Source organism: Flavobacterium sp. W22_SRS_FK3, from assembly GCF_052113665.1.
Lineage (GTDB): Bacteria > Bacteroidota > Bacteroidia > Flavobacteriales > Flavobacteriaceae > Flavobacterium.
Genome location: NZ_JBGQOF010000022.1, coordinates 1 through 53,822, shown reverse-complemented (window position 1 = coordinate 53,822; position 53,822 = coordinate 1). Strand labels below are relative to the sequence as shown.

Here is a 53,822-nt window from a genome sequence, read left to right as displayed (position 1 = left end):
CAAACCACAACGTCAGCGTAGCATTTTCGCCTACGTATATAAATATCGTGTTTTCTAATCTTTAATCAAACCACAACAACGGTATGATTTTGCATCAAGATATTACAAATATCGTGTTTTCTAATCTTTAATCAAACCACAACGTCAGCGTAGCATTTTCGCCTACGTATATAAATATCGTGTTTTCTAATCTTTAATCAAACCACAACTCTAAGTCATTGATTATACGTGATACATGGAATATCGTGTTTTCTAATCTTTAATCAAACCACAACAGCAGCTATAAGTGTTGTTACATACGCTTGAATATCGTGTTTTCTAATCTTTAATCAAACCACAACTTCCGAGCAAACCAGCTTGTAAATACTTGCAATATCGTGTTTTCTAATCTTTAATCAAACCACAACATAACAGGAGGTTATTCTTTGAGCCAGTTTAATATCGTGTTTTCTAATCTTTAATCAAACCACAACCATTTACCCCTTTCGGTAAATTTACTGAAAAATATCGTGTTTTCTAATCTTTAATCAAACCACAACAGCTACGGCTACAGTTTGCCAGGAATGCGGAATATCGTGTTTTCTAATCTTTAATCAAACCACAACCGACCAAGGATTGTTAAATCAGGTCGATGGAATATCGTGTTTTCTAATCTTTAATCAAACCACAACTATGCTTGCTGAATTGTACGCGCAGGCTGTAATATCGTGTTTTCTAATCTTTAATCAAACCACAACCCTACGTAGATGGTTCAAGTTTAAACAAAAAATATCGTGTTTTCTAATCTTTAATCAAACCACAACTTAGTTACAGTAAATGTAAGTGTTAGGATTAATATCGTGTTTTCTAATCTTTAATCAAACCACAACCTCTTTCATGCCATTCTGAACCATGCTGTTAATATCGTGTTTTCTAATCTTTAATCAAACCACAACTGGAGAATCTGACGAAGAAAGCTCTTAATAAATATCGTGTTTTCTAATCTTTAATCAAACCACAACAATAGGAGATTTTAACATAACACCTTTCGAAATATCGTGTTTTCTAATCTTTAATCAAACCACAACAATTTAATAAACCTGAGCCGTTATACAAAAAATATCGTGTTTTCTAATCTTTAATCAAACCACAACTAAGCTATTCACCAGAAGCGTTAAGCCTATAATATCGTGTTTTCTAATCTTTAATCAAACCACAACTGCCTTTTGATGGTTTGCTTGATGTTAAATAATATCGTGTTTTCTAATCTTTAATCAAACCACAACTATTAATTTACTTTTAAGCCCTAATACTTAAATATCGTGTTTTCTAATCTTTAATCAAACCACAACAGGATTAGGTGAGTACGTAAAGGTTGCGGGAATATCGTGTTTTCTAATCTTTAATCAAACCACAACTACAAGGAGGGAATGGAAAGAGTATTGCAAAATATCGTGTTTTCTAATCTTTAATCAAACCACAACCTATGCCGGAGAAGGTAAAATTATTATTTTAATATCGTGTTTTCTAATCTTTAATCAAACCACAACAACTGCCCAGAAAATATAAAAGCCGAAATAAATATCGTGTTTTCTAATCTTTAATCAAACCACAACAGTGTAGTTCCGTTATAATAATCATCCATCAATATCGTGTTTTCTAATCTTTAATCAAACCACAACATGCAACTTCTTGAAATCCATACATCCATTAATATCGTGTTTTCTAATCTTTAATCAAACCACAACACAACCGCAACTAAGGCGGCTATTGCGGCTAATATCGTGTTTTCTAATCTTTAATCAAACCACAACGCCAACTGAAAGAATCACTTATAATAGTGTAATATCGTGTTTTCTAATCTTTAATCAAACCACAACTTAAAGTTCCTGCATCCCTGCTGGGCGGATGCCACACCTTTCAGTTGTGGTTTGAGATGTTTAAGAGTTCGAAAAACTTATGTCAAAGAACTTACTTTACTCATTATGGAAAATCTTGTCTTCCAATTATTGTAATAATTTCTATTCTCTCATTTGCAGTGGTTACATTTTTGAAATTTTTCCAGTTGAAGAAATTTTAAAATCCAAACCTTCAACTAATACATTTAATGCTGATTTTGACAACCTTAACTTCTCATTAGCAATCTCAAAATTGATTTCCGATGATTTTTCTAATTGTCCATCAGCCTTTGAAGTTGAATGTAATCTGAATTGAATTCTACCATCAGCTTCAATAGCAACAGTTTTATACAATCTTTTTGCTAAATCTAAATTATCTAATTCCCATATTTCATCTTTAAAATTTTTATAGAACAAGACTAAAGTTCCTGTTTTTAATAGGAATTTTAACTTTAATATGTTTTTACTTTTATCTTCTATATTAAACTCTAATGGAAATTTGTATGTATTAGTTTTTGAATTATAATATTTTCCAGCTTCATAATTATTCACAACTTTATATTCCTTAATAAATTTACCTTTCCTATCTTTCCCTTCATATATCGCAAAACAATAATTCCCATCATTCTTTACAAAATAATGCTGTTTGTGTTCGTGTCTTGATACATCTCTATGTTTTTTTATCAATAATGGATTACTTACATCATTAGTAAAATAGCGTATTTTTTTTATTGGAACTGGAGAACCTTTCGAGTTCGGCAAAACATACAATTCATTTTTCATTCTATTTTCAAGAAGTTCAATCGCATCTTTAAATTGTTGTTCTTCGGATTCCTCTGCATTTTTCTTTTGCTTATTTAACTCCTCAATTTCTTTTTTGATAAGCTTTTCTTGTTCTCTACCTTTTATGACGATTTCTCTAACTCTTTCATCAACAATGTTTTTTAAATCGGCATCTTTAAATAAATCAATGGATTGGCGTTTTACGTATTTTACAACTTCTTCGGGTTTTCCTGTTTTTTTATCTAACTCTTCTCTTAAAATTGCACCATAAAAACTTTCTTTATGTAAAGCTCCTCGAACCGTATCCCCTTGTTTGTATTTGATTTCGCCTTTCTCGTTTCGTTGAATTACACCTCTTTTTCTAATTGCTTTTTTACTTTGTGTAGCCAAAACATCTGGCGTATGATGACTTATTAGAATATTGTTATCAAATTCTTTTACATCATCATTAAATCCTTTCCAAGGAATTCGATGTGAAAAAGATGGTTTAGGTTTTCCATAAAATTCAAACTGTTCTAAATCGTGATAATAATTTGCTAAAGCATCATTTATATCTCTTGTACAACAAGCGACAACAACTGCATCTTTAGCATGATGTGCGTGATTGGCCCTTGTTTTTTCATCCAATCCCCACATTTGTCTTAAATTAGCTGTGGTTTTCCCCTTTATTGGATATACTTTATTGAATGCGGTTTTTAGAAATAAATTTCCATATTTACTAATAATACCAATATCTACGGATTGGCTATTTTTAAATCCTTCTGGAATTTCTTCGATGGTGAATGACTTATATTTTTTATAATAGTAGGTGTGCTCAAACTTTAATTTTGTTCTTTTAATTATATTTTTATCTCTATTTTCTTTGGTTGACTCTACTTTTATTTTTTTAGAGATTTCTTTCATTTGATCTTCTAATCCCTTATATTTAGAGTACCAATGACCAATTCTTAACAAAACTTCATCATTATTACCGCATTCAAAAGGAATTTTATCTTTTTTTACTTCTCTATTATAAACTGAACAGCATAATGTTTTGTTGATTTGAGAATTATCTAGACTTCGACTTCTAGGAATTGTATGCTCAATATCAAATTTAGGATTGCTTCCTATAAAATCTGACAAACAAATAGTTTTACCCGTATAAAGACAAATTTTATTTTGTTCAATCCATAGTTGGTATTTTAAAATATCATTTTCAGTTGGTTCATATTCTAAATTTGTCACATCATTACAATTCTCAATTTTAATATTGCCTCTAAAAATTGATTTAATATCTTCAGCATATTTATTTCGTCTGTTCTTTAATTCTTCTTGCCATTGTCGTATTGAAACCCTTTCGTTTGCGGAGTTCAATTCTCTTGGCATTTCGATATGAATTGTTGTTTCTTCATCAATTAAATCATCTTTAATCAATTGATTGATTACTTTTTTCAATTGATGTAAAGAGCGCATTGCCATTGGATTTTTTATTGAAGAAATCAAAGGACTTCCTAAATACAACTTCCCATCCTCTTCACTTCTTTTGGCTTTTTTATAAACTTCAATTGCTGATGGATGGTACAACTTTTTCAAATCATCCGTGTTTACATTAAAATTATTATTCAAAAACTCTTTTAAAATTTCATGAATTGTTTTCTTCTTTGCAAATTCTCCTCTTCCTGATTTCAATTGCATCTGACTTAAAAAAATATCAAAACATTCTCCTAAAATTGATGTTTTATATTCTATTGGTATTTCATTCCATTTTTTGGTACCAAAAAAATCTTTAACCTGCTTTTCTAAATCCTTTTTATAAACCTCTGTAACAAAATTATTGTCTGAACTCCAAGTCCCATTCTCTTTTTTAATATTCTTAATTAATCCGTTAACAATCTCAATATTGTTACTATACACTTTATAATTTTCTAAAATAGAATGAATTTCATTATTAATTACTCTTTTATTTTCCTCATCATCCCAAATTTCAGAAGATAAAATATTTTTCATATTTGCCAGAAAAACGGAATGAGAATAAATTAAATTCTGCTTTAAATACGGCAAAATATTACGAATAGCTTTTAAACTCAAGGAGCCATAATCTTGTTTTAATTTTATTTTAGAAAACTTAATTGCTGTTTTTTCATCACAATTTAGATTATCAATAGCAAACAGTTTCAAAAGCTCTTCCTTATCAAAACGAAACAAAACGTGCCATATATCATCTATAATATCTTCTTCTGTTTTTCTAACTACTTTGTCATTTTCAGTTTTTGTATTTTTTAAGAAATTAGAAAACAGATATTGTTTCCAGTCTTTTCCAAAAACGTCTCTCAAATTGGCAATTGTAGGACATCCAGCTACATTACTTCCTAAATTATAATTGAAAAGAATATCATACTCTTTACTGTTTTTATCCTTGTAATAACCTGATTTTAAGTTTTTAGGAGTCAGTTTTTTTGCTATTTCGGCAAAATCAAAGTTGGCTTTAGCTTTTCTGTAAAATAAAAAATCAATCAGTTCTCTTTCATCAGCATTCAAAACCCGAAGTTTGTCATCATTTTGAGTTTTTATCTTAATATTATTCAAATAACTATACAACCTAAATTCTTCAAAATCAGGATGAGAAATAGGAACACACGTTTTTGTGTTCTCTAAAGGACATTTAGCAACCAATCCTTTTTGAGATTTTAAAGGTCTTTGAAAAAATATTGCTTTTTCGATTTTATCTTTTACTTCCGTAGAAACATTTTGCTTCTCACAAATAAAATTAAATTCTGTTAGATAATGATCAATTCTATGAGTGTATTCGCCTCTAATTTTTTCTCCTTTTTCATACAAAGTATAAAAATATTCTCCTAACGTTGTACATTTTGCATCTTTAATTTTTCCTGACAAATCGCTAATAGCTCTTTTTACTGGACCAAGAAATTCTGGTTTATTTAATCGCTCAATTAGTTTTTCTTTTAACTCATTATAAACTAATCGGGGATTATCTTTGACAATTGCATTAAATGCTCTTGAAAGCGTAAACAAAGGTTTATCAACAGCTTCATCCTTATCAAACGAGGAAATAAAATCATTAAATAATTCTAAAAATTCGACTATTGTATGAGATTCATTAATTAATGAAGTTATTTCAAATTTCTTTTCTTCAATTATTGAATTATCCGAACTATCTAATCTATTACTCAAAAAACCTCTCCTTTGAGCAATGTGGTAAAAAGCTCTTCCAATATTATATCTGTCTTGTTTGCTAGCTAGATTAAGTGAATTTTTAGTCGAAATAAATCTAAAATAATAAGGATTATCTTTTTGCTCTTTTCTTTCATCTTCATTGTCCTGCTTATCCGTACTTAACCACTTTCTAAATTCATCATTTTGAGGATAAATCTTTTTATAACGCCAATCAGATAATTCTTCATCAGATAATTTTGGACACAAATCATTATCTGACAAAACTTTAAGCAAATCAATTTTTCTGATTTTTCTTCTATATTTTAGTTTCCTTGCACTTCTATAATCAGTTCGTTGTGAAGCTTTAGAGCTCTCACTATTTGTTTTTGCTTCAACATTAACTCCTTCTGAAAATATTCGAACTCCTTTGTCTATAAGAGAAAAATCTGTTCCATCTTTATCCACTATCGCCCATCCAATAGAGTTAGTCCCTAAATCTAGTCCTAATATTTTTGCCATTTCAGTCTATATTTTGTAAGAATTTTTAAAGCTATGAAAAAAATATTTAAACTCTTTACGGTTTTCCTTATTCAAACCAAACTATTTTTTATTTACATTTGTTCTGATTAAAATTTCTAATCTTTAATCTTATCACAATAAGGCTATATGCCGTAGATTTAATCTAAAATCCCGCATACTCTGTGGGATTTACCTTTTTATATAATTATCATTAATAATGAAAATCTTTAGTCCTGCTTCGGTGGGACTTTTTTTTTTATCTTAACTTTGCAAACCTGCAAAAAGCAGTCAAAAAAAGTGGAAATAACAAAATTTGAAGATAAACCGATAAGCTGGACTATTTGTGAAGAATGTCAGGGACGCGGTAAAAAAAGCCGAAGAATAAGCAAAAAGGCAAGACTTCAGTACCAGCTTGCATTGCGTGAATTTGAAAAAACAAATGGCGAAGGTACTGCTCCGGTTCAGCCTAAAGGAAACCTCTACGCCTGCCCGAAATGTCTCGGATCTGGTTTGGTTCCTGCTTCTGCACCACCTATTCCTGATCAAGAAAACTACCCACATGTTGCTATTATTGGCGGCGGTATAGGCGGAATGGCTCTGGCTGTGGCTTGTTTGCACCGCGGCATTCCTTTTACGATTTACGAACGTGATAACGACTTCAATGCCCGGTCTCAGGGTTACGGACTCACTTTACAGCAAGCCAGCAAAGCAATTCAGGGATTAGGGATTTTTGCTTTAAAAGAAGGAGTTATTTCAACAAGACATCTGGTTCATACTCCTGAAGGAAAAGTAATTGGTGAGTGGGGAACCCGAAAGTGGATTCAGTCAGATATAAAAACATCTTCGAAACGTACCAATGTTCATATCGCGCGACAATCTTTGCGGTTAGCTTTATTGGAGCAGCTCGGAGGTAATAATGCAGTAAAGTGGGGACACCAGTTAATCGATTTTAAGGAAAATAAAGATGAAGGCATTGACCTCAACTTTCAGGTCGATGGGAAGATAAACAGTGCTAAGGCAGATCTTGTTGTTGGAGCCGATGGTATTCGTAGTTCTGTTCGAAAACTATTGATTGGCGATGACAGTACTCCTTTACGTTATCTGGGCTGTATTGTGATATTAGGAATTTGTCCTTTGAGTTCTCTCTCATATCTTAATAATCCTTTATTGGACTCAGCTACTGTTTTTCAAACTGCGAATGGCAACGAACGAATCTACATTATGCCCTATACATCAGATTCGGTTATGTGGCAACTTAGTTTTCCAATGCCCGAAGAAGAAGCAAAGACATTAAGCGCTAAAGGACCTCAGGCACTCAAGGATGAAGCTTGTCGCAGAATCCAATGGCACGCCCCTATTCCTCAGATTTTATCAGCAACTCAGGTAAGTCTGATTTCCGGCTATCCCGTGTATGATCGTGAATTACTCAAACCCGAATTATTGAATAAATCGAATCAAATTACCCTGATTGGAGATGCTGCACACCCAATGAGTCCGTTTAAAGGTCAAGGTGCAAATCAGGCATTGCTGGATGCACTTACACTGGCAAGAGGTATTTTAAAAGGATGTAAACCTTTATCTAACTGGAGAAAAAAAGGGATAGGGCAAAGTGTGTTAATCGAATTTGAATCAGAAATGCTGCAACGTAGTGCTATTAAAGTACAAGATTCTGCAGAAGCTGCAAAGTTTCTGCATTCCGAAATTGTACTTCACGAAAGCGATGCACCGAGAAGATGGTTTACGAAAAAAGAGGAGTATTAGAATTACTTATAGATTAAAATATTCTGTAAATTCAAAGTAATACTACATAAAGTTCCTAAAGAGATTAAATAGATTTTTTAGTATAAAATTACCATTTTTAGTTAATCCTGATTAATAAAATACAGTTGTTGCGAATCATTGGCAATGTCCAATAAAACATTGTAAATATATTTTACTACTAACGCACCTCCATCACTATTAATCAAATCAATATCATCTTCAGGCGTGTGATATTGGGGATGACCTCCAGTATGAAATCCTACCGCCGATATTGAAGATTTATAAAAAGAAACATGATCAGAACCACCAACATCACCAGCATGTACAACTGGATTCAAACCACTATTTTCCCCTAATTTCTGCATCAGTTCTACTCCATTTGAAAAAGTTCCTGCACCTCCCATGTAAATTTGCTTCTCCTGATTTAATCTTCCAACCATATCCATGTTCAGCATTACTTTTACAGCCTGTTTCTGAACTGGTAAATGATTAACAAAATATTTTGATCCTAATAAACCTTCCTCTTCTCCACTAAAAGAAACGAAAATGATACTTCTTTTGGGTTTAACGTCTAATTTGGAAACTTGTTCTAAAATACACAATAAAGCTGAGACTCCTGAAGCATTATCATCGGCTCCGTTATGAATGGCAACTGTATCTTTCTTTTTACTCCCGGATTCTGCTCCACCCCAGCCCCAATGATCATAATGAGCTCCTATTACTATAAATTCGTTCTTTAGTTTTTCATCTGATCCTTCGATAAAACCGAAGACATTTTTGGTTGTAACACTATCAGATCGCATTTTATTGATTCCTTCTTTGACAAATAAAGTAAAAGGTTGTTCGTAACTCCCATTGAACTTTTTCAGACCATATTTTTTAAAATATTTTTTAATATAAACTGCCGCATCATTATTACCTTTTGTCCCCGGAAATCTCCCTTCCATCTTGTCTGAAGAAAGATACTGATCGTGTTTATAAAATGTTTTGGCAATATTACTTTGCTGCGCATTTATCACATTATTAAAAATGAAAAAAGCGGCAATGAGAATAGTATATTTTGATTTTTGAAAAGATGCCATAACTTGTAAATAATATGAATTTTATTTTAATTCGAAAATTTTGTTCATCAAAATCCATTTTTCACCTGGTTTTGATCCGGGTATTGCTTTTTGAAATTTCCACATCAGTGTTTCCCATTCCTGAACTTTTGGATTTGAAGTATCCAATTTAGATTTTTTCTCAAAGGAGAAACCCGCATCGGTTTCCATAATCATAACTAAACGATCAGCAACATTGTAAATTTCAAGATTGATAATTCCTGAATCTAAAATGCTTTTCTGTATTTCCGGCCAGACATTTTTATGTAATTCGATATATTCGGCAATTAAATCAGGATCATTTTTTAAATCTAAGGCAAAGCAAAATTTTGACATCTTTTTTTTTATTTTAAATCAAAGGTTGTGTGTTTAATAAATTTACGATTATAAGTATATAAAATATGTACTTTTCTATCCGAGGTCTGGATAATAGCAGGATAACTAAATTCACCTTCCTTTTGGTTTTCTAGATCAAACAGTTTCTCCCAATGTATTCCATCTTTTGATTGTTCTACATCCAGGACATTTCGTCCGTTAAACCAATCTTTTCCCATTTTTAAAGGGTTGTTTACCAATAAAAAAGAGTTGTCTGTTAAAGTTACAGCATCAATTCCTGAATTTGAATTTACAACATTTGTACTATCTGTTTTTTGCCAGGTTTTTCCGTTATCTTCAGACCAGCTCGAAATTAATTTGTTATGTCGGCTTCGGCATAAAATCTGGATTTCTTTATCAGAATGAACTAAAAATGTGGGCTGAATTATATCAAATTCCTTTTTATCATTAATATTGATTTTTTCCCAAGTACCAGAAGCTTCAGTATATTTTTCCAAATGAACACGCCATTTATTATCTTCAACACTTTCAGTACTGCTTCCGCACAAAATAACTCCAGGAATCGTTTCGATTGGTTTGTTACGAATTGGTCCCAAAATTCCCTCCGGAAGGTATTTGGAAGTACTCCATGTTTTCCCGTCGTCTTTTGAAACAATCATGGCACCAAACCATTCTCTTGGATTTTTTCCCACTTTGTAAAATAAATACAAATGCTGACTTTTGCTTTTAAACAACACCGGGTTCCAGCATGGCAATGTATCTCCATCTCTGATTAATGGTTCTATCAATTTTTTCGGTGCCGACCATTTTTTTTCTTTATAAGATGAAACATAAATACTAACATCTTTTGCACCTTCATATTTCCCGCCAAACCAAGCCGCTAAAAGTGTATTGGAGTCTAATTCTACTAATGTCGAAGCATGACTGTTTTTTGTTATGAGCTGATTTGTTATAAAGCTATTCGTTATATTGCTTTCTTTTAATTTCTTTACTGATGTACAGGAAAGACATACTAAAATTAACAATAGCATTAAAGAATTAAATTTTAAAATCATTTTGTATTATAAATTTAAAGCTTTTAAATATTTTATTTTACAATCCTTCAGCAGCATTGTGTTATCATAAGCGATTGATTTCATGAAATTAAATGGATAACCCAATTCCATTTTATGATTCTCTTTCAAAACATCAAATCATACATGAATCTTGAAGTATGTAGATTGATATTTAACTGCTATTGACAATATTGCTTTTTTTTACTTTACTATTTTTAAACTTTCAACTTACTCAATTCCTCAACTGACCAACTAGAACTCCTGAAACATTCCAATGGTTTGTACTGGGACCTTCATTGGGACCTTGTTCTATAACAACCTCTATAGTATGATTTCCTTTTGATAATTTAGTCAACGGAATAATATAGGGAGGTGTTAATGTTCCGGGACACCAATTTGACCGACTTAAATCACTAGAAGATAAACCATCAGAGAAGTTCCCAGAAGCAGGATTAGACAATCGATACGTTGCACAATCCGTTCGCCAGGGAATAATTTTAAAAACCTCCTGACCATCAACAAATATTTTATTCATTCTTGGTACAAACTCATCCCCATTTTCCCAGCCGCCATGACCTGTTGTGGTGTACAAAAGCTGTAAATTTTGTATATCTTCCTTAATTTCAAAATTGACTTTTAAAGTATCATTCGCAAAAAGGCCTCCATAATTTTGCCCTGACATTTCCATCGTATTTACTGTTGAAAATAAAGGGGTTATGTACTTTTTCTTATTTGGTTTGCCTTCGTTATTCATTAATGGATAAGCATCCAGCTCGAGACTTATTGTATGGCCACCTGCATCATAATTGCCAATAAAAGCCCCAATCCAGATTTCATCTTCATCAACAGGAATAAGAGAAGTAACCTCTTCTTTATAAACGACTTCTTTTGCCCAGTTATAATTATTTATTTTTCGTTTATCATTAAAATAATTAACTCCAAATGGTGTAAAAAACCTGAGTATCTCGATTGCCGGCAAATACCCTTTTTCTTTTATAATTCCCTGATATTTATTTTTTTGATTATCTGAATAAATAGGTAATTTATCCAATCCATGTAAATAAGCATCTAATAATGTAGTTGTGTCTCCATTATTTTTTGCGGGAATAATAAATACCGAACCAGTCCTGTCATAGGCATCCCCATTAGACTTACAGGTTAATTTTGCAAAAATGGCACTACTGTTTTTTAATTCGGGAGTAATTTTTATCTTTTTCAAAACGACACTTCCTTTAGAAAAATGATAAACCTTGTCTGCAATAAGGTCTTTTTCGTTTGGAATTGTTGACTTAGGATCGAAATTTATATTTTCATTCTCAAAAATAAGCAATTTAGTATATCGGGAGTTAATTAGGATTTCTTCAAATTCCGATTTATCAACTACTGCTGTCTTGTCATCATAATTAATAAATGGCTCATAATTTTTAACTTTAGTTATCGAATTGGCTGTCAAAGTCTGATTTCCATTATAAACCATTTCCAGTACAAGTGCATTTTTATTTGGAAGATAATTACTGTTAGGAGTTCCCTTTACAGCAGCGTTTTCAGTAAACCAAATATCAATTCTATTTGAAAAATAAGAAAAAGAAACATGGTCACACTTATATCCAAGTATGATACGGGTATCATTTTCTTTTTTAGGAACAGGCAAGCTGTCAAATGGAGTTATTTTTTTGAAAACAGTATTGCCATTCTTAATGGTGCTAACGTTATAATTGTTTTTTAAATCAATGTATTGTTGTATTTTATCCGTTGGTTTTGATAAAAAAACCATTTGATTGTATACATAGATCGTGGTATTTCCGTCTGTTTTTTTTCCATTTTCGAATTTATCATACGTAATTTTATATACCTCTGATTTTGTTTGAGCAACGATTACTAAAGAAAAAAGCAATAATATAGTATTAAAAAAATTTATCATGTATTTGTAAATCATTTAGAATAATTTTGATAAAAATGAAACAAGAAAAAGATCTTTAAAAAGCCGAGGTAAGAATGACATCTTACCTCGGTTTAAATTAATATGTATAGGTGCATTAATTGCACTTGTTATTATTGGAATTCTATTACTTTATATCCCAGAATATTTTGGTACTTAAATTATCATTTGCTTTAACAGCATTGTAATTATCCGGATTATAAATACTCTCTGAAGTTGGGTATGTCCAGCGTGTTGGAGGTGTTTTTCTAATACTGCTTGTTTCATCATCACGGAATGGTAAAGCAGGAAGTTTTAATCTTCTTTGTTCAGCCCAGGATTCATCAACTTGCATAACATTGTAGTGAATATACTTTTGGAAAGCTATTAACTCCAATTGATCTACAGGCGTTGTAGCTCCGGCAAAATTAATAGTAGCAATGTAGGCATCAATTTCAGCAGCTGTTGGTTCTGTAGTTGGCTTCCAGCTAATGTCATCAGCTTTATCGCCTAATCTTACATAATATTCAACGGATTGTCTGATCGCTTTCTCAAAATAAGTTTTTGCTGAACTGGCATTACCGTTTCTTGAATAATACTCCGCAAGAATCAAATTTACTTCGGCTGCATTTATTAATGTTCCAGGCAACCAATCATTTCTACTGATAACCGAACGATTGTAGACCGCAATCTTACCATCAGTTATTAATTGAGACTGAGCCCCAGATGCCAACATAGGATCAAGTCCTTCATAAGTAGGTGCTACGATCACTACATTGTTTACTACACGTGACCCTTTTTCAAACAGCCAGGGTTTGCGAGGATCATTATTCGCATTCATGTGGTCAATCATTGGTTTTGGTGCAAGATTATTTAAATCATCTTCTAAAGCATTAACAAAACCTGAAGTATCTAAATCAGTATCCTGAGTATAAACTCTGAAAGCAATATTTTCAGAATTTTCATCAACAATTTGCCCATTAGCAATGATTTCAGCCATTTCAGTAGTTGCTCTTGCTGCAAAAGCAGGAACAGCAGAAACTCTGTTCAACATTTTTAAGCGCAAAGAATTGCAATAGTTTTTCCAGCTTACCAAGTCTCCTTTATTGATCAAATCCTGATTTTTGAATTCTAATGCCACATTGTCAGACAAGGTAATCGAATTCAATTCAGCAGAAAAAGCTTTCAATTGATCCAACATCATGGTATATAGTTCTGTTTGATTATCATATTTAGCCAATGCTGCAGCATAATTAGTACCCACTATACTAATATAACCAGCTTTAGAAAATGGAATGTCTCCAAAGTTATCAATCATTTTTTGTGTATGATCATATAAATAAATAGTGGAAGTAATCGTATAGATTCTGTTTTCAGTCTGCTTAGCAGCAGGCAAAGAAGCCATTGCTTTTTCTAGCTCTCTATATTGGGTAATAAATTTATAAAAACGATCCCATCTATTAACAGGTGCGGCACCCGAAACATAGCGACCGGATGTGTTTACAAATCCATGTCCCTGCGTGTACGAAAGAGAAGTAGATTTTAGAACAGTATAGTAATTCCAGTAAGAAGGAATTACATCTTCAAAATTAATTTTCATGAATCCGGCAAACTGTTTTGGCACAGTAGTGGTTTCAACCGTAGCCGGATTTGGATACGCATCTGCAAAATCGTCTTTTGAACAAGAGCTTAAAAAAACAGCTGCTGTTGCTAGCGATATATATAATAATTTTCTCATGTTATATTTTTTAAAATTATGAAATATCAAATTAAAATGATGCTCTCAACATACATCCAATACTTCTGGTAGCCGGATTTGTTCCCGCATTATTTATGTTTTGAGACCATTTAGAACCTGCAGTAGTTGCCTCTGGATCCATATCTTTAATTGATCTGTAGATAAAGAATAAATTACGTCCATAAGCAGAAAAACTAACTTTAGAAGCACCTATTTTACTAACCCAGGCAATTGGCAAGTTATAACCCAGAGATATTTCCCTCATTTTTATATAGTTGTTTTCCTGAATATACAATTCATAACGTGAACTGCTGTATTGGGGACCTCCCCAGTTATAAGTCATGTTATAGTAACCTGCTTGAGAGATTACATTTGTATTTGCTGTACCATCTGGAGCTACACCTTCCATTAACATACCGTCACGATATAATGTTTGGCCACCTGGTCCACTTGTAGCACTATTAGGAACCTGAACACCTTTACCATTAGCATCCATAAAATAAGTCAGACCACCACGCTCATTGGTACTGTAGTTCAAACTCTCTTCTGTCAATCCTCTTGAAGTCATCCAGTTCACTCCTGTTGGCATCAAATACCCTCCATAAGAATAATCAATATTAACGTCTAAAGTGAAATTTTTATAAGCGAATGAGTTTAACAAACCTCCCACACCTTTAGGCATAGCAGTACCATATTTTTCCCATTTATCTCCATCAATCATATAATATCCATCAGAGTCAACCATTTTATTACCACTAGCATCTGTCTTTACAGGGTGTGCATAAATACCTCCCATCGGATCACCAACTACTGATTTCAACTGAGCAGCTGAGCCATCATAGTCAGCATGTAATAATTCTGATGCGCCATTAGCCAATTTTACAACTTTGTTTACATTTTTTGCCCAGTTCAGAGTAACATCCCATGAAAAAGATGCCGTTTTTATTGGAGTAGCAGTCAAAGCAATTTCAACGCCCTGATTACTCAATTCTCCAACATTCGCTAAGATTGATGATGCTCCTGTTGTTTGTGCTAATGTCAAATCTAAAATTTGATCATAAACGTGTGCATTATAGTATGAAACATCCAATCCTAATCTTCTGTCAAGGAATTTAGTTTCAAAACCAAATTCATATTCGTTTTTCATTTCTGGTTTTATTAATTCATTACCGTAATTATTCATCGAATTTGTAATCAACACCGGAATGGCTGTCCCCTGATTACCTAATGTAGTCTGATTATAAGCTACGTTAGCCTTATACAGCTCCGGGTAGTTACCCACAATACCCCAAGAAGCGCGTAGTTTTGCATAACTGATTACTTCTGGTAATTTAACGGCTTCAGACAATACGAAAGAGGAGTTTACTGAAGGATATGTAAATGCATTATTATTAGGGTTCATTGTAGAAGTACGATCCCTTCTTATTGTTCCTTCAAGGAATAAGTAGTTTTTGTAGCTACCGTTCACAGTTCCAAATACAGCATCTTTTACAACTTTATATTTTGTACTAGTACTTTTTGCAGTATTTACTGAAGAATTCATATCGTACCAGCCTTCAACACTTAAACCACCATCAGTGAATCTTGCTAAAGTAGATCCGGTTTCTTTTGTTGCTGTATAACCCGCCGTAGCACCCACTTCGAAAGCTTCATTAATTTTTTTGTTATAAGTCAACATCACATCTCCATAAAGAATATTATAATCTTTAGCATCCATTTGATAAGAACCAGTACCAAATCCATAAACCAAAGGCTTTTCAACAGGATTTTTAGTTTCTACATTTACTGAAGTTAAATCAGTCGAAACACGACCACGTAATTTTAAATCATTATAAATAGTATACGTTTCAGTAACACTGGCAATCAAACGATTTGTAATTTCATCCTGTTGATTTGCGCTTGTGTTCCAAAAATAATCACCAACATCTCCTTTGAAGCCATTATAAATGATGTTTTCATCCGGAGTTAAACTTTGATTTGAACCAGTAACATATTTGTATCCTAAACTGGTTTGGTATTTAGCTTTGTACCAATCACCATTATCAAACGGACTTATCATACCTGTAAAGTTATTTATTAATCGATCAGTACCAATTGCACGGTTATGAACATCTTGATTCATATAACTCACTATAACATCCGTTTTTAATTTTTCAGTGTTTTTGAATGATGCATTTAGGTTAAGTGTATTCTTTTTATTCATATTACCCATGCTCAAACCTTGTGATTCATTGTGTGTGTAAGAAAAACGAATACTGCTATTTTCAGTATTATTAGTAAGTGCAATGTTTGTTACTCCATCCCATGAATCCTGAAACATATTTTTGTATCCGTCTTTCTGAGCTGAATATGGACGAACAACTCCATCCCATGACATAATTGGTTTACCATCAAACCAAGGCCCAAAGTTATTACTACTAGCTGAGACACCTCTGATATCCTCAACTCCATCACCATTTGTATCATAATGTGCAAAACCATCAGGTGCTAAGTATCCTGAAGTGTAATTTGCATTTGTCCAGCCTGGACCTCTCTCATATTGAAATCTTGGCAGGTATGCAATTTGATTACTTGCGTAACTAGTACTAAAATCTATACCAAACCCTTTTTTTCCTTTTCCAGATTTAGATGTAATCAATACTACCCCATTGACCGCCTCAGAACCATATAATGCGGCCGCCGAAGCTCCTTTAAGAATAGAGATATTCTCAATATCTTCAGGATTAATATCTGCCAAACCATTACTTCTAATACGCTGATCTCCCCAATAATCATTATTTTTAGCCTCTCCATCACGAATTGGAACACCATCTAAAACAATAAGCGGTTGGTTTTTACCCGTAATAGAGTTAATTCCACGAATCTGGATATTAATATTTCCAGCTCCACCCGGGGTAGAAGTAATCCGTACCCCTGGTGCTTTACCATACATTGCGTTAGCAATAGTAGGAGAACCTGTCTTAACGATTGCCTCAGATTTAATCACACTGGTTGCATATCCTAAAGCCTTTTTCTCTTTAGACTGACCAAGTGCAGTTACAACTACTTCTCCCAATTGCTGACTGTCTGCACTTAAAGCTACATTAACAGTAGTCTGTCCCGAAACAGGAACTTCTTTTGTAGCAGAACCTACGTAAGAAAACACTAAAATTGCTGATTGATTTAAAACAGCAATGCTGTATTTACCATCAAAATCCGATGATGTATTGTTTTTAGTCCCTTTAACATTCACATTTACTCCCGGAATTGGCATTCCGTCAGCATCTGTTACCGTTCCTTTTACTGTTGATTGCGCTTGAACACCGTGGAATGCAAACAAGCAAAATACAAACAGTAACTTAATTACTTTTTGAATCATAATTTGGTTTTTGTGTTAATAATTTGGTTTTGTTAATTTTTAATTTAATTATCAACCTAAGGTTAATACTTTGTTAAATCTATAACTATAAATCGTTTTGAGAATATTATTTCGACCAATAACAAATTTGAAAAGGTGTTTGTCAATTTTTTAGTTTTTTTTAGGAATTTCGCTCCTTTTAATGAGTAATTATGAACGTATTTCAAATCATGCTAAATATTATTCAACAGTTCACCAATTATAAAAAAAAACATTAACCTTAAATTAAGATTAATGTTTTTCTATAATATAAAAATCAATAATATTGGTAAAACATTTTGTTAATAGATTACCTTAAAATTTAACTTTTGCAAATCTGTAGAATTTCCTCCTACCATAACTTCAAAGTCACCTGGCTCGACTACGCGCTTCATATCTTTGCTCCAGATAGATAATTCATCGGACGTTAATGTAAATTCTACTTTTTTGGTTTCGCCTTTTTCGATGTATAACCTTTTAAAACCCTTTAATGTTTTCTTTGGCGTTGTTACACTACTATATACATCATTGATGTACAATTGTACAACCTCATCTCCGTCATAATTTCCAGTGTTTTTAACATCAACACTTATTTTTAATTCTCCGTCAGCTTTAATTTCTTTAGTATTGATGGCAAAATTTGAATATTCAAACTTGGTATAACTCAAACCGTATCCGAATGTATAAAGTGGATTTTCGCTCTCAGAAACATATCTGTGAATTGCAGAAGGTTTTTGATTATAATATATAGGTAGCTGTCCAACCGATTTTGGAACAGTAATAGGCAGTCTTCCACCCGGATTATAATCTCCAAATAAAACATCGGCTACAGCCTTACCACCTGCTTCACCTGGAAACCAAGCTTCTACAAGTGCCGGAATATTTTCGCTAATCCAGTTGGTAGAAAGCGGACGCCCGTTTAATAAAACACAAACTACAGGAGTTCCTGTTTTTTGAATAGCTTCGATCAATTCCTGCTGCATTCCGTGTAAGTCTAAAGAAGCTACATCTCTGTTTTCTTCTACCAATTCGTTTGATTCTCCTAAAACTACAATCGCCACATCTGCTTTTTTGGCTATATCAATTGCGGGTTGAAAATTTACTTTTTCTAAATTCCAACGCAAGTGCGCTCTCGCACCCCAGCCACCTTCCCACATTTCAATGCGGACTTTGTATTTCTTGCCAGCCTCAATATTTTTTGGAACCGTAACTATGCTGGTTGCTCCTTTAGTCCAGTTATCAATAACCAACTGATCATCCACCCACATTCTGATTCCGTCATCTGAACTTAAACCTAACCAGCCGTCAAATGATCTATCTGATTGAATATAACCTGTCCAGCGAATTGAAAAATCATCATCTGTAACTCCATCGCCCGGAGACCAAGGCCAGTCAAACTCTAATTGATTATCAATACGAGTCAATACCGGATTTCCTTCTACATTTCTGTTATTGAAATATTCTCCTTTTAATCCGTTTTGAGATCCATCCGACGTAAATAAATATTTCGACGGAATAATTTGTCCTTTTACAATTAAAGGAACACCTTCTTCATAAAGCACATTCGTTTTGGTACCCGCAACTTGCTTAATTCCTTCCAAAACCGTAGTTCCCACTTTATTTTTTACTGCATATCCTCCTAACCTTGAAGCATCAGCATTTGGTCCGATAACGGCAACCGTTTTAATATTTTTGCTTAAAGGCAGAATATTATTATCATTTTTCAATAAAATAATTGATTTTCGGCCTGCTTCAAGAGCGATATTCTGATTTTCTTTCGTATGAAAACGTTCTTTAATTAAGTTTTTATCTGTGTATGGATTTTCAAATAATCCTAATAAAAATTTAAGCCTCAAAACGCCCCCTGCAGCACGATCAATTTGATCCATTGTCAGTTTCTTTTCGCCTACCAATTCTATGATGGTTTTTTGCCAAAATTCATTTGTAAAATCGTAAAACTGCATGTCAACTCCCGCAGCAACAGCTTCTCTAATACTTTCTTTTGGAGAATTGGTCACATAATGTGTTGTCTGCAGGTATTTAATAGCTCCTAAATCTGAAACTACAATTCCTTTAAAACCCCATTCTTTTCTTAAAACATCCGTCAGTAGCCAATGATTTGCAGCACAAGGAATTCCGTCTAATTCAGAATAAGCACACATGGTTCCTAAAGCACCGCCTTTTCTAAATGCTTTTTCGAACGATGGAAGATGATCTTCGCGAGCGGAACGTTCTCCCACTAAAATTGGAGATGAATTTCCTCCCGCCTGCGGAATTCCGTGAACGGCAAAGTGCTTAGGCTCTGCAATTATGGTATGATCTGATTTTAAATCATCGCCCTGCATTCCTTTAATCATAGCCAGACCAATCTCGCTGTTCAAATAAGCATCTTCTCCAAAAGTCTCGGCAACCCTTCCCCATCTTGGTTCACGACCTAAATCTAAATTTGGTCCCAAACCAAAATGAACGCCATGTGCTCTTGCCTCACTAGCAATTACTTTACCCACTTTGTCCATTATGCTTGTATCCCAGGTTGCACCTAAACCTATGTTCATTGGAAAAGCGGTGCTCCCGTCATCCAGATATCCGTGCAGCATCTCGCACATGATAAGGGCAGGAATTCCCCATTTGTTATTTTTGATAACTTCTTTTTGAAGATCATTGATCATTTTTGCCGAACGCGGATAAAGATCATGGATAGCTCCAATTCCTAAATTTCCAATTTTAGCATCTGATTTTGATTTAGAGAAATCTTCTTTATCTTTAAAAAGCTCACCTCTGTACATATCCATCTGTCGTGCTTTTTCCTCTAAACTCATTCGGCTTAACAAGTCTTTTACCCTGTCTTCAACAGGTAATTTTGAATCTTGATAGGGATAATTTTTCTGCGCATAACCCTGGTTAAAAAAACCTACAGCCATTACGAAAATAATGGCTGTTTTTTTGATTGTTAGTTGTAACATAGTAGCTGTGTTGTTTTTAATTTTGAATTACTTTTAGTTTTTTCCCATTCACAAAATCGTCGTGCGAAATAAAAAAGCTATTAAGTGTTTTTCCGTTTAGCTCAATCGAATTAATTTTTCCATCATTATTGATTTGTCTTTCAATTACTATACTTTCATTTTTATAATATCTTGGATCTAATTTGATCGTCACTCTATGAAACATTGGCGCGGTAATGGTATAAATTGGATCTCCCGGAGAAATTGGGTAAATTCCCATCATAGAATAAACTAACCAAGCCGACATAGTTCCGGTATCGTCATTTCCTGGTAATCCTTTTGGTTTGTTTTGAAAATATTCTCTCACCAGTTTTTTAACCATTTCCTGACTTTTCCATTCTTCACCTTTTATATAATTGAATAAATAAGGATAAGCAATGTCTGGCTCGTTTGCCATATCAAATTGTTTGATATCAAAAACTTTTTGCAATTGATCTGAGAAAGGTTTGTCACCGCCCATTAATTTAATCAGCCCCTTTATGTCATGCGGTACCATAAAAGCATATTGCCAGGCATTCCCTTCGATAAAGCCAACGTTTTCCTGAAAATTAGATCCTGCTTCAGTGTCAAAAGGTTCATACCATTTTCCGTCAGCTGTTCTTGGGCGAAGTAATTTTAAATCTTTGTCATATAATTTTCTGTAGGATAACGAACGCTTTGTAAAACGCTTATAATCATCTTTTTCGCCTAAAGCTTTCGCTAAAAGTGAAATCGCGTAATCTGACGTATTATATTCTAGCGTTGTAGAAACAGGACCAGGATGCTTAGTTGATACATAACCTTTTTCTATATATTCTTTAAGTCCCGGACGCAACGGATTATTTTCAGTTTTATCTGCACCTTTTAACATGGCATAATATGCTTTGTAAAAGTCAAAATCCTGAATTCCCTTTAAACAGGCATCGACTATAACAATACTGGCCGGATCTCCCACCATCGTAAATGTTTCTGTTGAATTTAGTTCCCATTTTGGCAGCCAGCCATTTTCATCATACATTTCCAACATGCTTTTTATCATATCCGATTGTTGTTTTGGATAAACTAAAGACGTTAGCGGATGCATATTACGATATGTATCCCACAAAGAAAATGTGGTATAACGAGTATCTTCCGTTTTAGCAATTTTGGTTCTTTTAATCACAGGATATTCTCCGTTAACATCATTTAAAGTATTGGGATGAATTAAAGTATGATACAAAGCCGTGTAAAATATCGTATTATCGTCTTTTGAACCACCTTCCACTAAAATTTTCGAAAGTTCTTCGTTCCATTCATTATAAGTATCTTTATAAACGGCATCAAAAGATTTGTTTCCGGTTTCTTTTTCTAAGTTTTCACGAGCGTTTTCGATACTTACATATGAAATTCCAATTTTAACTTCAACCGTTTCTTTTTTCTCGAATTTATATGTAAAATAACTTCCAATACTATCACCCACAACGGTTTTGATTGTATTTTCCATCATCCTGGTTTTTCCGTTATAGCCCATCCATTGTGCTTCTACACCTTTATATTTTGCGGTTTTTTTCCAAACGCCAAATTTATCTGCAGGTTTAGAAAACTTCGCTACAAAATAAACCGGATAAGCATCTTCAGGGCTGTTATAACAAAAGGAACCCACCGAACGGATTCCTTCAATTTCAGTTGATGACACTACTTCTATCATTGCGCCTTCTTCATTGGTTAATCCTAAACCAAGATTTAATAAAATGTTTGATTGTCCTTTCGGAAAAGTAAATCTGCTTACGCCAACTCTTTTTGAAGCTGTAAATTCGCCTTTTATTTTATACTTGTCAATGTCAACGCAATAATAAGCTGCTTTTGCAACTTCATTAGAATAAGTTGAACCGTATTTTAAATGATCTATTTCGACGTTACCTGTGGTTGGCATTAGTAAAATAACACCAAGTTCCGGACAGCCAACACCGCTTATATTTACCTGACTAAATCCGGTTAAAAAGGTGTTTTCATTTACATAAGGATTCGAAAGCCATTGACTGTCTTTTTCCATTGGAGTATTTTTTACCCCGGCAACATTAAACGGACTTATACTTGCCATTCCTCTCGGTGCAATGGGACCCGGAAAAGTGGCTCCATAATTTGAAGTTCCGATAAACGGATTCACAAAATCAGCAGGCTCCTGCGCAAAAATAGTGATGCTCAAAAACAACATGTAAAAAACACATGCTGTTTTTGGTAATATTTTTTTTATTGAAAACATATTTTCTATCTGTTAATAGCTTCGATTTTTAAAGTCCAGGCTTCTTTACAAGGCAAATTCTTTCTCAAACTTTCGGGAATTATAACTTTAAATCCTTCTGCTTCTTTTGTCCATTTCAAAGAAGTTTTTGAACCTAACATCGTAATCTTTGTTCCTTTTTTAGGACTAATCGATTTTACTGCAACACTTGCAGGAATTGTATCTTCTCCTTCTTTTGCCAAATAAAACAAGAAAACATTTCCAGTTTTATTTTGTGTCATACAAATATTTTCCTCTTTAAAAGGTTCGATTGGTTTTGTATTGTAAATCGCTGTGCTGTTTACTTTCATCCAGTCTCCGTACGCTGCCAGTAAATCATAAGCACCTTGCTGCCACTCTCCTTCAGGACTTGGCGCAACATTCAATAATAAATTTCCACCTTTTGCCACAATATCAACCAACATGTGAATTCCTTGTCTTCCTGTTAAATAAGTAGCATCCGGAGAATAAGACCATCCACCGCCGGAAGTAATACAAGATTCCCAAGGGTAAGGCAACGTTTTAGCAGGAACACGTCCTTCAGGAGTTAAATAATTTTGATTTTTTCCATGAACGGCTCTGTCAACCACAATTAATCCCGGTTGTTTTTGACGTGCTTTTATAACCAATTCATCCATTTTAGGATCCTGATCTACTACTCTGTGTTTAATGAAACCATTTTTAGATTCATTTTCTGCAAATTTCTCGTCGTAGTTTTCTTTTAAGTTTTGTTGGTCTCTTTTTCTAACCCATCCACCATCTAACCATAAAATATCGATTTTACCGTAATCCGTTAATAATTCTAAAATTTGGTTGTGCGTAAAATCAACGTATTTCTGCCATTTTTCAGGATATAAAGACGGATCATAATTTACGTTTCTGTCGAAAGGAGGAAAATAAGGATCCCAGTAATTTTCGTTATGCCAGTCTGGTTTAGAGAAATAAGCTCCTGTAGAAATATTTTCGGCTCTAAAAGCATTAAAAATTTCTTTAGCAATGTTGGCTTTTGGATTTGTACTAAAAGCACATCCTGGGTCAGTTACCTTATAATCAGAATATTTAGTATCATACATATTAAATCCGTCATGGTGTTTTGTGGTAAAAACCATGTATTTCATTCCGGCATTTTTAGCGGCTTTTGCCCATTTTGCAGGATCAAATTTTGTTGGATTAAATGTCTTTTTCAGGTCTTCATAATCTTTTACATATTGATTATAATTGGCTGGATTACTTCCTTTTTTACGCTCACACCATCCATAATCTTCAGGACAAATAGACCATGATTCTACAATTCCCCATTCACTATATGTTCCCCAGTGCATTAATAATCCGAATTTTTTACCCTGCCATTCATCTAAATTTTTCAATACAAGCGGATCCGTTTCTGGTACATAGCGCTCATCTTCGTATATGGCCTGCGAAAACATTTGAACCGAAAATAAAAGTGCTATTATGAATATTCCTCTTTTCATCTTTAATCTGTATTATATTTTTTTGTTTAGTTTTTTAATTTTTTTGGTATCTATGTATAATCCAAACTTTGTCAAATCTTTTACCCTCAATATTGGTTTTAATTCACTAAAACTTCATCAACAAATAACCATGAAGATTCACCTTTAGGACTTTTCTTTAAGTTACAAGCGATTACTTTTACAAATCTTGCATTGGTTTTTTCAAAACTGATTTTAAAATCTTTTAACTCTGAGTTTACATTTGGAGCGTACGGACGTGTTATTTTTCCAACTTCTTTATATGTTAAACCATCCTTTGAAACCAAAACTTTTATCTGAGTCGGATAATTAACTCCTGCACCCTGACTCTCTAAAGTTCCAACTGATATCTCCTGGATACTTTCCTGTTTTTCCAGATCTATAACCAATTCCATGTCATTTACCAGCCACGCCTGCCATTGTCCGTCATGGAAATTTTTACTTCCTCTAATTGTATTTACCATTGTATTAGCATCTCCTTTATAATTCTGATTAAAAGGAGTCAGGTATTTTACCTTGTGTGCAAACGCTTTATGAAAAATAATAGTATCCGTAAATGTTTTTCCTACTGGTTTATCATCCTGAAACAAAGAAGCTTTTAAAATTGTAGTTGCTGTAAACCCAATTGGACTCGTATATTTTATTGGATTATGTTCGATGTTTTTATCACCTAAAACATAACGGATATCCGGGTTTGGAAATTCATTTTTCAACGTTACATTAATCTGTTTTTTAGTCAAATCTGCCGTTGAAGAAGTTGTTACCAAATAGGCGCTTTTTGCATAATTGATCCCTAAGTAATTGTAACGCTGCAGTAAAGAAATCAGTCTGGGTGTAAAATCATTCCAGTTACGGCTTTCTTTTGTGCTCCATAAAACTTCTGATAAAGCGGCCAATCTCGGAAAAATCATGTATTCTGAATCTTTTGGTCCAGGTAAATGTTCTGCCCATAAATTTGCCTGTGCGCCTAAAACATGCTTAGCTTCTTCAGGTGTCATTCCTGGAACAACAGGATCAAATTTGTACACTTCATTTAAGGGATTATAAGCATCAAAAGCCACTGGCTCTTCATTTTGCGGGCCTTGGTAAAAATTAAAATAACAAGGAGATTCCGGTGTCATGATCACATCGTGACCTTGTTTTGCAGCTTCTATTCCGCCTTGTGTTCCTCTCCAGCTCATAACCGTTGCATCCGGAGCCAGACCTCCTTCTAATATTTCATCCCAGCCTATAATTTTTTTACCTTTAGAATTAATATATTTCTCCATTCTTTTTACAAAATAGCTTTGTAGTTCATGGGTGTTTTTCAATCCGTTATCTTTCATTCTTTTTTGGCAATGCGGACATTTTTCCCAATTAGTTTTTGTCGCTTCATCACCTCCGATATGTATGTATCTTGATGGAAAAATGGTAATAACCTCATCAATTACATTTTGCAAAAACTCAAACGTAGTTTCTTTTCCCGCACAATAAATATCTGTAATAGGCCATAATCCTCCAGATGGCACACCAATACGCTGATCAAAACAAGCAAGCTCAGGATACGATGCAATGGCACTGCTTACGTGTGCGGGCATTTCGATCTCCGGAATAATTTCTATATTTTTTGCAGCTGCGTATTTTACAATTTCTTTTAATTCCTCCTGCGTTAAAAATCCGCCGTAAGTTCCTTTTTCATCCGGATTTGTAGTCAATCTGGCGTTCCAGGCAAGATTTTCCTGATCCACTCTCCAGGCCCCGACTTCGGTTAGTTTTGGATATTTTTTTATTTGGATTCTCCAGCCCTGATCGTCTACTAAATGCAAATGTAAAACATTCATTTTGTGCATTGCCAAACGATCTATGGTTTCAATTACATAATTTTTGTCAAAAAAATGACGCGATAAATCCAGCATTAACCCTCTCCATTGAAAACGAGGTTTATCATTTATGGCAACGTTCGGAATTTGCCATTTTTGATTAGGTAAAACAATGTTACTTTCGATAACTACGGGAAGCAATTGTCGGATACTTTCTAAAGCATAAATAAAACCTGCATTTCCTTTGGCTGTAATCGTAATGTTTTTAGAGTTTACAGCTAAGATATAGGCCTCTTTTTCTAAATTCTGATCAACTCTAAACTGTATAAAATTACTTTGCGGAACCGACACAGAAAGCTGAGGGCGAAATCCTGCCGCTTTTTCAAATTTATTGATCAGGGCATTTGAAATTTCTTTTTGAAAGTCTGTAGTTGCCACAAATTTTGTATCGGCAGAAAATTCAAAAACACCTGTATTAATTAGTAATTGTGTTGGTTTTGGTATAATCTGAATATCCTTTTCTGTGTATACTTTTTGGCTGTAGCCGAAATTACAAACAGTCAGGCAGATTACGATAAGGAATGGTTTTAATATCCTCATAATAAATTATTTTATAGATGGTGTTATGTTAAATTGATACTGATATTTTTTGTCTTCAAGCAGGTATTTTTTCATTGGCCAGGCTTGCCAGCTGTCAATTCCGCCTACTCCCATTTGTTTGTAATCAATTTTTAAACTTGTTAAATCTCTTTCTTTCAATTCTTCAGAATGTCTTTGGTCTTTTTGTAATCCATCATCCAGATCTTCATTTAAAAAATGTAATGCCGTAGTAGCCAATAATTCATCTGAAGTCACTTTTATTTTCAATTTATCATTTGATAATTCCAACCAGCGAACGTCTGTTTTATTTCCGGTTTCCTGCGGACGTATATACGGATAAAACTGCTCTGAAACTGTTTGATTATAAATACCGACTTGTGAACTGTAATTTCTGTCAATATAATTTTCGTGTGGCCCTCTTCCATAATAAGTAATGGTGCTGAAATCTTTTGGTAAAATCATTTCCATACCAAACCTTGGCAACATAGGAATTTCTTTATCTTGATCAATATCCAATTGCTCTTTTAAGTTTAATTCTCCGTTGCTGTTGAATTCGTAATTCAATATGATTTTTGAAGAAACCTGAGGTAAATTATAGGTGGCTGCAACTAAGACTTTATTGTCTTTGGTAACCGAATACTTCCAGCTAACAAGTATTGGATTTTCTGTTGCTTCTTTCCATGCTACTAATTTTTCCTGAAATAATGCCCCAAAATCATTGTCATTAGGTGCTCTCCAAAGATTTGGCCGCAATTGATAGCCTTCTTTTAAAATAGGTTCATTATTGAAAGTATAAGCTGTAATATATCCAGTTTTTTTGTCAAAAGTTATAGACGCTTTATCACTTTGGAATACAGTAGCATTTACATGTTTTTCTACAGAAATTTTTCCGGTGCCCTTTATTTTTACATCATTTTTCCATATCCCGGTAAGAGGCAACTGATCTGTAGCAATTTGAAAACCTTTAGGTAAAAACGGTTCGTCTTCTTTAATATGATATGTTACTACTATAAAAGCTTCCTGAAATTCTTTTTGTTCGATATTAACCGGAAGCTGGTAGGTTTTAGCTTCATTAGGTTTGACTTCTAAATTATCAATACTGCCCATGGCATCCTCTTTCCCGTCCAAAACTAATTTCCAATGTAAACTAACATTGCTTACATCTCTAAACGAAAATTCATTATACACTTTGATGGTTACTGTGGCCTTATTTTCCCATGAAGTCAGAATGTTTTGATATACATTTCGCATTTCAAAAGCATGCGGATTTGGTTTTCTGTCCGGGCTAAAAACACCGTTATCAAGGAAATTATTGTCGCTTGGAACATCTTTTGGTCCAAAATCACCTCCGTAAGCAAAAACAACTGTTCCGTCTGGTTGTGTTTTATATACCGATTGATCAATCATGTCCCATATAAAACCTCCCTGAAAATTTGGATATTTTCGGATAATATCCCAATAATCTTTAAAATTCCCCATCGAATTCCCCATTGCATGTGCATATTCACATTGGATGTAAGGCCTGTCCGGATTTGGGTTTGCCAGAATATATTCTTCCATTTTATTTGGCGAACTGTACATTGGATCAATAATATCCGAGTCCCATTCATATTTCAAATCCTTTCCGTCCCAGGCGCCCGCAGTTGCTCTTTCGTATTGAATTGGTCTTGATTTATCGCGATTTTTTATCCACAAATATCCTCTGTAAAAATTATATCCATTCCCCGCCTCGTTCCCCATACTCCAGATAATAATCGAGGCATGGTTTTTATCCCGTTCCACCATACGCTGCATACGCTGTAAATGGGCTAATTCCCAACTTGGTTTGTTGGCTAAAGTTTTAGTAATATCATACCCCATTCCGTGCGACTCTAAATTCGCCTCATCTACCACATAAATTCCGTATTTATCACATAATTCATAAAAATATTCATCGTTAGGATAATGCGACATTCTTACAGCATTAATATTAAACTCTTTCATCAGTTTAATATCTTCCTCCATACGCTCTCTGGAAATGGTTTGTCCCGTAACCGGATCTGTTTCATGGCGATTTACACCCTTTATATAAATGGCTTTTCCGTTTACCAAAAGCTGTCCACCTTTAATTTCTACTTTTCTGAAACCTACCTTTTGGTGAATAACTTCTACAATCGTTCCTTTTTTGTCACTTAAAAGAAAACTAACGTGATATAAATTTGGAATTTCTGCACTCCATTTTTTTGGATTTTTTACTTCAAAGTCAAAAGTTTGTTTTTCGACTAAAGCGGAAATAACTTTAGATTTTATTATTTTATCACCGTCCTTTAATTGTACCTCTAAAGTGTATTTGTCTTTTGCATTTATACCGGTAAATTCTGTTGAAATCTTTAAAGTTCCGTTTACATACGAAGCATCTAAATCAGGAATAATTTCATAATCTTTTAAGTGTACTTTATTACGGGCAACCAGATAAGAATCTCTTGTAATACCACTCATTCTCCAGAAATCCTGACACTCTAAATATGAACCGTCACTCCATTTCATTACTTTTAAAACAATACTGTTTTTACCCGTCTTTATATAGTTATTCAGCTTAAATTCTGAGGGCAGTTTTCCGTCTTCGCCATAACCTACATAAACACCGTTTACCCAAACCGTAAGATTTGATTTTGCTGTACCTATATGCAGAAAAACATCTTTTCCTTCCCACGACTTATCAATGGTTATTTCACGTCTATAAACTCCAGTCGGATTATAATTTGTAGGAACAAAAGGCGGGTTTATTTTGATGTATTTTGCGAAATCATACGTTGTGTTGGTGTAAACAGGATATCCATAACCATTTACATCCCAATTAGCAGGTATTTTAAAATTATCCCAATCATCGTCATTAAAACTACCTTTTTCGAATGCTGTTGGTAAATCACCCGGACTATCTACATATTTAAATTTCCATATTCCGTTTAAATCCAAATAGTTTTTTGATGACCTGTAATCGTTTTTTACAGCCACCGCTTCATTCTCAAAAACATAATAGGAAGCATGCATGAGTGCTCTATTGTCCTCATTTATTTTTTCATTTTGCCAAAAAGGAATACTTTCCTGCGCATGAACTGCCAAGGTTGTAATTATAAATAGTGTTATGAATATTATTTTTTTCATTAATTCATTTATTATTTATCCCACGACATTTTAAATTTAGCGTCTTCCATTCGATGTCCTTTCTCATCATCAGATACAGCATAATTAAAACCAGACCTTAAGCTGTAACCTGCGTGCTCTCCTTTTTTATTCAACGCAATAAAACCAACTTGCAAATACTCCATGTCTTTGTGGTTTTTATGCTTGTTATAAATACGTTCTGTGATTTCTTTACAGGCATCAAAAGGTGATTTCCCCTGACGCATTAATTCAACAACCATAGCACTTCCGGCAGTTCTGATAACGGCTTCGCCTAAGCCGGTAGCCGCAGCGGCGCCAACCTCATTATCCAGAAAAAGACCAGCGCCAATTATTGGGGAGTCACCAACGCGTCCGTGCATTTTCCAGGCGGCACCACTTGTTGTACAGCCTCCGGCAAGATTTCCATCCTGATCTAACATTAGCATGCTTATCGTATCGTGATTTTCGATATTAATCACGGGTTTATATTTTGAATCTTCAAGCCATTTTTTCCAGTCTTTTTCAGATTCGGGAGTCAATAAATTTTCTTCTTTAAATCCTTCTGATAAAGCAAATTGCAAAGCCCCTTGTCCTGCTAACATGACGTGAGGTGTTTTTTGAAGTACTAATTTTGCAACTGAAATAGGATGCATAATTCCTTGTAGAAAGCAAACCGAACCGCAATTGCTGTTATGATCCATAATGCAGGCATCTAAAGTCACTTTTCCCTCACGATCCGGATATCCACCATAGCCAACACTACGGATATTGGGATCTGCCTCAGGAATTTTCATCCCCGCTTCAATGGCATCTAAGGCTGGTTTTCCAGCTTTTAATTGTTTCCAGCTTTCCTGATTTGCCGGTAGACCGTGATTCCATGTCGAAATAATAACTGGCTTCTTTTGTTTTTTTTCAGCACCTGATTTATTCTCTTTTTCATCTTCTTTAGTTGCAGCAAATCCACTATGACTTAAAACTGTGGTAATTGCAATTGCACCTAGAGTTGATTTCTTTATAAAATCTCTTCTATTTGACATGATTTTTGATGTTTTACTTGAATATTTCGGATCATAAGTTATGTATTTACTACGAATTCCTCAAAGAAATAATCATAACTGTTTTTCTGGCTTTTTTATTTTAAACCTGCTTTAGTTTCTTTGATTGTTTTTAAGTTACTGTCAGACAACGCATTTCCGTCAAAAAAAGAAACTCCTGTTGCTCCATTTTCTTTTGCCAGCAAAATAGCTTCTTTCAATTCTTTGTCAGATTTTAGCCCAGGAATATAAATTCCAGTATTAATTTTAGTTTTTTTATCTTCTAAATCAGCAACTCCTTGTTTTGTAGCGTAACCAACCCAATCAATTTCTTCATCATAAAAACTATGATAAATCATAGGATATACTTCGTCAATATTCCATTTATCCCAACGCTGACGCACCATGTGATCTGCCATTTCCGGATAGGGAAATACCGCTGCGGTTAAATTTTTATTGTGCTTATGGACAATTTTATACGCATCATCCACAACTTTTTTTATTGCATTTAATCTGAAGTTTTTCCACTCCATATCAATAGAAGTATTGTGACTTGTTTTTGGATTTTTATGGTGAATTTTTTCGAAAGCTTTGACACATTCATCACAATAACAAAAATCAAATTGAGGTAATTCTACATCTTGAACTAAATTGTATTTGGGTAATAGACTAATAGGTAAAAAAATGTCCGGAAAACGTATGTAATCTAAGTGAACACTTTCGATTCCTTCAACTTTTGCTAATTCTTCCACTAAATTCAAAACGTGATTTCTGGATTCTTTTCTTGTTGGACACAACCATTGGTAATAATCAACATACGGACGATTATCAAAACAAGATTTCCCTTCTTTACTTACCTGATACCAATCCGGATGCTGTAAGGCTATCGAATCTCCGGGTCTGTTCATCGCCATAATCCAGGCATGAACTTTTAGACCTTCATTTGTAGCCAAAGGCACTAATCTTGTTAAAAGTTTTGGATCAGTTCCTGTATTAATTAATACCTCATCGATTCCGCCGTCTTTGTATTTTTTAAATTCTTTTGTATAATCTGAATCTGATTTTTTGGCATCGGCGGTTGTCCAGACTCCAAATTTAAAAGCGGTTGATGCTTCTTTTTTAGTACATGAAAAAATACTTATTGCCAGTAAAAGAAGTAATAGTTTTGGTAGTTTCATAGTGGTTTTATTTTGATATTATTTTGCCATCTTCCCTTATAATTAGTGTTTGATTAGAAAAAGGGCTTTTTACTGAAATAGTATATCCTGATGTATGATTTTCTAATACTGGTTTTAAAATTTTACCTTCGATACTAATAACTTTTTGGGTTAAATTTTGTATTGAATTTGCCCACATTTTATGTGTCTGATAATATTCTTTTTGAAATCTATATAGATTGTATAGTTCCCATTTTACTTTTTCATCCTGTGGAATTGCAAAGGTTTCATTTCCTTCTTTAGAGGAAAAATAAACATAACCCCATTTTTCAGGCTCATGCATGTTGATAACACCCATTGGCGACCAAACCCAATTGTACTCTGGTAAAAATTTTCCATCAGCATCTTTCTTGCGTTCGTATGTTCCATTTATAACAGCATGCTGCCAATTGACTCTTGAGAAATTGACTCTCCAAAATTTATCTTCAGGTACATTTTTTTCATTATATGATTTTCTATAAGATGCCCAGGGAATCGCCATTTCTAAAACCCAACCTTCATCCGTATCATTTGGGTTATTTAGCGTTCCGTTGATTTTTACCGCTGATTTCAGACCTGGAATATTCCAGTCATTTAAAACAACATTATCATTTTCTCTATATGGTTTTGACAGAAAAAGATCCCAGGCTGTATTTAAAGCATTAATTTCTAATTCATAATAGTTAAAAGTGTCGCTATCCGGATCAATGAAAACTTCAAAATCGTTGTTGTAAAAAATAATGGTATCACGTTGTTTTAGATTTGCCCAAACATGCGGTTCTTCAATTTTTGCTAAAATATAAAAATTGGTTTCATCCCAGAGCATTTTGACTTTTGTTGCATATTTTGGTTTTATATTGTTTTCTATATCTTCGAAAAGATCTGTCCATTCTGCGTTATTCCATGAAACCTCAGAATCGTACCCATCTATTACAATTGGAGTTGTGGTTTTTGATGCTACATAAGTTTTAGGTACAATTGTTTTTTTCGATTGTGAATAACTACTAATCGAAAGAACCCCTAAAGCAATTGTTAACCATTTCAATTTTAAATGCATGCTTTTTCTTTTCTATAAACTGTTATCCTTTGTAAACTGAATTACTTCACTTAATTTACCAAATGCCATCGCTACAACCGTATCTGCTGCACCATAATATACGGCTAATTTATCTTCTTCGATGTTGTGTAAAGCGGCACATGGAAAAACTACGTTTCCTACATCTCCAACTTGCTCATAAATTTCTGCAGGTCCTAATAAATACGGCTGTGTTCTGTATTTTACCTGATCTGGTGCATTTTCTTCTAAAAGTGCAGCTCCCATTGCATAACGGAAACCGTTGCAGGTATTGATTACTCCGTGGTACAACATCAACCATCCATCTTCGGTTAAAATAGGAATTGGTCCTGCCCCCACTTTTGTACATTGCCAGGCACTTTGCTCAAATGGAGATGGTTTCATTACTAACCTGTGATCACCCCAATATTTCATGTCGGGACTATAACTAATCCAGATATCTCCAAAAGGTGTGTGTCCGTTATCACTCGGGCGGCTTAACATCGCATATTTTCCGTTGATTTTTTTCGGAAATAAAACTCCGTTTCTATTGAAAGGTAAAAAGGCATTTTCGCATTGAAAAAATTCTTTAAAGTCGAATGTGTAACCAATACCAATTGTGGGTCCGTTATAACCGTTGCACCAGGTAATCCAGTAACGATCTTCTATAAAAACAACACGAGGATCATATTTATATGCTGATTCAATCATTTCTGTATTACCAGATTGCATTACAATTGGTTCGTGATTAATATCCCAATCAATTCCGTTTTTACTAAATCCGGCAAAAATATTCATTTGTACAGCTTTGTTATCACATCTGAAAACACCTGCAAATCCGTCACCAAATGGAACAACTGCACTGTTAAAAATACTGTTTGATGATGGAATGGCATATCTGTCAATAATTGGATTTTCAGAATATCTCCACATTACATCATTATTGTTTTCTGGTCTGTCTTGCCAAGGAATTGTATTCACTTTATATCATTTTTTATTAAACTTAATTTTTTAAACCCATTGGGTGTAATTAGTTTTAATTACACCCGGGGTTCCTTTGAGGACTTGTGGTATTCTTGTATAAAACATTGTTGATTCCTTAATTTGGAATTTTTCTAACCTTATCTAACCATGTAAATTTTAAAATAGCAGAGGTTACTATAAATACTACCAATGCTACTATTGCTTTTGGATAATCTCTAATAATAAAATAAATAGGAAGCAAAATCATGCTGGATTGCCACACGATTCCGATGACACAGTTTAACATATCTTTTCCAAAATCTTTGTTTTTTTCGAAAGTCTGATCTTTAGTTTTTAATAATTTATAAACCGGTTTCCACCAGCCCCAAGGTCTTACATTGGTATAAAAAGATTTCAATACTTCGATATCTGTAGGCTTACTTAAAAATGTACCCAAAATACAACCCAAAGTAGAAAAACCTAAAATAATTGGAAACAGATAAATTGCTTGTACTTCAGATAAATCATAAAGCATTGTGCCTGGAGTGAAATTACCTTTATTTTGATCTAATACGAATTGTAAAGAAGCAACAATTAATCCAGAGGACATTCCCCAGAAATAGCCCCATCCATTAAATCTCCACCAAATCCATTTTAAAAAATTAGCTGCTACATACCCTCCAAACAAGGCACTTGTGATCCATAATGTTAGAGAATTAATCGAATCAGCAAAAAATCCCATGAAAACGCCTAAGCCAACCACAATAAAAGAAGCAATCTGACTCATTTTAATATAATGTTCATTCGGTGCATCAGGTTTAAAATATTTTTTATATAAATCATTTACAATATAAGCAGGTCCTGCATTGACAAAAGCTGAAAAAGTAGACATAAAAGCGGCTAACAATCCAGCTAACAACAACCCTTTAATTCCGACAGGAATATGCAGATTAATAACTTTAGGCATTATTATTTCAAGATCAGCGCCACTTAAATCAGGATTAGCAATCATTTCCGGAGCTAGCGTTACCAGTGCAATAACAACAATTCCTGCAATTAATAAATATCTTGGAATAAACAAAATTAAATTGGTGAAACCACTCATGTAAGCTGCTTCCTTAACTGATTTTGTAGAAAGAATACGCTGTAAGTCATAACTTGGAGTTGGTCCTGCAATACTGGCAAAAAAACCTTTAAACAAAGACATTCCAATCAAAGCACCAAACATCTTATAACCCTCAGTATCAATCAAGTTATTAAAAGCCTGATATTTATTACCCCAATGTGCTCCTAATTCCCAGGAAAAAAATACATTTCTCCACTCTTCAGTAATAACCGAATTAATTTGAACATCAGTATAATTTATCAAGGTGTAGCCTGCAACCAACAGCCCTGCAACGACCATAATTCCGTATTGCAAAACCTCAGTGGCTACTACAGAAAACATTCCACCTTTAATTGTATAAACTGTAGTTAAAAATATAATTAACAAAGCATACGACTGTTCAGAAGTTAGTATACTCAGATCACCAAAATGAAGCGCTAAATCCCATGGTAAAATAATGGTCATAAACTTGCCAATTCCCTCAAAAAAATAAGCGATAAAACCAATTGTAGAAATTATAGCAAAAACTGCAACTATAATATGTGATGCTTTACCTGCTCTGTCATTACCAAAACGGGTTAAAATCCATTCAGATCCTGTCATCGTATTTGATTTACGAATCCAGACAGCAAGAAACATCATCACAAAAATCTGATTCCAAATAGGCCAAAGCCACATGAACATAAAACTTTTTGCACCATACAAAAACAAAACTCCAACCATCCAGGCAGTTCCGGAAACATCAAACATTCCTGAACCATTGCTTAAACCTAAATAATACCATTTTATAGAATTTCCTCCCAAAAAATAGTCATCCAGTCCTTTTGAAGCTTTTCTGGAAATCCATACACCGATTCCAATGGTTATTACTATATATAATACAATTATTGATACGTCGATGCTATCCATTTATTTTGCTGATTTATTTTTTAAACCCCAACTTTTATTAGGTTCTGATCCCATAACAAAATGTAAAATGCCACCTTGCAATAGCTGTTGATGTGTGATTGATGTTTGATCAAAAGCAACTCCGTTAAGTGTTGCCGATTGTATATAAAAGTTTGTACTCGAAATATTTTCTGCTTCAATAATAAACGTTTTTCCGTCTTGAAGATTTATAGTTGATTTTTCGAAAATTGGACTTCCTATTTCGTATTCTCCAGAAGCCGGATTCATTGGATATAATCCCATTGAACTGAAAACATACCAGGCCGACATTTGTCCGCAATCTTCATTGCCGCTTAATCCGTTTGGGGTTGTATTGTATTGCGTATCTAAAATTTGATGTACCCAATATTGAGTTCTCCATGGCTGATTGGCATGATTAAACATATAGGCAATATGATGACTTGGCTCATTTCCGTGTGCGTATTGGCCAATTAATCCTGAAATATCAGCCGAAACATTGCTTCCTGTAATTTCTGAACTCTCTGTAAATAACTGTTCTAAACGTTTTGCAAAAACTTGATCACTTCCGTGAAGTAAAATTAAATTGTCTACATCCTGTGGTACGAACCAACTGTGCTGCCAAGCATTTCCTTCAGTATAATCAGTGTGTTCTCTGTGATTGGAATACTTTGGATCAAAAGGTTCATTCCATGATTTTCCGTCTTGTGACTTTCCTCTCATAAATCCTGTTTGAGAATCAAATAAGTATTGGTAAGCTTTAGAACGGTTTAGGAAAAATTTATAATCTTCTTCTTTTCCTAATCCTTTCGCCATTTGTGCAACACACCAATCATCATAAGCATATTCTAAAGTAATGGTAACTGATTCATCTAATAAATTATACGGAATGTAACCGTATTTTTTATAGAAATTCAAGCCGCGTTCGTCCTGCATCATGGTGGATTTCATCGCTTCGTATGCTTTTTCAGCATCAAAACCTTTGATGCCTTTTTGGTACGCATCTACAATTACGGGAATTGAATGATAACCCGTCATCGTATTGGTTTCATTGGCATAAAGTGTCCAAACGGGTAATATTTTTTTGGTGTTATAATATTCCAGCATTGAGTTAACCAAATCCGAAACCCGATCAGGAGCAATTAACGTCAATAATGGATTCTCTGCTCTAAAAGTATCCCATAGTGATAAGGTAGAATAGGCGGTATAATTAGTTGCTGTAACAATCTGATCATCCTCTTTTCTAAACTGACCGTTTTTATCACTATAGGTTACAGGGGCAATTTGTGCGTGATACATAGCAGTATAAAACATTGTTTTTAATGAATCTACTGGTGTTTCAACTTCAATTTTATTTAAAGCAGTATTCCATATTGTTGCTGCCTGTGATTTTGTTTTTTCGAAATCTGATTTATCATCATCTAAATTGTCTTTTGCATTAGCTACACTAACAGATGATAAAGCAACTTTTACAAAAACCTCATCATTATTTTGAGGATTAAAAAACAGTTGTGTAGCAGTATTTTCACCTTCTGCTATATTTCCGGCAACTATTTTTTTATCAGCAGTTAAAACAGACTCCGCTATAGGTTTTGAAAATTTTGCCACAAAAAATACCTTCTGATTTTTTGCCCAACCAGTACTAAAACGGTAACCACTAATTGTATGTTGATCTTCGATTGTGATCCCGGTTTTTAAGGCTTTATCCCAATTAATAGCAAATCCAAGATCAATTACTACTGATTGTTTGTCATTTTTAGTAAACGTATATTTATGGAAGGCGGTACGTTGTGAAGAAGTTAATTCTACATTGATTTTAGGATCCTCAAGAAAAACATGGTAAGAACCCGGTGTTGCTTTTTCGTTAGCATGGCTGTATTTTGATTTATAAGGTAATTGATCGCGTGAAGTTGTTTTTGTTGTCAAATCGACTTTTTTATTGGTAGGCATGAATAAGATATCTGCCAAATCACCAATTCCGGTTCCGCTTAAATGCAAATGACTAAATCCGGAAACAACCGAATCAGAATAGTGATAACCAGAGCACCAGTCCCAACTGGAAATACCATTATCAGGACTTACCTGAAGCATTCCAAAAGGCACAGTAGCACCCGGATAGGTATGTCCATGACCTCCGGTACCAATAAATGGATTTACATAGTTTACAAAAAAATATTTGTGGCTTTTGTTTTTGTTTGTATTTATTTTGCAACTTGCAACCAGAATTACAATCAAAATAAGCAATGTAATTTTCTTCATCGAAATCTGTCTTAATTTAAAATTAAATTTATGCAAATTTAATATTCACCAAAAGGAATTTAGACGGATGACACATAAACAGAGTTAAACATCAAAAAAACACCACTAAACCATTTTATCTTCCTATTATGATTTTCAACTCAAATAAATTGTATCGAATACCAGTACATTATCATATTTATTTTTGGCTAACGTATTTTTTGTTTAATACTTTTCGATGGGGAAGTTATTTCAACGATTATATGTATTCCATAAAAACCAATCTATTGGGTTTTCCAATTCATATGACATTATGTTATTTAAATATTTTGGTTTTGATGCCTTATTTAGTTTATCAAAAAAAATATATTTTATATATCACCTCAGTGTTGATCGCTATATTTCTTATGGTAATTCTAAAATTCAACCTTACTTACCTATTCATAACCCATAATGTATGGCCAGAAGGTCCCGAAACAATTAATACACTCACTCTTAATTATACAATTGATATGATGATGGGAGAACTTTATGTAATCACATTTGTTACTGCAATTAAAATTACACTGGACTTTTTAAAAGAACAAAGAAGAGTTACCGATCTCGAAAAGTCACAACTTGAAACAGAGTTACTTTTTTTAAAATCTCAAATCTCACCACACTTTTTCTTTAATACCCTTAATAATATTTATGCTTTATCTGTCGAAAAATCTAATAAAACGCCCAAAATTGTTCTTAAACTTTCAGAACTTATGCGTTATATGCTTTACGAAACAAAAAGTAAACGACAAACTTTAGAAAACGAAATACTCTGTATTCAAAACTATCTGGATTTAGAGCGAATAAGAAATGGAGAACGATTAGAAGTAAATATGTTTATTTCAGGTGATATTCATGATAAAGAAATCTCTCCTGTTTTATTACTGACGTTTGTTGAAAATGCATTTAAACATGGCGTTAATAAAAACACAGGAAACGTAATAATTGATATTAATTTTGATGTAAAAGATGACTTTCTTTATTTTAAAATTTCAAATCCAATGCCTACCATTACTAAACATAAGGATAATTTTAATACCTCCAGTGGAATTGGAATAGAGAACGCAAAAAAAAGGCTTGAATTGGGATATAATAAAAATGATTATAAGCTTTCATTTAAAAATAAAAAGAATATTTTTGTCGTTAAGCTTACAATAAAAGTGTCTTAGCTCACATTTTTCCTTTTTTTAAAGTTATACCTACAAAATTACTTCAGAGTAAAAAATAGAACATAAAAATGAAAATAAAGTGTTTGATTATCGACGATGAGCCACTGGCAATAAACGTTATTAAAAGTTACATAAAGCAAATTGAAGATTTAGAATTAATAAATACCTTCAGCAATTCTATTGAGGGTTTAAACTTTTTAAAAAACAATACAGTTGATGTTATTTTCCTGGATATTAATATGCCAGTTTTAGACGGTATCAACTTTATAAAAAGTTTAGAAAACCCGCCTTTATTAATTATTACAAGCGCTTATGACCAGTTTGCAATAGAAACTTATGAATTAGATGTACTCGATTATTTAGTAAAACCTATTGAGTTTCCGAGATTGATGAAAGCAGTTAACAAGATCAACAAAAGACTAAATAATACAAGTAAAACTCAACAGGAAAACAGCAAAGAAAATCCTTTCATATTTGTCAAAATCGACAAAAAGAAAATGAAGAAAATTTTTTTAAATGAAATTTTAGTCATTGAAAGTCTAAAAGATTATTTAAAAATTAGTACGACATCCGGAAAATTTATCATACACAGTACACTCTCTGATTTTACAAATTTATTACCTGAAAGAGATTTCATCAGAATACATCGCTCTTATACTATCGCTATTGACAAAATTGATGCCGTAGAAGGAAACAGCATTGAAATTGAAGGACTTAGATATGTTATTGGAAGGTCTTATATTGACGAAGTAAAACAAAAAATTCTGAATTCTTCTATTTAAAAATTATAAAAAAAAGTGCTCTTAATGAGCATTTTTTTTTGCTTAAAAAAAGCGAAAACATTTCGCTAAAAATAAAAAAATGCAATCGTAAGATTGCATTTTTACAGGTAACTAACCAAATAAACCACATGAATAGTTTATTATATTTTAAAAACAGCTAATTAAAAATGATAACGCTTAAAAGCTTCGATAGCCGAATAATCTGCTAAGCCTAAATCATGATATTTTTTTGCTGTCAATCTGTTTCTGTCTTCAACTCTTACCCAAAATTCTCTACTATCATCACCCTGAAACATCACACCGTCTTTTTGTGTCTGGTGATAAAAAATAGCATGGCGTTTTTTAAGTACCTGATCCGGACTCATTGGAACCGCCATTTCAATTTGGTAGGATTCCCATTCATGCCAGGCTCCTCGGTATAACCAAACCCAACAATCGTTCATATAGCTATTCTTTTTTACTATTTTCAAAGCTTCAAATAAGCTATCCAGACAAACTTTATGCGTACCATGCGGATCTGCTAAATCACCTGCAGCATATATCTGATGTGGTTTTACAGTATCAATTAAATTACACATAATATCAATATCTGCTTTAGACAGGTTGTTCTTCTTTACCGTACCTGTTTCGTAGAAAGGAAGATCAAGAAAATGTACATTTGAATCAGCAACACCTAAATAACGAGTAGCTGCCAATGATTCGCTTCTTCTTATTAATCCTTTTAATTTTCTAACTTCTAAAGAATCTATTTCATTAGATGATCTGTTCTTTAAAAACTGAATAATATTTTCTGATTCCTGAGAGTTGACATTTAAAGCTTTTGAAATTTCAGCAAACTTTAAAGCTTCTTCATTAGAAACCGCTATATTTCCTGATGTTTGATACGCAATATGTACATCATGTCCCTGCTCAACAAGACGGTCAAAAGTTCCTCCCATCGAAATTACGTCATCATCAGGATGCGGACTAAAAATGATTACTCTTTTTCTTGCCGGTATTGAACGTTCAGGTCTGTAAGTATCATCAGCATTAGGTTTCCCTCCTGGCCATCCCGTAATAGTCTGCTGCATTTTATTAAACATCTTAATATTTAAATCATATGCAGTTCCCTCTTCTGTTAAAAGACTTGACATTCCGTTATCATTATAATCTTTATCAGTCAGCTTCAAAAATGGCTTTTTAGTTAATTCGCTTAACCAGGCAACCGCTTTTAATTTCAACTCTTCTGTCCATACCACTGAGGCAACCAGCCAAGGTGTTTTTACTCTGGTTAGTTCTGATGAAGCCTCAGTATCTAATACAAAAGTGGTGTTGTTATGTTCTTGTAAATACGTTGCTGGCACTTGTGAAGAAACATCACCTTCTATCGTCTTTTTTATGATTCCTGCCTTACTGATACCCCATCCCAAAAGCACAATTCGTTTGGCACTTCTAACAGTACCAATACCCATTGTAATGGCTTTTCTGGGTACATTATCAATTCCTAAAAAAGAAGATGCTGCATCAGTTCGTGTCAAATGATCTAAGGTAATACTTCTTGTACCTGAATTAACGTGAGAACCCGGTTCATTAAATCCGATATGTCCTGTTCTTCCAATTCCTAAAAGTTGAAAATCTAATCCTCCGTACGATTTAATCTTCATCTCATAATCGATACAATATTGCTGCAATGCATCGCTGCTTACCTTTCCGTCAGGAATATTAATGTTTTCAGCAAGAATATCGACATGACTAAAAAGATGTTCATGCATAAAATGATGATAACTCTGAATGTTATTTTTATCCATAGGATAATATTCATCTAGATTAAAAGTAACTACGTTCGTAAAACTAAGTCCCTCTTCTTTATGCATTCTTACAAGTTCTTCATAAACTTTTATGGGTGAAGATCCAGTTGCAAGTCCTAAAATACAAGGCTCATTTAATTCTTCTTTTCTTTGAATTAAATTTGCTATTTCCTGTGCTACTAATAAAGAAGCGTCTCTGGATGAATCAAAAATAACATTATGAATTTTTTCAAAACGTGTTTCTTCAAACTTTCCTGCTTCCTTAAAATCTATACCTTCTTTAATCATTTGCCTGTTATTCATTTAATTAATGTAAGATAAAATTAAGTCTTTATTACTGCCAGCTATTAAAAATTCGACTAATAACAATCCTCCTTCGGCAAAAGACATTTTTTTTAAAATTGTATTTTATTGAATCTATAAAATTGAACTAATTACTCCACAATACTAAGCTCTCCGATGGTTACTGTCTTGCTTCTGTCAACACCTGATTTAGCTATAAAACGCAAATACTTCGTTCTTACCTGATCAAATGTTTTAATTTGTTCTATTGGATTGTTTTTAATATTTGAAAACTCTCCTTCTGATTGTTTAGTCCAGGTTTTTCCATCTATACTACTGTACAATTCATAGTTCGAAATTAAATTAAGAGGATTCCCTATTTGTTGCGGAGTATAAGTAAAACCTTTGATCGTTATCTCCTTTCCTAAATCAATAATTACTTCTTGCGACTGTAAATTGACATCTCCTTCAAAATTCCAAGTTGTAGCTGAATTACCATCTATAATTCTGTTTACTGTTTTTAAGTCGCCACTGGAAGCTGAAAAAATTTTCCAATTTTCTTTAGAAACACCATACTTAACAATTCGAATAGCGCTGCTTATTCTCTCTTCATTATCTAGTGAAACAGCTTTTATTTCAACTGCATTATCATACTTAAATGAACCATTGTATTTCTTGCTTTTTGCAGTAGGTCTTGTTCCATCAAGCGTATAATAAATCGTGTTTCCTGCTTCAGTATTCATCGAAACCATTCCACTTTTATCTCTTTGTATAGCTGGCATTCTTACAAAATCAGGCGCATTAAAAGCTTGAATATTTGAAATAACAATACCTGCTTTAGAATCAGCAATAGTAATTCGAAGCTCCGAAGCGGTTACTCTTTTTACTCTCAATATTCTTTTGTAACCAATAGTTGTTTGGTTAGCAATAGTTTCCCAGACTCCATCGACTTTAGCTTCAACTGTAAACGCTTTAACTCGCTGCCCTAATTTGATGTATTCCTGTAATAAAACTCTATTGAAAGCGGTTGGCTTTTTAAATCTAAATAAGATTGAAGCTTTTTTTACACTATCATCTGTTGCCCAATAGGTTTCGTTATTCCCATCAATTGTGTTAGCTGCAGCATATTTTGGGCTATTTTCTCTCCAATTACTAGCACTGGCTTTACTCTTGGCAAGTACTTCTTTCTTGAAATCTTTCTTAATGACAGCTGCATATTCTTTTAATCTTTGAATATCATTTTCATGAATTAGTCCTCTTTTATCTGGAGGAATATTCAATAGAAAAGTTGCATTACGACCTATAGAGTGATAATAAAAATCCACCATTTCGTCTAGTGTATGTACTTTATCATCTTCGACAGCATGATAAAACCAACCTGGTCGTATTGACACATTGGTTTCTCCAGGAACCCATTTTTCGCCATCTTCATGCCCAGACATATATTCTGTATAATGTACTTTTCCGGCTAAGTCGTCTTTTTGACGTAAGAGACTCCAATTGGTTTCATGCGCATAACCTTCCTCATTTCCTATCCATCTGGCCTCAGAAGGTCCAATTCCCCAGACTAAAGTTTTAGGTGCAATTTTATATATCATCTTATAGGTTTCATCCCAATTGTAATATTCTAAGGTATTTATTTTTCTAATTTCATTTGCACCTCCATAATAGCCATCACCCCCATTTGCTCCATCAAACCACATTTCAAAAACATCACCATAATTAGTCAATAATTCTTTCAATTGATTTCTAAAATAAGTAATGTAGGCAGGTTTACCATAATCAGGATTATTTCTATCCCAAGGCGAAAGATACAATCCTAATTTAAGCCCATACTCTTTACAAGCAGCTGCTAATTCTTTTACCACATCTCCTTTTCCTTTTTTCCATGGAGAATTTTTTACGGAACGCTCAGTATATTCTGATGGCCATAAACAAAAACCATCATGATGTTTGGCTACCAAAATAATTCCTTTCATTCCTGCTTGCTTAGCCACCCGGGCCCATTGACGCGCATCTAATTCAGTTGGATTAAATAATTCTGGTGATTCATCCCCATAACCCCACTCTTTATTGGTAAAAGTGTTTAAGGAAAAATGGATAAAAGCATAAAATTCCATTTCCTGCCAATCAACTTGTTTTTGCGTTGGCAATGGACCAAAAGGTTCCGGTGACTTTATTAGATCCTGGCTCATAATTGAAAAAATTACACCGAAAAAACACAATAAAATAAAAACCTTTTTCATCAGAACAGAAATTAACATTTTGCTGAATATTCATTTACAAGATAAATTTAAATAAATACAGAAGCGATTCTATATAATTTCGACCAATAACAATTTTACTCTTATAAAAATACCTAATCACAAAAAAACTAATGTAAACTAAAAAAATTATTTGTAATTAATCTAAATAAATATAAATTTGCAGAATAAAATAAATAACCGCCATGAAGTTTACTTTCTCATTAATACTCCTTGCTATTTTTAATATTGGTATAGCACAAAATGCCAAAATCAACGGAAAAATTGTTTCCGAAAATAATGAAGTTATCTCTTATGCTTCTATCTCAATAAAGAATCTTAAAAAGAATGTCATTTCTGATGACAAGGGAAATTTTGAAATCACTAATCTTGCACCTGGAAATTATATTGTTTATTTCTCAGCAATGGGATTTTCAGTTCAGGAAAAAAACATCGAATTACATGAAAATGAAAATCTTCGAATTTCGATAATTTTACAGGAAAATATCAATACTTTACAGACTGTTGAAATCACCGGACGTAAAGAGAAATCGTACCGAAACACCAAATCATTTATTGGAGCCAAAACAGAAATTGCCCTAAAAGATTTACCTCAGGCCGTTTCGTATGCTACAAAAGAGTTAATCGCAGATCAGGGGGCTATTCGCGTAGGCGAAGTTGTTAAAAACTTCAGTGGGGTGAGCCAGTTTACTTTTTATGATGATATCTCGATTAGAGGCTTTAGAATCAATGGAGGAAGCAACACGCAATTACTTAACGGTATGCGAACATCTACCGGATTCTGGAAACAGCCGCTTGCCAATTATCTGGAACGTGTTGAGGTTTTAAAAGGACCTTCATCTGCCTTGTTTGGAAATGCTTCTCCTGGAGGGGTTATCAACAGAGTGACAAAAAAACCGTTGGATAAGGCCGCAAACAGTGTGAGTTTTTCTACCGGAAGTTTTAATACTTTAAGGGCTTTAGCAGATTTTACAGGACCATTGACAGAAGACAAATCGCTTTTATACCGATTGAATTTAGGTTATGAAAATGCAAATTCATTTAGAGATTTACAATTCGACAAAAATATTGTATTTGCTCCTTCTCTGTCTTTCCTGCCAAATGATAAAACCAGTGTCAACTTTGATTTGATTTATTCCAGTTCAAAAAGCATTCTGGACCGAGGACAATCCACTTATGAAGATAATTTATACTCTACTAAAATTTCCAATTCATTAAACTCTACAAATGATTATTTAAATGAAGAGACATACATTGTAACCACTTCCTTGAATCATCAATTTACTGACCATTTGTCGTTTTCTGCATCATACATACGAACAGGTTATACCGAAGATCTTTTAGAACATCGTGGTGCTAATAAATATGCATCTGCCGCTGATGGATCCACGATTCCTACTTCTATTGAAATGCAGGTTTTTATACGTAAGCGTAAACGCTACATCGATAATCTTTCGACCTTTTTAAAATATGAAGCCAAAACCGGAGTTTTAGAGCATGACCTGATTCTGGGGTACGATTATGCACAGGAACAAGTACCTTCAGGAGGTTCGCAATTGCAGGCTACAGGATATAGAAATGCAGCAAATACAGGTTCGATTGCAACATATAAACCTGCTAATAAAGCTGATTATTTATTGGATGCCGAAGGAAATCCGGTACCAAATGTGGCACACTTTGATCTGACTAACCCTTCTGGATCACAGCAGTTGAAAGACATGAGCAAGTATTTTTATACAGCGCGTCCTTTTGACCCTACTTTCTATTCCTTGTACGGTGTATACCTTCAGGATCATATTAAGATTGGTTCTTTTCAAGCTTTAATTGGAGTACGTTATGACGAATACAGCGATAAGGAAAACTACAAAAAAGATACTGAAAATAAAGTAAAGCAGCATTCGTTTTTACCACGTTTCGGACTAACATATACCGTAAATCCAAACATTAATTTATACGGAACTTACGTAAAAGGATACAACCCTCAAACAGCTTCCTCTTTGTCCAACCCAAATGCGGGTGGCCCTTTTGATCCGTTAGAAAGTAATATGATCGAGTTTGGAGGAAAATCCTCCTGGTTTAAAGAAAAACTTTTTGTAACTGTCGCACTATTTAAAATTCAGCAGAAAAACACTTTATATCCGGCAAATGACACTACAAATCCCGATCTAATGCGTGCTGTAGGGGAAGAAGAATCGAAAGGTATTGAAATCGATGTGAACGGAAATATCACTCGAAACTGGAGTATTTCTGCAGCTTATTCATATAATGAAGCTTCAATTTCTGAAAGCCCGATTGAATCAGAAATTGGAAGACAAAAACCAAACACACCGCGTCAGCAAGGTAATTTATGGTCACGATATAATTTTACAGACGGCGCTTTGAAAGATTTTGGTCTTGCTTTAGGAAGCAACTTTGCAACAATGCGTACATTAAGTCAAACCAACACACAAACACTTCCGGGCTATACTTTATTTAATGCTGCATTGTATTACAACATCAATAAATTTAAAATTCAGGTAAATGCAAATAATGTATTCAACAAAACGTATTGGGTTGGCGGATATGATTATATTCGTTTATTTCCGGGTGCACCCTCGAACTGGTTGCTAACACTTGGATACTCCTTTTAAAAAGCTTTAATTATATTTGAGAATATTTTCTCACCTCTTTTACATGAATAAAACATTTAAAAAAAATATTGGATTTTTACATTTATGGCTCGGGCTTTCGTCCGGGCTTATTGTATTTATAGTAGCACTTACCGGTAGCATTTTAGTTTTTGAAGATGAAATTGATGCTTTTGTAAATCCTGAATTTTATCAAGTTTCAACTCTCGGAACAAAAAAATTACCTGTAGACCTTTACGTTGATGCCATTCAGAAAAAATATAAAATTACGCAATTTGATCGTATTCAAACTTATGAAAATCCTCATAGAAGTGTCATTATTACAGCAACCAATTCCGATAAAAATGATCAGATTTTCTCTGTAGATCCTTACACAGGAAAAGTATTGGCCTCAATTACCGAAAAAAGCAGGTTTTTTTCTGTCGTGCTCGATCTGCATCGTCATCTCATTTTAGGGGAAGTAGGGAAATTTATTACCGGTTGTAGCTGTCTGATTTTCGTTTTAATGCTACTTTCGGGTTTTATCTTATGGTGGCCAAAAAAAATAAAAAATCTAAAGCAAAGATTGAGCGTAAAATGGAGTGCCTCTTTTAAAAGAGTCAATTGGGATTTTCATTCGACTTTCGGTTTCTATAGTTTTTTTATTCTTTTGATAATCTCACTAACCGGACTAACCTGGTCTTTTAAATGGTTTGAAAGCGGCATTTATTTACTGGCTGATGGAACAACGAAAAAACCATCGGCTAAAGTAGAAAATCCGACGAAGATTGATCCAAAAAGTGATAGAACTTTTTTTTATCAGAATTTGTTTTCAAAAACGGACAGTCTTTATAAATACAAAGGAGATACTCAAATCAGAATTCCATCTGACAAAATAAACAGTATCATGGTGATTAAATTAAATCTTGAAAAATCGATTCCGAATATTTCAAGCATTGCCTATTTCGATAAATACACAGGTAAACTTTTAAAAATTAGACCTTATGAATCTTTAAGCAATGGCGATAAAGTCCGACGACTTATTTATCCTATTCATACAGGAAATATTTATGGATATCCAACTAAAATCCTTGCTTTTATAGTTTGCCTTTTTGCCGTCACATTACCAATTACAGGATTGTTAATTTGGTTAGGACGAAAGAAAAAAAAATATGTCGGAATCAATAAAACAAAATCATAATTGCATGAATTCCTTTATTTTTTCAGCAATTATAAACTTGAATGCAATATCTAAAAAAAATCAAAGTTTCGTTTCCAACCAGAATATTTCAAATTGAGTTATTGATAATATACTATTACAAGATTCAAATTAAGTAAAAATGAGTCAATAAGTTACATTAAATAAAAAGCGATATCAAAATTGATTATCCCCTGAAGTGAACTTTGCCGAGAATATTCAAACCTTTTACTGGAAGATTTAAAACTTTTAGCAAACTGCTTTTAGAAATTAATAAAATAAAATAATAGTTAAAACTAAACATAATCCCTATTAAATTTATATAGACTTTGGATAAACTTCTAAAATCTTAAAATTGCTACAGTAGAAGCACGTAACTATACCAAATGTGCTTACTAATGACTATTATTATACCTAATAAATTACTTACTTTAATAAACCAATATTGAACCTCTTAATTTTAATATACTCTGAATATGTACAATGTTTTTTTCTCACATATCCTCGAAAAAGTTACACTTAATGAACAAGAAAAGCAAAAGATAATAACCTATTTTATTGCTAAAAAGTTACGTAAAAAAGAGTTTCTCCTAAAGGAAGGTGAGATTTGTAGATATCTTTCCTTTGTCGAAAAAGGCTTGCTAAAATCTTATAATGTAGATCCTAAAGGTATAGAACACGTTAATATGTTCGCTTTGGAAGGATGGTGGTCCTCAGATATCTACAGCTTCTTTACAGGCGAAAAAGCCATTTTTTATATTGACGCCATTCAAGACAGTGAAATTTTGATGATTACTTTATCTGATTTTGAAAAAATGACCTTAGAAATTCCCATAATGGATCGCTACTTTAGAATACTTTTTCAAAACAGCCTCGTTACAAAAGAACATAGATTATTGAGTTCTGTAACCTATTCCGCTAAGGAAAAATATAGTAATCTTTTTCAAAGTAATCCAGAACTTATTCAAAGAGTCCCCCAAAATTTAATAGCTTCTTATTTGGGTATAACTCCAGAAACATTAAGCCGCGTTAAAAAGGAAATTACCAAACAAAGATAATGATTACAGTAATCCTCCTTATGTATTTCTTATCTTATATCAAGTGCTTGACTGCTACTAGTTGATACCTTTGTGTTTGATTATTATAATTTACTTAAAGTTCAAAAATAAATCATATGTTAAACATCACAAAACCAAGAATACTTATCACAGGAGCAACAGGCCAAGTTGGGGGTAGAACAATCGAGTTTCTTTTAGCAAATAAATCCATAGAAATAATAGCGGCTGTTCGCACAGCAGAGAAAGCAATTATCTTTAATAAGAAAGGGATAGCAACAGTTATTCTGGATTTTGATGATGAAAGCACACACATCCCTGCTTTTAAAAACATCGATCGAATTTTTATTGTAACAGGTTATACAGTAGATATGCTACGCCAAAGCAAAGCTTTATTAGATAATGCTAAAAAAGCTAAAATTCAACACGTTGTGCATTTGGGTGCATGCGGGCCAGATGATACTTCAATAGGACATTGGGCATGGCACCAGTTTGTAGAACGTTATATTGAGTGGTGTGGTTTTTCTTTTACCCATCTACGCCCACAAGATTTTATGCAAAACTTACTAAGTTATGGAGGTAAAAAGGCAATAAAAGAAGGTATTATAAATCATTATGTTTCTGATGCTACACTAAGCTGGGTCGATGTAGATAATGTTGCTGAAGTTGCTTCACTAACTTTAGCACATCCAGAATTACACAATGGAAAAACATATCGTCTTGGCTACGATGCCAAAAATTTTGGTGAAATTGCTGCACTAATGACCTCCATCGTGGGCAAAAAATTTACCTATGTACCACAATCTCCAGATGTATTTCTCGAACAAATGATTAATGCAGGTGCCGAAATCGCGTATATGAGCTGTGTTTATGATCATTGGAAAAAATATGCCGCAAATACTATTGATGGAGCAGACAATACTTTTGATAATTTTTACGAAATTACAGGTAAACAACCTACTACATGGATTCACTTTATAGAAAAACATAAAGAACAATTACTGTATTAGTGAACTTCACTAATTATCATTTTATTTCAGAAACTCAATATCATGACATATTTAAGCAAGAGATTCATTGAAATCTAAATAACTTGTCTTTATTTCTCATCTAAATTGTTTTCACAATATGCTTCCAGTTCAAATGAGTCGAGAATTTGGTTTATTGCTGAGGGATAATAAGAATATTTAACATAGTTAAGTGTACAAAAATGCACCCTGAAATATGTCTCCACTTTTCGTTAGCATACCCAATTATCATGGCAGTTAATTAATTGCATCGTGGGTTTAGTACTCAATATTTAAAAACTTTTTTTTCAATTAATCTCGATCAAATTATATCGTTGTTCATTCAGGGTCTTTCCAAAAGCCAGCGATTCTTTAGATTCGGTTAATTTAAAACCATGTCTTGTATATAATGCTACAGCTGCAATCAATTCATTAGTAGTCCATAAATAGGCGGATTTATAGCCCTTGTGTTTAAAAAAGCCATAAAAATATTCATAAATTTTTTTCCAAGCACGATGCCTCTATATTCTGGCTCAAGATAAAAATATCGAAGTTGAGCACTATTATTTTCTCTATGCATTAACAAAACAAAACCTACTATATTGTTATAATGCTCACATATACTTACGCAATCTCTAGCTATATCAAAATTTTTATAAAATTCATTCAATCCAAGTGCTACATACGTTTCAAAACTCACTCCATAATTATATTCCTCACCATATAGTTTACCATGTCTTTAAATCACAAAACCTAAACCTCTAGGTTTCATCTCTGTTCTGATTTTAATTTCATAAATGTTCATTTTTGTTTCCTTTCGTTACTAATGTTTTTATGCTTTGAAAATTTGCTAAGAGCTCTGCCTTCTCATTTAAATTCAGATGACTGATTAATTTTGCTATACTATCAGAAGAATTTTGATTGAGTTTTAAGAAAGTCTCTTCTCCTAATTCTGACAATAACAATCTTGATATTCGACTGTCAGTATCTGACTTTTCCTTTTTAATAATATCTTGTTTTACTAATTTTATAATTAGCCTGCTTAGATAACCTTCATCAACCTCAATAATTTTCTTAATTTGTCTTGCCGTACTCTACGGATTGTGATAGATCTCATACATTATGCGAACCTCAGTAAGCGAATATTTACTTTCCAATATATGATTATTTATCACACGAAGCCTTTGTAGAAATGCGAAGAATGCTTATAACCAATACTTGTTTAATTCTTAGTATGGATAATTTTCACGCGAATAGCTCAAATAAAGATCACAGGAGATTTACAGATCACCATAAAACAGGGCGCAGAAAACAATTGGGTCGTATCTGTACTGCTGAATGATCTCTTCGACCACAAAACAGAGTTCACTAGAAGAATTCTTGATGCTCTTCTCAATAAACCCTATCAGCGTGTAGATACCGTTATTGGTGATCTTGCTTCTTAACAACGAAGAAATGCGAATGCCGATCGAAGTATGATCACCTTCTGAGAACAAAAGATCGTAATAGTAGTTCCCGTAGGATTTGCCACCAGCAAAAGCGTATCTACTCTTCAGATAGATCAAATTGACCGTTACATTCAGCTTAAGCGTATTACTGAAAATTCCTATTACAGATGCCGGAGAATAAACCGGATAAGTAACTTCGTTGTCTTCCATTGATAAGATGATCATTTGGATCAAGATCAGATACAAAAATATTGCTTATTGGGATGACATAATATAACTTGCAGCAAAATCAATTAAAAGACCTTCTGAATTCTAAAGGAGAAATTTTCGTTTTGGTCTTGAACAGATTACTGAAGGATTGGGAATGCTCAAACCCCAAGGCATGCGCAACTTCTCCTACAGAGAGATCTGTAGTGGAAAGCATCTGTTTGGCCTCAATAATCAGTCTGTCATGGATGTGCTGCTGAGTACTCTGCCCTGTGAGTGAGCGGAGCATATCTGTTAGATAACTTGAGGATAGGTTTAGCTGGTCTGCAAAGTATGAGACGGAAGGCAAGCCAAATTTTACAGATAGGCCATCCTTGAAATAGGTATCTAACAACGTCTCGAATTTTTCAAGAAGATTACTTCCTACGGCCTTTCGGGTAATGAATTGTCTTTTATAAAAACGATTGGCATAGTTTAAAAGTAATTCAAGCTGCGAGATGATCACATCATGGCTGAAATCATCGATCCTGGCATTCAATTCATTTTCCATAAAACTAAAGATGGAAAGAATGGTATTTTTTTCTTCTTCAGAAAGATGTAAGGTCTCTTTAATGGAATAAGAGAAGAAACCAAACTGTTGTATCTTTTTAGCCAATGGATAACCTAAAAAGAAGTCAGGATGTATAAGCAATGAAAACTTGGAGCACGCTGAATCTTCGGAGCCTTCACCTCCCAAGATCTGTCCGGGTGCTGCAAACAACAGTCCGCCCTGATCGAAATCATAATAATCCTGTCCATATTTTATTTTTCCACTTAATTTTGGTTTATACGATATTTTATAAAAACCTAAGACGTGGAGAGGGGGCATTTTATTCATAGGCATAAAGCTGTGGACTTCATTGATCATGCTGATCAGCGGATGTTTTGGCTTTGGAAGGTCAAAGAACTGATGTGCTTCAGTAAGTGATCTAAATTTTATATGTATCTGTTCGTCCTTTTTCATAATTCTTTATTAAAGATTAAAGATAAGAAAACCGACTATTAAAATAATCGGTTTCTTGTACAATCACTAGTTCCCTTGTGCCGATCTTGAAACTTCATCCCAAGATTCCCAGAGGGCGATCCGTTCTGCATAGATCCCTTTTATGAATGACAGGTTATTACTGCCCATATGAAAGCGTAATGGCGGATTTTCAGAATCAACAACTTTGAAAAGCGCTTGCGCTGTTGCATTTGGATCTCCCAGCTCATAGGATGAAAGGCTTTCAATAAATTCTGCTTTTAGATCTTTGTAAGCTTCGATATTCCCTGTAAATTTCATAGATTCTTTACTGCCGAATTCTGTGGCATAAGCGCCTGGTTCAATAATGGTAACTTTGATCCCGAACTGCTTTACCTCTTCAGAAAGACTTTCGTGAATGGCCTCGAATGCCCATTTCGAAGAACCGTAATATCCAAGGAAAGGCGAAGTGAAGTGGCCGATGGTGCTTGAAGTTCCTAAAATATGACCAAAACGGATCACAACATATTGTTGTGGGGAAATATTAAAATCTAGATATTTGTATTTTAAAATTCCCCCTAATGCAAGATTC

31 protein-coding genes and 1 CRISPR repeat array are annotated in these 53,822 nt (G+C 33.6%); of the genes, 8 read left to right on the top strand and 23 right to left on the bottom strand.

The window, feature by feature from the left end; translation table 11 throughout:
* Positions 1-41 precede the first annotated feature (41 nt).
* Positions 42-1,859: a CRISPR direct-repeat array (repeat unit 36 nt; unit sequence AATATCGTGTTTTCTAATCTTTAATCAAACCACAAC).
* 162 nt (positions 1,860-2,021) lie between these two features.
* Positions 2,022-6,332, bottom strand: coding sequence for a type II CRISPR RNA-guided endonuclease Cas9 (gene cas9 / locus ACEN2I_RS17235; RefSeq protein ID WP_441767343.1), 4,311 nt, complete (start codon positions 6,330-6,332; stop codon positions 2,022-2,024).
* Between the two features lie 303 nt (positions 6,333-6,635).
* On the opposite strand from cas9, the gene ACEN2I_RS17230 reads away from it, so the two are divergent.
* The gene (locus ACEN2I_RS17230; RefSeq protein WP_441767347.1) at positions 6,636-8,093 is read left to right on the top strand and encodes an FAD-dependent oxidoreductase; all 1,458 of its coding nucleotides are present in this window, start codon (positions 6,636-6,638) and stop codon (positions 8,091-8,093) included.
* Positions 8,094-8,194: 101 nt separating this feature from the next.
* On the opposite strand, the gene ACEN2I_RS17225 is transcribed toward ACEN2I_RS17230, so the two are convergent.
* The 17 genes from ACEN2I_RS17225 to ACEN2I_RS17145 all read right to left on the bottom strand — a co-directional run bounded on the left by ACEN2I_RS17225 (position 8,195) and on the right by ACEN2I_RS17145 (position 38,413).
* On the bottom strand, positions 8,195-9,175 hold the full coding sequence (locus tag ACEN2I_RS17225; protein ID WP_441767342.1) for a M20/M25/M40 family metallo-hydrolase: 981 nt from the start codon (positions 9,173-9,175) through the stop codon (positions 8,195-8,197).
* 21 nt (positions 9,176-9,196) lie between these two features.
* Complete coding sequence (locus tag ACEN2I_RS17220) at positions 9,197-9,529, bottom strand: L-rhamnose mutarotase (protein ID WP_441767341.1); 333 nt, start codon at positions 9,527-9,529, stop codon at positions 9,197-9,199.
* 8 nt (positions 9,530-9,537) lie between these two features.
* Positions 9,538-10,560 (bottom strand): sialidase family protein, encoded by a 1,023-nt coding sequence (locus ACEN2I_RS17215; protein ID WP_441767340.1) that lies wholly within the window; start codon positions 10,558-10,560, stop codon positions 9,538-9,540.
* A 256-nt stretch (positions 10,561-10,816) separates the two neighbouring features.
* Complete coding sequence (locus tag ACEN2I_RS17210; protein WP_441767339.1) at positions 10,817-12,520, bottom strand: PNGase F N-terminal domain-containing protein; 1,704 nt, start codon at positions 12,518-12,520, stop codon at positions 10,817-10,819.
* 130 nt (positions 12,521-12,650) lie between these two features.
* Positions 12,651-14,240 carry a SusD/RagB family nutrient-binding outer membrane lipoprotein gene (locus tag ACEN2I_RS17205; RefSeq protein WP_441767338.1) on the bottom strand — a complete coding sequence of 530 codons (1,590 nt, stop codon included), beginning with the start codon at positions 14,238-14,240 and terminating at the stop codon, positions 12,651-12,653.
* A 31-nt stretch (positions 14,241-14,271) separates the two neighbouring features.
* Positions 14,272-17,598: a SusC/RagA family TonB-linked outer membrane protein gene (locus ACEN2I_RS17200; protein ID WP_441767337.1), complete on the bottom strand. Its 3,327-nt coding sequence runs from the start codon at positions 17,596-17,598 to the stop codon at positions 14,272-14,274.
* Positions 17,599-17,918: 320 nt separating this feature from the next.
* Positions 17,919-20,579 (bottom strand): glycoside hydrolase family 3 N-terminal domain-containing protein, encoded by a 2,661-nt coding sequence (locus ACEN2I_RS17195; protein WP_441767336.1) that lies wholly within the window; start codon positions 20,577-20,579, stop codon positions 17,919-17,921.
* Between the two features lie 16 nt (positions 20,580-20,595).
* Positions 20,596-22,839 carry a GH92 family glycosyl hydrolase gene (locus tag ACEN2I_RS17190; protein WP_441767335.1) on the bottom strand — a complete coding sequence of 748 codons (2,244 nt, stop codon included), beginning with the start codon at positions 22,837-22,839 and terminating at the stop codon, positions 20,596-20,598.
* A 5-nt stretch (positions 22,840-22,844) separates the two neighbouring features.
* Positions 22,845-24,329, bottom strand: coding sequence for an alpha-L-fucosidase (locus ACEN2I_RS17185; protein ID WP_441767334.1), 1,485 nt, complete (start codon positions 24,327-24,329; stop codon positions 22,845-22,847).
* 98 nt (positions 24,330-24,427) lie between these two features.
* The gene (locus ACEN2I_RS17180) at positions 24,428-26,746 is read right to left on the bottom strand and encodes a beta-N-acetylhexosaminidase (RefSeq protein ID WP_441767333.1); all 2,319 of its coding nucleotides are present in this window, start codon (positions 26,744-26,746) and stop codon (positions 24,428-24,430) included.
* Between the two features lie 6 nt (positions 26,747-26,752).
* A complete protein-coding gene (locus ACEN2I_RS17175; RefSeq protein WP_441767332.1) occupies positions 26,753-29,890 on the bottom strand; it encodes a glycoside hydrolase family 2 TIM barrel-domain containing protein in 3,138 nt (1,045 codons plus the stop codon).
* Between the two features lie 11 nt (positions 29,891-29,901).
* Positions 29,902-30,927, bottom strand: coding sequence for an isoaspartyl peptidase/L-asparaginase family protein (locus ACEN2I_RS17170; protein WP_441767331.1), 1,026 nt, complete (start codon positions 30,925-30,927; stop codon positions 29,902-29,904).
* A 95-nt stretch (positions 30,928-31,022) separates the two neighbouring features.
* Positions 31,023-32,102 (bottom strand): putative glycoside hydrolase, encoded by a 1,080-nt coding sequence (locus tag ACEN2I_RS17165; protein WP_441767330.1) that lies wholly within the window; start codon positions 32,100-32,102, stop codon positions 31,023-31,025.
* Positions 32,103-32,109: 7 nt separating this feature from the next.
* Positions 32,110-33,177: a carbohydrate-binding family 9-like protein gene (locus ACEN2I_RS17160; protein WP_441767329.1), complete on the bottom strand. Its 1,068-nt coding sequence runs from the start codon at positions 33,175-33,177 to the stop codon at positions 32,110-32,112.
* Positions 33,178-33,189: 12 nt separating this feature from the next.
* Positions 33,190-34,155: a glycoside hydrolase family 130 protein gene (locus tag ACEN2I_RS17155; protein WP_441767328.1), complete on the bottom strand. Its 966-nt coding sequence runs from the start codon at positions 34,153-34,155 to the stop codon at positions 33,190-33,192.
* A gap of 118 nt (positions 34,156-34,273) precedes the next feature.
* Positions 34,274-36,151, bottom strand: a complete 1,878-nt coding sequence (locus ACEN2I_RS17150; protein ID WP_441767327.1) for a sodium:solute symporter family protein — start codon at positions 36,149-36,151, stop codon at positions 34,274-34,276.
* Positions 36,152-38,413, bottom strand: coding sequence for a GH92 family glycosyl hydrolase (locus tag ACEN2I_RS17145; RefSeq protein ID WP_441767346.1), 2,262 nt, complete (start codon positions 38,411-38,413; stop codon positions 36,152-36,154). It abuts the gene before it with no gap.
* 122 nt (positions 38,414-38,535) lie between these two features.
* Here ACEN2I_RS17145 and ACEN2I_RS17140 point away from each other — a divergent pair, with 122 nt between their 5' ends.
* Together ACEN2I_RS17140 and ACEN2I_RS17135 are read left to right on the top strand one after the other, a co-directional pair.
* A complete protein-coding gene (locus ACEN2I_RS17140) occupies positions 38,536-39,594 on the top strand; it encodes a sensor histidine kinase (RefSeq protein WP_441767326.1) in 1,059 nt (352 codons plus the stop codon).
* Positions 39,595-39,662: 68 nt separating this feature from the next.
* Positions 39,663-40,376, top strand: a complete 714-nt coding sequence (locus ACEN2I_RS17135) for a LytR/AlgR family response regulator transcription factor (protein ID WP_441767325.1) — start codon at positions 39,663-39,665, stop codon at positions 40,374-40,376.
* 161 nt (positions 40,377-40,537) lie between these two features.
* Here the strand turns inward: ACEN2I_RS17135 and nagB are convergent, their stop codons facing one another.
* Both nagB and ACEN2I_RS17125 read right to left on the bottom strand, forming a co-directional pair.
* On the bottom strand, positions 40,538-42,451 hold the full coding sequence (nagB, locus tag ACEN2I_RS17130; RefSeq protein WP_441767345.1) for a glucosamine-6-phosphate deaminase: 1,914 nt from the start codon (positions 42,449-42,451) through the stop codon (positions 40,538-40,540).
* Between the two features lie 146 nt (positions 42,452-42,597).
* Positions 42,598-44,640 carry an alpha-L-fucosidase gene (locus ACEN2I_RS17125; protein ID WP_441767324.1) on the bottom strand — a complete coding sequence of 681 codons (2,043 nt, stop codon included), beginning with the start codon at positions 44,638-44,640 and terminating at the stop codon, positions 42,598-42,600.
* Positions 44,641-44,894: 254 nt separating this feature from the next.
* Here ACEN2I_RS17125 and ACEN2I_RS17120 point away from each other — a divergent pair, with 254 nt between their 5' ends.
* The 4 genes from ACEN2I_RS17120 to ACEN2I_RS17105 all read left to right on the top strand — a co-directional run bounded on the left by ACEN2I_RS17120 (position 44,895) and on the right by ACEN2I_RS17105 (position 50,578).
* Positions 44,895-47,339: a TonB-dependent siderophore receptor gene (locus ACEN2I_RS17120; protein ID WP_441767323.1), complete on the top strand. Its 2,445-nt coding sequence runs from the start codon at positions 44,895-44,897 to the stop codon at positions 47,337-47,339.
* Positions 47,340-47,382: 43 nt separating this feature from the next.
* A complete protein-coding gene (locus ACEN2I_RS17115) occupies positions 47,383-48,516 on the top strand; it encodes a PepSY-associated TM helix domain-containing protein (protein ID WP_441767322.1) in 1,134 nt (377 codons plus the stop codon).
* A gap of 473 nt (positions 48,517-48,989) precedes the next feature.
* A complete protein-coding gene (locus tag ACEN2I_RS17110) occupies positions 48,990-49,571 on the top strand; it encodes a Crp/Fnr family transcriptional regulator (protein ID WP_441767321.1) in 582 nt (193 codons plus the stop codon).
* 116 nt (positions 49,572-49,687) lie between these two features.
* Positions 49,688-50,578 carry an SDR family oxidoreductase gene (locus ACEN2I_RS17105; protein WP_441767320.1) on the top strand — a complete coding sequence of 297 codons (891 nt, stop codon included), beginning with the start codon at positions 49,688-49,690 and terminating at the stop codon, positions 50,576-50,578.
* A 421-nt stretch (positions 50,579-50,999) separates the two neighbouring features.
* On the opposite strand, the gene ACEN2I_RS17100 is transcribed toward ACEN2I_RS17105, so the two are convergent.
* Complete coding sequence (locus ACEN2I_RS17100; protein ID WP_441767319.1) at positions 51,000-51,275, bottom strand: GNAT family N-acetyltransferase; 276 nt, start codon at positions 51,273-51,275, stop codon at positions 51,000-51,002.
* A 538-nt stretch (positions 51,276-51,813) separates the two neighbouring features.
* Between ACEN2I_RS17100 and ACEN2I_RS17095 the strand changes: the two genes are divergently transcribed.
* Positions 51,814-52,020, top strand: coding sequence for a hypothetical protein (locus ACEN2I_RS17095; protein WP_441767344.1), 207 nt, complete (start codon positions 51,814-51,816; stop codon positions 52,018-52,020).
* 292 nt (positions 52,021-52,312) lie between these two features.
* Here ACEN2I_RS17095 and ACEN2I_RS17090 read toward each other — a convergent pair whose 3' ends face one another.
* Together ACEN2I_RS17090 and ACEN2I_RS17085 are read right to left on the bottom strand one after the other, a co-directional pair.
* A complete protein-coding gene (locus ACEN2I_RS17090) occupies positions 52,313-53,233 on the bottom strand; it encodes a helix-turn-helix domain-containing protein (protein ID WP_441767318.1) in 921 nt (306 codons plus the stop codon).
* Between the two features lie 66 nt (positions 53,234-53,299).
* The coding region (locus ACEN2I_RS17085; RefSeq protein WP_441767317.1) for an SDR family NAD(P)-dependent oxidoreductase at positions 53,300-53,822 on the bottom strand (523 nt) is incomplete at its 5' end.

Bases quoted from the DNA above. Each gene is read 5' to 3' on its own strand.
- cas9 (WP_441767343.1), bottom strand. From the start codon at position 6,332: ATGGCAAAAATATTAGGACTAGATTTAGGGACTAACTCTATTGGATGG.
- ACEN2I_RS17225 (WP_441767342.1), bottom strand. From the start codon at position 9,175: ATGGCATCTTTTCAAAAATCAAAATATACTATTCTCATTGCCGCTTTT.
- ACEN2I_RS17220 (WP_441767341.1), bottom strand. From the start codon at position 9,529: ATGTCAAAATTTTGCTTTGCCTTAGATTTAAAAAATGATCCTGATTTA.
- ACEN2I_RS17215 (WP_441767340.1), bottom strand. From the start codon at position 10,560: ATGCTATTGTTAATTTTAGTATGTCTTTCCTGTACATCAGTAAAGAAA.
- ACEN2I_RS17210 (WP_441767339.1), bottom strand. From the start codon at position 12,520: ATGATTTACAAATACATGATAAATTTTTTTAATACTATATTATTGCTT.
- ACEN2I_RS17205 (WP_441767338.1), bottom strand. From the start codon at position 14,240: ATGAGAAAATTATTATATATATCGCTAGCAACAGCAGCTGTTTTTTTA.
- ACEN2I_RS17200 (WP_441767337.1), bottom strand. From the start codon at position 17,598: ATGATTCAAAAAGTAATTAAGTTACTGTTTGTATTTTGCTTGTTTGCA.
- ACEN2I_RS17195 (WP_441767336.1), bottom strand. From the start codon at position 20,579: ATGTTACAACTAACAATCAAAAAAACAGCCATTATTTTCGTAATGGCT.
- ACEN2I_RS17190 (WP_441767335.1), bottom strand. From the start codon at position 22,839: ATGTTTTCAATAAAAAAAATATTACCAAAAACAGCATGTGTTTTTTAC.
- ACEN2I_RS17185 (WP_441767334.1), bottom strand. From the start codon at position 24,329: ATGAAAAGAGGAATATTCATAATAGCACTTTTATTTTCGGTTCAAATG.
- ACEN2I_RS17180 (WP_441767333.1), bottom strand. From the start codon at position 26,746: ATGAGGATATTAAAACCATTCCTTATCGTAATCTGCCTGACTGTTTGT.
- ACEN2I_RS17175 (WP_441767332.1), bottom strand. From the start codon at position 29,890: ATGAAAAAAATAATATTCATAACACTATTTATAATTACAACCTTGGCA.
- ACEN2I_RS17170 (WP_441767331.1), bottom strand. From the start codon at position 30,927: ATGTCAAATAGAAGAGATTTTATAAAGAAATCAACTCTAGGTGCAATT.
- ACEN2I_RS17165 (WP_441767330.1), bottom strand. From the start codon at position 32,102: ATGAAACTACCAAAACTATTACTTCTTTTACTGGCAATAAGTATTTTT.
- ACEN2I_RS17160 (WP_441767329.1), bottom strand. From the start codon at position 33,177: ATGCATTTAAAATTGAAATGGTTAACAATTGCTTTAGGGGTTCTTTCG.
- ACEN2I_RS17150 (WP_441767327.1), bottom strand. From the start codon at position 36,151: ATGGATAGCATCGACGTATCAATAATTGTATTATATATAGTAATAACC.
- ACEN2I_RS17140 (WP_441767326.1), top strand. From the start codon at position 38,536: ATGATTTTCAACTCAAATAAATTGTATCGAATACCAGTACATTATCAT.
- ACEN2I_RS17135 (WP_441767325.1), top strand. From the start codon at position 39,663: ATGAAAATAAAGTGTTTGATTATCGACGATGAGCCACTGGCAATAAAC.
- nagB (WP_441767345.1), bottom strand. From the start codon at position 42,451: ATGATTAAAGAAGGTATAGATTTTAAGGAAGCAGGAAAGTTTGAAGAA.
- ACEN2I_RS17125 (WP_441767324.1), bottom strand. From the start codon at position 44,640: ATGAGCCAGGATCTAATAAAGTCACCGGAACCTTTTGGTCCATTGCCA.
- ACEN2I_RS17120 (WP_441767323.1), top strand. From the start codon at position 44,895: ATGAAGTTTACTTTCTCATTAATACTCCTTGCTATTTTTAATATTGGT.
- ACEN2I_RS17115 (WP_441767322.1), top strand. From the start codon at position 47,383: ATGAATAAAACATTTAAAAAAAATATTGGATTTTTACATTTATGGCTC.
- ACEN2I_RS17110 (WP_441767321.1), top strand. From the start codon at position 48,990: ATGTACAATGTTTTTTTCTCACATATCCTCGAAAAAGTTACACTTAAT.
- ACEN2I_RS17105 (WP_441767320.1), top strand. From the start codon at position 49,688: ATGTTAAACATCACAAAACCAAGAATACTTATCACAGGAGCAACAGGC.
- ACEN2I_RS17090 (WP_441767318.1), bottom strand. From the start codon at position 53,233: ATGAAAAAGGACGAACAGATACATATAAAATTTAGATCACTTACTGAA.